This is a genomic window from Streptomyces alboniger, assembly GCF_008704395.1.
In the GTDB taxonomy this organism is placed as follows: domain Bacteria; phylum Actinomycetota; class Actinomycetes; order Streptomycetales; family Streptomycetaceae; genus Streptomyces; species Streptomyces alboniger.
Map to the genome: position 1 here is coordinate 4,722,387 of NZ_CP023695.1, position 57,671 is coordinate 4,780,057.

Below are 57,671 nucleotides of genomic sequence, written 5' to 3' on the forward strand. Positions count from 1 at the left end.
TTGCCCGAGAGGCGCTCCGCCGCGCGGTCGCGACCGTGCCCGGTGTCGAGCGTGTGACGACGGCGGCCAACGGCGAGGAAGTCCTCCGCCGCTGGGGTGCCGACCGCTCGGACCTGATTCTGATGGACGTACGCATGCCCGGTCTGGGCGGCGTCGAGACCGTCCGGCGGCTGCTGTCCGCCGACCCCGGTGCGCGCATCATCATGCTCACCGTCGCCGAGGACCTGGACGGGGTCGCGCTCGCGGTCGCCGCCGGTGCCCGCGGCTATCTGCACAAGGACGCCTCGCGCGCCGAACTGCGCGCGACGGTCACGCAGGCGCTCGCCGACCCGACGTGGCGGCTCGCCCCGCGCAGACTGCGCTCGGCCGAGATGGGCGCCGCGCCCACGCTCACCGCGCGTGAGATCCAGGTCCTAGAGGGCATGAGTCACGGCCGTTCGAACGCGGAGATCGGGCGCGAGCTCTTCCTCTCCGAGGACACGGTGAAGACGCACGCCAGGCGGCTCTTCAAGAAGCTCGGCGCCTCGGACCGGGCGCACGCGGTGGCGCTCGGCTTCCGCTGGGGTCTGGTCCGCTGAGTGTGCCGCAGCGGGGGCCCGGCCCTCCCCGCCCGCCATGCGGTGGGCGGGGTGACCGACGCCCGCCGCACCCCTCCTCGGGAGCGGTTGCTGTCGCTTCGCGGCCGATGCCGCATCCTTGAGGTGTGGAGTTCCTCGGGGACGAGTCGATCGAGCGGGAGGGGAGGGCGCAGGAGATGAGTTCCGGCGCACCTGCTCATAACGCTTCAGTGCACAACTACGGACGCGGTGCCACAGATCAGTCGGCGTCAAGGCACCATGGACCGATGCGCGATGACAAGACGACGGTGATCGGTGCCCTCGTCCTTCGCGCCGTAGAGGGCGACCAGCAGGCCACGCACGACCTGCTCGCACACGTGCACCCCCTCGCGCTGCGCTACTGCCGCGCCCGGCTGTCCCGACTTCCGGGTGACGCCCGCCACTTCGTGGAGGACCTGGCGCAGGAAGTCTGCGTCGCCGTCCTGCTCGCCCTGCCGCGCTACAAGGACACGGGGCGCCCCTTCGAGGCGTTCGTCTTCGCGATCGCCGCGCACAAGGTGGCCGACCTCCAGCGCGCGGCGATGCGCCGCCCCGGCTCCACCGCCGTGCCCTCCGACGAGATGCCCGAGCGGCCCGACGACTCGCTCGGCCCCGAGGAGCGCGCCCTGCTCAGCAGCGACGCGGAGTGGGCCAAGAAGCTCCTCGCCAACCTCCCGGACAACCAGCGCGAGCTGCTGCTGCTCAGGATCGCCGTCGGTCTCACGGCCGAGGAGACGGGCCAGATGCTGGGGATGTCCCCGGGGGCGGTGCGGGTGGCCCAGCACCGGGCGCTGAGCCGTCTGCGGGCACTCGCCGAGCAGTAACCGCAGGCGAAGACAGAGCGGTAACCGCAGGCGAAGACAGAGACGTACGAACGTACAAAGCTTGCCGATGATCTTGATCGTGGAATGAGACACCCTTCGTTCCCGTTAGCATGGACATCCGCACCGATCAAGGCCATTTGGGGAAGGTGTCATGACTGCAAACGGCGGTTCTTCGACTGGGGTGCCCGAGAAATTCGCGACGCTCGGGCTGACCTACGACGACGTGCTGCTGCTGCCGGGCGCGTCGGACATGGCGCCCGACCAGATCGACACCTCCTCGTACATCTCGAAGAACGTGCGGGTGAACGTCCCGCTGCTCTCGGCCGCGATGGACAAGGTCACCGAGTCCCGCATGGCGATCGCCATGGCACGCCAAGGCGGCGTCGGCGTGCTGCACCGCAACCTCTCCATCGCCGACCAGGCCAACCAGGTCGACCTGGTGAAGCGCTCCGAGTCCGGCATGGTCACCGACCCGATCACGGTGCACCCGGACGCGACGCTCGCCGAGGCCGACGCGATCTGCGCGAAGTTCCGCATCAGCGGCGTCCCGGTGACCGACGCGGCGGGCAAGCTGCTCGGCATCGTCACCAACCGCGACATGGCCTTCGAGAACGACCGCAGCCGGCAGGTCCGCGAGGTCATGACGCCGATGCCGCTGGTCACCGGCAAGGTCGGTATCTCCGGCGTGGACGCCATGGAGCTGCTGCGCCGCCACAAGATCGAGAAGCTTCCGCTGGTCGACGACGCGGGCGTCCTCAAGGGCCTCATCACGGTCAAGGACTTCGTGAAGGCCGAGAAGTACCCGAACGCCGCCAAGGACGGCGAGGGCCGCCTCCTGGTCGGCGCCGCCGTGGGCGTCGCGGGCGACGCCTTCGAGCGCGCCCAGGCCCTGGTCGCCGCGGGCGTCGACTTCATCGTCGTCGACACCGCGCACGGCCACTCCCGCCTGGTCGGCGACATGGTCGCCAAGATCAAGTCGGATACCCCGGGCGTCGACGTCATCGGCGGCAACATCGCCACCCGCGAGGGCGCCCAGGCGCTCATCGACGCCGGTGTCGACGGCATCAAGGTCGGCGTCGGTCCGGGCTCCATCTGTACGACGCGTGTCGTCGCCGGCATCGGCGTGCCGCAGGTGACGGCCATCTACGAAGCGTCGCTCGCCGCCAAGGAGGCCGGTGTCCCGGTCATCGGCGACGGCGGCCTCCAGTACTCCGGAGACATCGCCAAGGCGCTCGTCGCCGGCGCGGACACGGTCATGCTGGGCTCGCTGCTCGCCGGCTGCGAGGAGTCCCCGGGTGAGCTGATGTTCATCAACGGCAAGCAGTTCAAGTCGTACCGCGGCATGGGCTCGCTCGGCGCGATGCAGTCCCGTGGCGACCAGCGCTCCTTCTCCAAGGACCGCTACTTCCAGGAGGGCGTCGCCTCCGACGAGAAGCTGGTGCCCGAGGGCATCGAGGGCCAGGTCCCCTACCGCGGCCCGCTCTCGGCGGTCGTCCACCAGCTGGTGGGCGGTCTGCGCCAGTCGATGTTCTATGTCGGCGGGCGCACCGTCCCCGACCTCCAGGCCAACGGCCGCTTCGTCCGCATCACGTCCGCGGGCCTCAAGGAGAGCCACCCGCACGACATCCAGATGACGGTCGAGGCGCCGAACTACAGCCGTAGTAAGTAGCTTCAGCGGTACCACACGGCCTTCCGGCTCCACGCGCGCGTGGAGGGGCGGTCCCGGCTCACCGGGGCCGCCCCTTCCGTGTGTGTCGGGGATACTGGACAGGCAGACCAAGAGGGAAAGGCCCCACAACGTGACTGAGATCGAGATCGGGCGCGGCAAGCGCGGCCGCCGCGCGTACGCCTTCGACGACATCGCCGTCGTACCGAGCCGGCGCACCCGCGACCCGAAGGAGGTCTCGATCGCGTGGCAGATCGACGCCTACCGCTTCGAGCTGCCCTTCCTGGCGGCCCCCATGGACTCGGTCGTCTCGCCGCAGACGGCCATCCGCATCGGTGAACTGGGCGGCCTCGGCGTCCTGAACCTCGAAGGACTCTGGACGCGGTATGAGGACCCGCAGCCGCTGCTCGACGAGATCGCCGAGCTGGACTCGGAGACCGCGACCCGGCGCCTCCAGGAGATCTACGCGGCCCCGATCAAGGCCGACCTGATCGGGCAGCGCATCAAGGAGGTGCGCGACGCGGGCGTCGTCACGGCCGCCGCGCTCTCCCCGCAGCGCACCGCCGAGTTCTCCAAGGCCGTCGTGGACGCCGGGGTGGACATCTTCGTGATCCGCGGCACCACCGTCTCCGCCGAGCACGTCTCCGGCGCCGCCGAGCCGCTGAACCTGAAGCAGTTCATCTACGAGCTGGATGTGCCGGTCATCGTGGGCGGCTGCGCCACCTACACCGCCGCCCTGCACCTGATGCGCACGGGCGCCGCGGGCGTCCTGGTCGGCTTCGGCGGCGGCGCCGCGCACACCACGCGCAATGTCCTGGGCATCCAGGTGCCGATGGCCACGGCCGTCGCCGATGTCGCGGCCGCCCGCCGTGACTACATGGACGAGTCCGGTGGCCGTTACGTGCACGTCATCGCCGACGGCGGCGTGGGCTGGTCCGGTGACCTGCCCAAGGCCATCGCGTGCGGCGCCGACGCCGTGATGGTGGGCTCCCCTCTGGCGCGCGCCACGGACGCGCCCGGCAAGGGCCACCACTGGGGCATGGAGGCCGTCCACGAGGACGTGCCGCGCGGCAAGAAGGTCCACCTGGGCACGGTCGGCACGACCGAGGAGATCCTCGCCGGTCCCTCGCACATCCCGGACGGCTCGATGAACTTCTTCGGGGCGCTGCGCCGCGCGATGGCTACGACGGGCTACAGCGAGCTGAAGGAGTTCCAGCGCGTCGAGGTGACGGTCGCGGACTCGCAGCACAAGCGCTGAGCATCTGAGGGTCCGGTTTCTGGACGCTGCTCTACGGAAGGGCCCCGGTACGTGCGTACCGGGGCCCTTCCGCGTGCTCAGAGGCGGTGAGCGGCGCCCGCCGGGGTCGCGCCCCTGGTGTCCAGCAGGAGCTGGGCCTTCACGGCCAGGCCTTGCAGGTCGTACGTGCGGTGGTGCTGGAGCAGGATCGTGAGGTCGGCGTCGGCCGCCGCCTCGTAGAGGGAGTCCGCGCGCGGGACGGGCCGGCCGAGGATGCTCCAGTTGGAGACGTAGGGGTCGTGGTAGCTGACGGCCGCGCCCAGCTCCATGAGGCGGGTCGCCACCTCCTGGGCGGGTGCGCCCTGCTGGTCGGCCAGGTCGGGTTTGTAGGTGACGCCGAGGAGCAGGACGCGGGCGCCACGGACGGACTTGCCGTGTTCGTTGAGCAGGGTCGCCGAGCGCTGGATGACGTACTGGGGCATGCGGTCGTTGACCTGCTGGGCCAGTTCGACCATGCGCAGGGGGCGGGCCCCGCGGGACGGGTTCGGGATGTCCAGGGGGACGCCGTGGCCACCGACGCCGGGGCCGGGCCGGAAGGCCTGGAAGCCGAAGGGCTTGGTCTCCGCGCAACGGATGACGTCCCACAGGTCGATGCCGAGGTCGTGGCAGAGCACTGCCATCTCGTTGACCAGCGCCATGTTCACGTGCCGGTAGTTGGTCTCCAGGAGGTGCACGGTCTCGGCCTCGCGGGGGCCTCGGGCGCGGACGACCTTGTCGGTGAGGCGGCCGTAGAAGGTGGCGGCGGATTCGGTGCAGGCCGGGGTGAGGCCGCCGATGACCTTCGGGGTGCCGGCGTAGCCGTGCGAGCGGTTGCCGGGGTCGAGGCGGCCCGGGGAGTAGGCGAGGTGGAAGTCGCGGCCCGCGCGCAGGCCCGAGCCCGATTCGAGGATCGGACGGACGAATTCCTCGGTGGACCCCGGGTACGCGGGGGATTCGAGGATCACGGTGGTGTGCGGGCGCAGGCGCGCGGCCAGGGCCCGGGCGGCCTCGGCCACCTGGCTCAGGTCGAGCGAGCGGTCGGCGGCGGGCGGAGTGGGGGCGCAGATGACGGCGGTGCGGACCCTGCCGAGTTCGGCCGGGTCGGTGGTCGGCCGGAAGCCCCCCGAGAGCATCCGGCGTACGTCGGCGGCGGTGAGGGTTCCCTCGGCGCCGTCGCAGGGCAGGCGGCCGCCTGCCAGGTCGGTGGCGCGGACAGGGTCGTAGCCGATAGTGGCGATGGAGCGGGCGACGGCGGCCTGCGCGAGGGGCAGGCCGAGGTGGCCGAGACCGATGACTGCGAGATCTGCGGGCATGGCGGTGGGCCGTCCTCCCAATAGCCGGAGCGGGACGAGCGCGCAAGCCCTGTGGACAAGGCGGACCAGCGCAATGTCAGACTAGGAGTAAATATGACCGATTTGCGGTATTGCCTCGTGCCGAAGTCCGGAGTGTTGTCCACAGGCTGCGGGTGAGATCGGCGGGCGGGGACGAAATCTGGGCATGATGTGAGTCCGACCACACCCGATCACAGCGGGAGGCAGCGGTGAGGACAGCGACACTGGGGCCGGCCGAGCGTGCCGAGTCACTTGCGGGAATGGCCGACCGGGAGCTGGACATCCTGGTCGTGGGCGCGGGGGTGGTCGGCGCGGGGACGGCTCTCGACGCGGTCACACGCGGTCTGTCCACCGGCCTGGTCGAGGCCCGGGACTGGGCGTCGGGCACCTCCAGCCGTTCGAGCAAGCTGATCCACGGCGGACTGCGCTATCTGGAGATGCTCGACTTCGCGCTCGTGCGGGAGGCGCTGAAGGAGCGCGGCCTGCTCCTGGAGCGGCTCGCCCCGCATCTGGTGAAACCCGTGCCGTTCCTCTACCCCTTGCAGCACAAGGGCTGGGAGAGGTTGTACGCCGGATCGGGCGTCGCGCTCTACGACGCCATGTCGATGTCGCGCGGGCACGGCCGCGGCCTGCCCATGCACCGCCATCTGACGCGCCGCCACGCCCTGCGCGTCGCCCCGTGCCTGAAGAAGGAAGCACTGGTCGGCGCGATGCAGTACTACGACGCGCAGATGGACGACGCCCGCTATGTGGCCACCCTGGTGCGCACCGCGGCGGCGTACGGCGCGAAGGTCGCCAACCGCGCGCGCGTCACCGGCTTCCTGCGCGAGGGCGAGCGCGTGGTCGGCGCCCGGGTGCAGGACGTGGAGGGCGGCGGGGAGTACGAGATCCGCGCCAAGCAGGTGGTGAACGCCACGGGCGTGTGGACGGACGACACGCAGGCGATGGTCGGCGAGCGCGGGCAGTTCCACGTCAGGGCGTCCAAGGGCATCCACCTGGTCGTGCCCAAGGACCGGATCAACTCCACGACCGGGCTGATCCTGCGGACCGAGAAGAGCGTCCTCTTCGTCATCCCCTGGGGACGGCACTGGATCGTGGGCACGACCGACACGGACTGGGACCTCGACAAGGCCCACCCGGCCGCGTCCAGCGCCGACATCGACTACCTCCTGGAGCATGTGAACTCGGTCCTGGCGGTGCCCCTCTCCCGAGACGACGTCCAGGGGGTCTACGCCGGCCTGCGCCCGCTGCTCGCCGGGGAGTCGGACGCCACGAGCAAGCTGTCCAGGGAGCACACGGTCGCGCATCCGGCGCCCGGCCTCGTGGTCGTCGCGGGCGGCAAGTACACGACGTACCGCGTCATGGCCAAGGACGCCGTCGACGAGGCGGTGCACGCGCTGGACCAGCGGGTCGCCGAGTGTGTCACGGAGGACATCCCGCTGGTCGGCGCCGAGGGGTACAGGGCGCTGTGGAACGCCAGGGCGAGGACCGCCGCGCGGACGGGCCTCCATGTGGTGCGCGTGGAGCATTTGTTGAACCGGTACGGCGCGCTGGCCGAGGAGGTGCTCGAACTGATCACCGCGGACCCGACCCTCGGCGAGCCGCTGCCGGGCGCCGACGACTATCTGCGCGCCGAGATCGTCTACGCCGCGTCGCACGAGGGCGCCCGGCACCTCGACGACGTACTGACGCGGCGCACCCGCATCTCGATCGAGACGTTCGACCGTGGCACGCGCAGCGCCCGGGAGTGCGCCGAGCTGATGGCGCCCGTCCTCGGCTGGGACAAGGACCAGATCGAGCGGGAGGTGCAGCACTACGAGAAGCGGGTGGAGGCCGAGCGGGAGTCGCAGCGGCAGCCGGACGACCTGACGGCGGACGCGGCGCGGCTGGGCGCACCGGACATCGTGCCGCTCGCCTAGCGTGACGGCCGCTCCGAGGCGCGGGGGCAGAACTCGGCCGCGAGGAGGGCCGTTTCCAGCCCGGGGTCGGCCAGCTTGTCCGTGTTGACCCGGAAAGTGAGGACGCGTCGGCCGTCACGGGTGGCGGCGGTGCGGACATAACTCCCGGCGATGTGGCCGTTGTGGCCCCACACCGTGGTGCCGCAGGGGAGTTTGTGCGGGTACAGACCCATGCCGTAGCGACCGTGTGCGGTGCGGGTGTTGAGCATCTCGCGCAGGAAGGGGGCGGGGAGGAGTCGGCCGGTGAGCAGGGAGGCGTAGAAGCGGTTCAGGTCCGCGAGGGTGGAGATCACTTCGCCCGCGGCGCCCGCGACGCGGGGGTCGAGCCGGGTGACGTCCTCACCGTGGCTCGTGTACGCGCGACCGTGGGGAGAGGGGAGCGTGGTGCGAGCGCCGGGGAACGAGGTACCGGTGAGACGGAGGGGACCGAGGACACGGCGCTCGGCCTCGGTGGCGTAGGTGTGGCCGGTGACCCGCTCGATCACCATGCCGAGCAGGACGTAGTTCGTATTGGAGTACGCCCAGCGGCCCTTGGGGGAGGCGGGGCGGGCCAGGGCGGTGCGGACCGCCTGGGCGGGAGTGACGGGGGTGGTGCCTTGGGTGACGGCGGTGAAGTCGGCGAGGCCGCTGGTGTGGGTGAGCAGAGCGCGCAGGGTGAGGCGCCGGCCGTCGGCGCCGGGGCCGCGTACGAGCCCGGGGAGGTGGCACTCCACGGGGTCGGACAGCGACAGCCGGTGCTCGGCGGCGAGTTGGAGGACGACCGTCGCGATGAACGTCTTGGTGATGCTGCCCACCCGGAAGTGGTCGGCGCGGGTGGGGGCGGGGCCGGTGCGGGCGGCGTGGGCGAAGTGAACGCGTGGCCGTGTGACCGGCTTCGGGACCGCTGTCGTCGCCCGGGGTGGTTTCGGCCGCGGCGTATCGGCAACGGGCGTGGTGGGGCGTGCGCGCCTTGCCCGGTGGGGCTGTTGTGGATCCGCGGGGGTCCGCTGGCCGCGCGGTCCTGCGGTGCTCGGGAGCGGTGCGGTCAGTTCGCGGGTCAGGAGGGCCGCGGCCGGGGCCTTGCCTCGACCGATGAGCAGCGGAAGAGTGGCGTCCGTGGTCGTCGTCGTGGGTTGCGGCGGGCCTGCCGTCAGGCTGACGAGGGTCGCCGCCAGGACGATGGCCGCCAGTGAGCGCGGTGTCGGCATGGCGCTCCCTCCTTGTGCGCGGTCCATCATGCGGGACGGTGGACCCTGGGCGTCGGCCGGTCCTCGGGTAGGGGACAATGAAGGCTCTGTCAGGGCGGGTTGCGCGGTAGCAGCGGTAGCAGCAGAGGGGACGCATGTCGGACGCGGAGCAGACGGGTGAGTCCCGTCGGGACAGGAGCGAACGTCTCCTTGCCGGCCGGTACCGGCTGGGAGAGGTGCTCGGCCGCGGCGGCATGGGCACCGTGTGGCGCGCCAAGGACGAGACGCTGGGCCGTACGGTCGCGGTGAAGGAGCTGCGGTTCCCCTCGAGCATCGACGAGGAGGAGAAGCGGCGGCTCATCACGCGGACGCTGCGCGAGGCGAAGGCGATCGCGCGGATCCGCAACACCAGTGCGGTGACGGTCTACGACGTGGTCGACGAGGACGACCGGCCGTGGATCGTGATGGAGCTGGTCGAGGGCAAGTCCCTTGCGGAGGCGATCCGCGAGGACGGACTGCTCACGCCGAAGCGGGCGGCCGAGGTCGGCCTCGCCGTGCTCGACGTGCTGCGGTCCGCCCACCGCGAGGGCATCCTGCACCGCGACGTGAAGCCGTCGAACGTGCTGATCGCCGAGGACGGCCGGGTCGTGCTCACGGACTTCGGTATCGCGCAGGTCGAGGGCGACCCGTCGATCACGTCGACGGGCATGCTCGTCGGCGCCCCCTCGTACATCTCCCCGGAGCGTGCCCGCGGGCACAAGCCGGGTCCCGCGGCCGACCTGTGGTCGCTGGGCGGTCTGCTGTACGCGGCGGTGGAGGGCGTGCCTCCGTACGACAAGGGGTCGGCGATCGCGACCCTCACCGCGGTGATGACCGAGGACGTGGAACAGCCCACGAACGCCGGGCCGTTGGAGAAGGTCATCTACGGCCTCCTCGCCAAGGACCCCGAGCAGCGGCTCGACGACGCGGGGGCGCGAGCGCTCCTGATGGACGTCATTCACGCCCCGGAGGCCAAGGCGGAGCCGGAACCGGTCGAGGCGACCAAGGTCGTGCCGCTGCCGCCGGTGCCTCCGATGCCGAAGAAGCAGGCCAAGACGGCCAAGTCGCTCAGGTCGGGCACCCCGGTCAGGCTGACGAAGAAGCCGGGCTCGGGCGCCGCCGGCTCGCCCGCCGCTTCCGGGTCCGTCGCGGGGCGCAAGGGCGAGGAGGCGGCCGATCGGCTGAAGGGGGCGCTGCGGTCGGTCCGCAAGGCGACCTCGGCGGTGACCGGGGCCGCGGTGGGCGCGGCGTCCGGTTCGGGCGCGGGGTCCGGCCCGGCGACGGGGTCGGCGGTCGGCTCGGGCTACGGGGCCACGGCGGGCAGCGGGGCCGGGGCAGCCGTGCCGCCACCGCCGGGCGCGCCGCCGCGGGTGCCCCCGAAGGCATCGCTCACCGATGTGGTGCCGCGCCGCACGCTGGTGATCGTGTCCGTGGTGGCCGTACTCGCGGTGCTCGGTACGGTACTGGCCTTCGCGCTCTCGGGCGGTGAGGACGCCGCGTCCGGCAAGGACAGCAAGGGCGGCGACAAGGCGGCGTCCAGCGGGGCGAGCGCCGGCGGCCAGGGCAAGGACGACGCCGACAAGGACACGGACAAGGGCTCCGGCTCCGGTTCCGGGTCGGGGGACGACAAGGAACAGGGCCAGGGCCAGGGCACTGACCCGGGCAAGGGTTCGGACTCGGACGAGGGCGAGGGGCACGACCCCAGCCAGGACGACGGCGGCAAGAAGCCGGGTGACGGCGCCGAGTCGACGTACGAGCACGACCAGGGCTTCAAGATCGGGCTGCCCAAGGGGTGGAAGTACCAGTCCACTGGCATCGCGGGCGCACGGTTCACCGGGCCCAACAGCCAGAAGCTGCTGATCGGTTGGACGGCCACGCCCAAGGACAACCCGGTGAGCGACTGGAAGAACCAGGAGCACGGCATGGTCCGGTCGCAGTATGACCGGATACGGATAGAGAAGGTGGATTTCCGCGGGTGGAACACCGCTGACTGGGAGTTCACCTACGTGGAGGGCGGGACCAAGTACCGCTCCGTCGACCGCGGCTTCGTCGTCAACGGCGGGCTCGGCTACGGAATCATGTACACGGCCAAGGCCGACGAGTGGAAGAGCGATCAGCGTCGGGACACGTGGCGGACCTTCACGAAGACGTTCCAGCCGAAGTCGTGAGTCGGGGCGGGGGTGCGGGGCTTGAGATCCTGGGCCTGAGATCCGGGCCTTGAGATTCGGGCCTTGAGATCTCGTATCCCCTCATTGCGGTTCGCCTACGGCACGTATCGTGAGTGCTTGCGGACCGTACGCAGCCGCAACGAGCCACAAGACGAACGGAATTGACCACCGGGCGGACGGGGGAGGCGTCGTGGACGACTACGCGGGTCGGGTGCTCGCCGACCGGTACCGCCTGCCGCTGCCGCCCTCGGACGAGTACGAACTCGCCGAATCCCGTGCCTTCGATACGTACAGCGGGCAGGAAGTCCTGGTCAGGCAGGTCCCGCTGCCCGAGATCGTCGAGGCGGAGGTCCTTGACGAGGACGACCTGCCCGAGGGGTTCGTGCCCCGGGCGGGGGCAGGCGGCACCGGGGTGCGGCGGGCCTCGGCGCGGACGACGCGCAGGCCCACGGACCCGGCGGTGCGGCGCGCGATGGAGGCCGCGCAGACGGCCGCGCAGATACCGGACCACCCTCGGCTCGACCAGGTCTTCGACGTGTTCGCGGAGGGCGGCTCGCTCTGGATAGTGAGCGAGCTGGTGGCGGCGAGGCCGCTGGCGGCGCTCCTCGCGGACCGGCCGCTGAGCCCGTACCGCGCGGCGGAGGTCGCGGCGGACGTCCTGGCGGCGCTGCGAGTGCTGCACGCGCACGGGTGGGTGCATCGGAACATCACCGCGCGCACGGTACTGATCTGCGACGACGGCCGCGTGATGCTGACGGGCCTGGCGGCCGGGGCGGCCGAGGAGGCGCTGTGCGGATATGACCCACGGCCCGTGGAGGCGGGAGAGGCCGCGGGGTCGGCGGGGTCGGTCGGGAACGTGGCGGCGTACGAGGGGGCCGATGCTTCCGACGCCGCGTACGAGGCCGGCGAGGTGCCGATCGAGCCTGCGCCGGAGACGTACGGAGCGTATGGGGGTCCCGGGGGAACAGGGGAGTTCGCGGCGCGACGGGCTGTGGAGGCATCGGAAGCGGCGGAGGCCGCTGGGGCCGCGGGGGCTGCCTGGGGTGAGGCGCGGGGCGTGCGCGGCGGGTCCGTCGCGGCGTACCGCGCGGGGGCCGCGCGGGCGGCGGCCCGGGTCGACGAGGAGACTTCCGGGGTGCCGGGGCCGCGGGGCGGCGAGGGCGGCGGCTTCGGGGAGGCCTCGGACTCGGCCGGGTACGAGTCGGCGTACGAGGCGGCTGGTGGACAGGGGGAGCCCGGGACGGCCGGCCGGATCTCGGACCCTTACGGAGTCGGAGAGACGAAGCCTTGGCACGGGGCGGTACCGCGCGGCGGGGTGCCCTCGGCAAGGAGCGGGGACGCGACCGGCTCGGCGGGACGTGGACAGAGGCCTAGTGGGACCGGTGCCGGTGGCGGTGGCGCTGGGTGGCCTGGGATGCCTATAGGCGGCGGCGTAGCCCGGCGTGAGGGTAGGGCCGCCCGTGAACCCGCGGCCCGCCGTGAACCCGAGGCCCGCCGTGAAGGCGCGGTCCCGGGGCAGAGCCCGGCGCCCGTCGAGCACCGGCAGAGTGCGGGTGACGGCCGGGGACGGAGCGGGCCCAGGGCGTACGAGGGGTACGGGGAAAGCGGCGGGGAGTACCGGGAGCCCGGTGGTTGGGGTGCGGCCGAGGGCGAGGCGGCGGGGCGGCGCGGTCCCACCACCGCTCTGGACGCCGAGCGGGCCCGCCACGCGCGCATGGTCGTCGTCGGCGCCGTCACCGAGCGGTGGGCGCCCGAGCAGGCGGGCCCCGTGCACGAGAACTGGCAGCTCGCCGCGCCGATCGGCCCCGCCACCGACCTGTGGGCCCTCGGGGCGCTGCTCTTCCGCGCCGTGCAGGGACACGCGCCCTACCCCGAGGACAACACCGGGGAACTCGTGCAGCTGGTATGCGCCGAGCCGCCCGCCTTCGCCGAGGAGTGCGGCCCGCTGCGGCCCGTCGTCGAGTCCCTGCTGCGCCAGGACCCCACCGACCGGCTCGACTTCGAGGAACTGAGCGGCTGGCTGCGTTCGTTGGTGCGGTCCGCGCCGGAGCCGGAGGCCGGGGCGCACGTCGTGCCGGTGCCGCCCTACGACGCCGGACGACTGCCCGTCGTACGCCGCAGGGGCGAGGTCGTGCGCAAACGCCGTGCGGCCGCGCCCGCCACCACGGGCCAGGGGCACGGCCGGCACAAGCGGGGGCGCGGCAGGGACGTGCGGGCCGCGCGCGGGTCCCGCGACCGCGAACCGCGGCGGCTGCGCGAGGACCCGCCGCCACGCGAGCGGGAGCCCGGCCCCCTCCGCGAGGCCGGGCCGGCCCGTCGGCCGCAGGCCCGGGGCCCCGCTCGGCCCCGCTCCCTCGGGCGGCTGCTGCTCATCGCCATCCTCGTCGGGCTCGTCGCGGCGGTCGCGTACGCCGTCCTGTTCCTGCCCGAGGCCGACGACGGGGCGTCGGGCGACCGCGCAGGGACCGCCGGCGAGTCGAGCGCGGGCCCCAGCCACGAGGAGCAGCCCGGCGGCGACAAGCCGGGCGGCGACAAGCCGAGCGGGGACAGCTCCGGTGATGACGAGTCCAGCAAGAGCCCCAGTTCGCAGGAGCCGCAGACCTCCGGGCCCGAGGTGCCGCGGGGTTTCGCCCTGCGCAAGGACGCGGAGGGCTTCCGCGTCGCCGTGGCGAGCGGCTGGGACCGGCAGCCCAAGAACGGGCGGGGCCAGGTCCGTTACACCCAAGGCGCTTTCGAACTGCTCGTCGTGCCGGGGCGTGACACCACGGACAGCTACGGCAGCGACCCCATGAAGTACCAGCGCGAGCACGAGCGCGAGTTGCAGCCGTTCCGGGACTCCTCCTGGGCGACCTCCAGCGGCATGCGGCGCATCGACGTCGGCGGGCGGGCCATGGCCGAGGGGCAGTTCACCTGGCAGGACGCGCAGGGCCGCGAGATCTACGTACGCAACCTCGCGATGGTCGTCGGCGGGAAGTACCACGTGGTGCAGGTGCGGGGGCCCGAGGCGGAGCGGGACGAGGTGTCGCGGCTGTACGAGCAGGCGGCGAAGTCCTACCAGGTCTCCGGCTAGCCCGCAGCCCGCACAGGCCACCTCGTCCGTCACATTGAGGCCTCCGTGGCCCCCTGCGGTTCCCTGTGGGCCTCCCCCTCCTTAACCTGGCCTTGTCAAGACCATTGCGGGGGAACGTGAATCAGAGCCAGGGCCTGCTCCTCGCGGGCCGCTACCGACTCGGGGAGCCCATCGGCCGCGGTGGCATGGGGCGGGTGTGGCGCGCCCAGGACGAGGTGCTGCACCGTGCCGTCGCCGTCAAGGAACTGACGGCCGCGCAGTTCGTGCAGGAGGCCGACCGCGCAATCCTCTTCGCGCGCACGCAGACCGAGGCGCGGGCCGCCGCCAGGATCAACCACCCCGCCGTCGTCACCGTCCACGACGTAGTGGAGTACGACGACCGGCCCTGGATCGTGATGGAGCTGGTCGAGGGCTGTTCGCTGGCGGACGCCGTCAAGGAGCGGGGCCGCGTCGAGTCCGTGGAGGCCGCCCGCATCGGCCTGTGGACCCTCAGGGCCCTGCGCGCCGCGCACGCGGCCGGGGTGCTGCACCGCGACGTCAAGCCCGGCAACGTGCTCCTGTCCGAGGACCGGCGGATCCTGCTCACCGACTTCGGGATCGCGGCGATCGAGGGGGACTCGACGATCACCCGGACCGGGGAAGTCGTCGGTTCCGTCGACTACTTGGCGCCCGAGCGGGTCAGTGGCGCGACCCCCGGTCCGGCGTCCGACCTGTGGGCGCTCGGCGCCACGCTGTATACGGCGGTGGAGGGGAACTCCCCGTTCCGGCGTACGTCACCGATCGGCACCATGCAGGCCGTGGTCACCGAGGAGCCCGCGCGGCCCGAGCACGCGGGCGTCCTCGCACCCGTCATCAGCGCCCTCCTGCGCAAGGACCCGGCGGCCAGGCCCACCGCGGAGGAGGCCGAGCTGATGCTCGCCGAGGCCGCGGAGGGGCGGCGGCCGAGCGGGGCGCAGGCGTACGTGCCGACGCAGGCGCACGCCCAGGGGCGGCACCCCGTCGCCGGACCGGTCGGTGTGGACTCCGCGACCGTGGTCGAGGGGGTGGCCGGGCGCGGGGGCGAGGACTCCGGTGGGAGGCCGGCGGCGCGTTCCGGGGCGGTGGCGCACGCGTCCTCCTCCGCGCCCGCTCCCTCTCCGTCCGGGAGCCGTCGGTGGCTTGCCGTCGCCGCCCTCGCCGTCGTGGCCGCGCTGCTCGGCGGGGCTGGCGTCTTCGGCTTTCTGCACTTCACGGGCGGTGGCGACGGCCAGGAGAGGTCCCGCGCCGCCGAGGACGGCCCCGGTAGGACGGTCGGCGGCATTCCCGAGAGCTGGCAGCGGGTGAAGGACCCGAACGGCTTCAGCCTCATGCTGCCCAAGGGCTGGAAGCGTGAGGTGGACGGCAACCAGGTCGACTACACGCCCGACGGCGGCCGCCGCTTCCTGCGCATCGCCGTCGACAAGCAGCCGCAGTACGAGTCTGCGTATCTGCACCAGCTGTCCCTGGAGAAGCCGCTGCGCGTCAAGCTCCACGACTACCGGCGGCTGCACCTGAACTCCAACACGTTCCGCGACCAGCCGGGCGCCCTCTGGGAGTTCAGCTGGACCGCCGGCTCCAACGACACCACCGCGGGCCCGCGCCGTGCCATCGAACAGACGTATCTCAGCCGTGACGGCGTCGAGTACGCCCTCTACATGTCGGCCCCCGCCGACAACTGGGCCGCCACCCGGCAGCAGTTCGACGCGATGCTGCGGGGATGGCGTGAGGGCTGAGCGCCCCCGCGCGCCCCTGGGGCATTCGGTGCGCCCCCGGTGCCCCCAGCGGCTGCGGCCGGAACCAGCCCGCCGCTCGGTGAGACGCATTCCGTTCGCACACCTGTGGGGCATGATGGCCGCATGGGGAGCCTGGGAGACCGCGCAGGTGGGAGCAGCGACCGTGTGATCGCGGGCCGCTACCGCCTGGAGGCGCGGCTCGGCCGGGGCGGCATGGGGGTCGTGTGGCGCGCCGCCGACCTGCTCCTCGGGCGGCAGGTCGCCGTCAAGGAACTGGAGCGGGACGAGACGCTCTCCGACACCGAGGCCACACAGCAGCACGAGCGGTCCCTGCGCGAGGCGCGTGCTGTCGCGCAGCTGCGGCATCCGCACATCGTCGTCGTGCACGACGTGGTCGTGGAGGACGAACAGCCGTTCATCGTCATGGAGTTGATCGACGGCGGTTCGCTGGCGGCGCGCATCGCGCGGCACGGGCCGATCGACGCGGACACCGTCGCCCGCATGGGCATCGACCTCCTCGGCGCGCTGAGCACCGCCCACGAGGCGGGCATCCTGCACCGCGACCTCAAGCCCGCCAACGTGCTCCTGGAGCGGGCCACCGGCCGTGTCGTCCTCACCGACTTCGGGATCGCGCAGGTCACCGGGGCGACGACACTCACGGAAGTGGGGTCGTTCGTGGGCTCCCCCGAGTACACCGCGCCCGAGCGCATCGCGGGCGAGCAGACCGGCCCCGAGTCCGACCTGTGGTCGCTCGGCGCGCTGCTCGTCACCGCGCTCGCCGGTGAGTCGCCCTTCCGCAGGGACTCCATCGGCGGCGTCCTGCACGCGGTCGTCTACGAGGAGATACGCCCAGCGGACAGCGCGGCGCCGCTCCTCCCCGCAGTCCTCGGCCTCCTGGAACGCGACCCGCGGCGGCGCCTGGACGCGGCGCAGGCGGAACGGCTGCTGCGGGCGTACGTCGAGACGGGACGCATGCCCGAGCGGCCCGGAAACGGCGGCCCGGCCTCGCACGGCGGCTTCATCGGAGCGCGCCGCGAACTGCCGCCGGGCCGCGCCGAGTCCGCCCGGCCGCGGAGCCGTCAGAGCCGGGTCATGCTGATCGCCGCGGCGCTGGTGGCGGCCGTGGCCGGGGCCGGGGTCTCGGCGACCGCGCTCCTTCTGGGCAGGGACGGGGGCGGCGGTACGCCGTCGAACTCGGCCTCACCCTCCACCACCGTCAGCAGGGCGACCCCCACGGTGACGGTCACTCAGGGCACGCGTACGCCCAGGCCGTCCACGCCTGGGCCCTCCACGCCCCAGCCGCCCGACGGCTACCGGCTGGCGAAGGACCCCGAGGGCTTCACGATCGCCGTACCGAAGGGATTCATGCGGGAGACGGACGGGCGGCGGATCTTCTACGTCTCGCCGAGCGGCACCTACCGCATCGGCATCAAGGAGGCGGACCCCGAGCCGGGTGGCCCGCTCGCCGCGCAGCGCCGCGCCGACACCGAGGGGCCGCGGAACAACCCCGGTTACCGCAACAGCGAGGTCACCGAGACCACGCGCAACGGCAGGCCTGCCGCCCTGTGGGAGTTCACGTGGGACGGCGCCAGCAAGACGCAGGGCGAGCGGCACACGTACGACCTGTGCTGGGAGGAGGGCGGCAGGATGTACGACGTGTGGGTCTCGGGCCCGGCGGAGCAGGCGGAGCAGACGCGGAAGTACTTCGACACGGCGGTCGATACGTTCGTACGCCGGTAGCGCGCGTCACGTTCGTACGCCGTCAGCGGGAGCCCTGCGGCGCGCCTCGGTGCGGTCGTGCGCATCACGCAGGTCACAAGTGGGGGGCCTGGCTGGAAACAGAGGTGCCCGGCGCGGTAGTCATGGGGGCATGAGTAATGACGGGGGCACCTCATACGGCCCGTACGAGCCCACCAGCTACGGCCTGCGGCCACCGCGACAACCCGGCGCTCCCGGGCAGCCCGGCAACCCCTACGCCCAGCCCACCCCTGCCGTGCCGAACCAGCCGTCCGAGCCCGACCCCGGCGCGGGCCGGCTGATCGCGGGCCGCTACCGGCTGCTGGCCAAGCTCGGCCACGGCGGCATGGGCACGGTGTGGCGCGCCAAGGACGAGACGGTGGACCGCGAGGTCGCCGTGAAGGAGCCGCGCCTCCCCGACCACCTGCCCGAGCGCGAACGCGCCAACGCCTTTGAGCGGATGCGCCGCGAGGCACGCGCCGCGGCCCGCCTCGACCATCCCGCCGTCGTGAACGTCCACGACGTGGCGGTCGAGGACGGGCAGCCGTGGATCGTGATGGAGCTGGTCCAGGGCCGCTCGCTCGGCGCCGCGCTCCAGGAGGGCACGCTGGGCGCCCGTGATGCCGCGCGCATCGGCCTCGACGTCCTGAACGCCCTGGACGCCGCGCACCAGGCGGGCATCCTGCACCGTGACGTGAAGCCGGACAACGTCATGCTCGGCAGGCACGACCGGGTCGTCCTCACCGACTTCGGCATCGCCCAGATCGAGGGCGAGACCAGTCTGACCGACACCGGCGGCTTCGTCGGCTCCCCCGAGTTCATCGCCCCGGAGCGGGTGTTGGGCCAGCGCCCCGGCCCGGCCTCCGACCTCTGGTCGCTGGGTGTCGTCCTGTACGCGGCGACGGAGGGCGTCTCACCGTTCCGCCGCAACAACACCCCGGCGACGCTCCAGTCCGTCCTCAACGCGACGCCCGCCGCGCCCGCCTCCGCCTCCGGCCCGCTCGCCGAGGCGATCAACGGCCTGCTGGCCAAGGACCCCGCACACCGTCCCGACGCCGCGCGGGTCCGCACCCTCCTGGAGGAGGCGGCGAGGCCCCCGCAGCCGGCGCCCACGCAGGTCGTCACGGTCGCGGGCGGCGGTGACGGACGGAACGGCAAGGGGGTCTTCCTGAGCCGCAAGGCGCTGTCCGTCATCGCCGGGGTGGTCGTCGTGGCCGTAGCGGCGGGCGTGCTGGTGGCGCTGAACCCGTTCGCCGGTTCGAAGGACGCCGAGGGGTGGCGGAAGCACGAGGCGAAGGAGCTGGCGGCGACCGTCGCCGCACCCGCCGGCTACCGGAAGGCCGAGGACGACAACTCCAACGAGAAGGAGCACTGGGTCCGGTACACCGACCCGAGCGGCAGCGTCTGGATCAGCCTCTCCCTCCTGAAGAAGTCCGAGAACACCAGCGGCGAGATCGCCGCGACCGCGGCCGCCGAGATGTACGACGACGACGCCGGTTTCAAGGAGTCCGGCAACTACACCATGGGCATGGCCTCCGACCCCGCTCCGAGGAGCGACCCCAAGGAGACCGAGTTCAAGGGGGAGAAGGCCGCGGAGAACACCGTCGTCTACTCCACCACGGACAGCGAGAACCCCCTCCCGCGCGAGCTCAAGGCCTTCTACTACAAGACGAAGGGCGGGGACATGTACAAGCTGCTCGTGAGCTACCCGGGCAAGGGCGACTTCACCGCCCGCGGCCGCGAGGTCGCCGAGACGGCCATCGCCGATCTGGAACTCGACCGGCTCTGAGAATTCGTCCCGCTGACGTCACGCCCCTCCGACACCCCGCCTCGCTGGCGACAACGCCCTGATCAGCGGCTTTGTCGCCAGCAATCACTGGCGCCGTGCGAGTGGCCGGTGAAGCCCATTACCGATGGGTACCCAAAACTCTGACGTAGGCCTACTCTCACGAGCATGACGGACTCGCAGGCCACCGCAGCGCCCCTCGGAACGAACCCGACCGCCCCGGCCCCCGCAGGCGCGCGCACCGCCGCCGACGTGGTCACGCCCGAGCTGATAGCCCAGCTCACCCGTGACGTCATCGGTTCGGGGCACACGGCCAACCACACGCCGCTCACCGGCGAGAAGCTGGCCGACCTGCCCGAGTCCACCCCCGAGGACGTGGCCACCGCCTTCCAGCGGGCCCGCACCGCTCAGATCGCCTGGGCCAGGACGCCCGTACGGCAGCGCGCCGCCGTGCTGCTCCGCTTCCACGACCTGGTGCTCCAGCGTCAGGCCGAGGTGCTCGACCTGATCCAGCTGGAGACCGGCAAGACCCGCCTCCACGCGCACGAGGAGATCCAGGCCGTCGTGGTCGCCGCCCGGCACTACGGCCGCAAGGCCCCCTCCTACCTGAGCCCCAAGCGGCACACCGGCGTCGTCCCGGCCCTCACCAAGGTCACCGAGAACCGCCAGCCCCGCGGAGTCGTTGGGCAGATAGCCCCCTGGAACTACCCCCTCGAACTCTCCATCGGCGACGCGCTGCCCGCCCTCGTCGCGGGCAACGCGCTCGTGATGAAGCCCGACACGGAGACCTGCCTCACCGCACTGTGGGCCCGAGACCTGATCATCGAGGCGGGCCTGCCGTCCGAGGTCTTCCAGGTCGTCCTCGGCGACGGCCCGGTCGTCGGCCCGGAGATCGTCAAGCACGCCGACTACGTCTCCTTCACCGGCTCCACGCGCACGGGCCGCGAGGTCGCCCAGGGCGCCGCGGCCCGCCTGGTCGGCGTATCGCTCGAACTGGGCGGCAAGAACGCGATGCTGGTCCTGCACGACGCCGACATCGACAAGGCCGCGGCGGGCGCGGTGCGCGCCTGCTTCTCCTCCGCGGGCCAACTGTGCATCTCCATCGAGCGGTTGTACGTCCATGAGTCGATCGCCGACCGGTTCGTGGAGCGCTTCGCCGAGCGGACGAGGGCGATGCGGCTCGGCACGTCCCTCGCGTACGGCGCCGACATGGGATCGCTGGTCGGCGAGCGGCAGCTGGAGACCGTGACCCGGCACGTCGAGGAGGCCCTCGCCAAGGGTGCCACGCTCGTCGCGGGCGGCGTCGCGCGCCCGGACATCGGCCCCTACTTCTACGAGCCGACGATCCTGGACAACGTCGAGGCCCCGATGGCGGTCCGCGTTGAGGAAACGTTTGGCCCGGTCGTCTCCCTCTACCGCTTCACGGACGAGAACGAGGCGATCGAACTCGCCAACTCCACGCCGTACGGCCTGAACTCCTCGGTCTGGACGAAGGACGGCAGCCGCGGCCGCGCGATCGCCGCCCGGCTGCGCACCGGCACGGTGAACATCAACGAGGGGTACGCGCCCGCCTACGGCAGCGTGCAGTCCCCGATGGGCGGCATGAAGGAATCGGGCCTCGGCCGCCGGCACGGCTCCGAGGGCATCCTCAAGTTCACCGAGGCGCAGACCGTCGCCCAGCAGCGGCTCATGCCGCTGGCCCCGTCCTTCGGTCTGGACGACGAGAAGTACGCGGCGTTCATGAGCACGAGCCTCAAGGTCATGAAGGCGCTCCGACTGCGCTAGCAGCGTCCCGTAAGGGGCGCGGGGAACTGCGCGAGCAACCACGGACGGCCCGCGGGCAATTTGACGAGGAGAGGTCGATGTCACAGGAGAGCTCTGCCCAGAACCAGGGCACCGACGTGCCCGGCGACGCGTACGACTACGACGTCATCGTCGTAGGCAGCGGCTTCGGCGGCGCGGTGTCCGCGCTGCGCCTGACGGAGAAGGGCTACCGCGTCGGCGTCCTCGAAGCCGGCCGCCGCTTCACGCGCGCGACGCTGCCGAAGAACTCCTGGGACCTGAAGAACTACCTCTGGGCCCCGGCCCTCGGCCTCTTCGGCATCCAGCGCATACACCTGCTCGGCAACGTGATGGTCCTCGCGGGCGCCGGAGTCGGCGGCGGCTCGCTCAACTACGCCAACACCCTCTACGTACCGCCCGCCCCGTTCTTCAACGACCCGCAGTGGAAGAACATCACGGACTGGCACGACGAACTGAGCCCCTACTACGAGCAGGCCAAGCGCATGCTCGGCGTACGGCTCAACCCGACGACCACGCCATCGGACGTCCATCTGAAGGCCACCGCCGAGGAGATGGGCGTCGGGGACACGTTCCACATGGCGCCCGTCGGCGTCTTCTTCGGCGACGAGGACGACGCGGACGGTACGTCGACGGCGCGGCCCGGCGCGGAGGTCCCCGACCCCTACTTCGGCGGCGCGGGCCCCTCGCGGCGCGCCTGTACCGAGTGCGGCGAGTGCATGACCGGGTGCCGGCACGGCGCGAAGAACACCCTCAACGAGAACTACCTGTACCTGGCGGAGAAGGCCGGGGCGGTCATCCACCCGATGACGTCGGTGGTCTCCCTCACGGAGGACTCGCGGGGCGGCTACGCCGTGGCGACGCTGCCCACGGACGACAAGCGCAAGGGCAGGGGCCGGGTCTTCACGGCCCCCAGGGTCGTCGTCGCCGCCGGTACCTACGGCACGCAGACGCTGTTGCACCGCATGAAGGACAGCGGCCTGCTCCCGCGCATCTCCTCGCGGCTCGGCACGATGACCCGCACCAACTCCGAGGCCCTGGTGGGCGCCCAGACCACCGAGCGCCGCTACCGCAAGCGGCACGGCGGGCAGAAGCTCGACTTCACCAAGGGCGTCGCGATCACCTCGTCGATCCACCCGGACGAGAACACGCACATCGAACCCGTCCGCTACGGCAAGAAGTCCAACGCCATGGGCAGCCTGACCGTGCTCCAGGTCCCGTACAGCGCGAAGGGCGGCAAGGCGCGGGTCACCGGCTGGCTCGGCAACGTCGCCCGCCACCCCATGCTCCTGGTCCGCTCGCTCTCCAACCGGCGCTGGTCGGAGCGGGTCATCATCGGCCTGGTCATGCAGTCGCTCGACAACTCCCTGTCCACGTACCGCAAGGAGAAGGGGATCGGGAAGGGCCTGCTCACCGCCCGTCAGGGCCACGGCGCGCCCAACCCCGACCAGATACCCGAGGCCACGCGCGCGGCGACACTCCTGTCGAAGGAGATCAACGGCTTCGCGGGTTCGAACATCGGCGAGCTGATGGGCACCCCGCTGACCGCCCACTTCCTCGGCGGCTGCCCCATCGGCGACTCGGCCGACACAGGTGTCATCGACCCCTACCACCGGCTCTACGGCCACCCGGGGATCTCGGTCGTCGACGGCGCCGCGGTCTCCGCGAACCTCGGCGTGAACCCGTCCCTGACGATCACCGCGCAGGCCGAGCGGGCGATGTCGTTCTGGCCCAACAAGGGCGGCGAGGACCCGCGTCCGGCGCAGGGCGAGCGGTATGTGCGGCTCGCGGCCGTGGAACCGAAGACCCCGGTGGTCCCGGCGGACGCGTTCGGCGCGCTGAAGCTGCCGTTCCTGGGGATGCCGGCGGTGCCGCCCAAGAAGTAGGCGTACGTCCGCCACGTCCACCTTCGTGCAGCTGGATACACGTAAGGACCTGCGCCCCCCTCCGAGCGCAGGTCCTTCCGCGTGCTTGGGTGCCGCTGTTGTACGGCGGCCGCTGCTACCCGGCGGTGTCGCCCTTGCGGCGGCGTACGACGAACACCGCGCCCGCGCCGATGACCACGGCGGCGCCACCGATGAGGCCGATGGCCGGCAGCGCCGAGCTCGACCCGGTGTCGGCGAGGCTGCCGGTCACAGGAAGGTCCTTGGCGCCGCCCTGCGGCTGCGTGACGACGGACGGCTTCTTGGTCGGCTTCTTGGTCGGCTTCGGCGTGCCCGGATGCTTGTTCTCGCTGCCGGGCTTGAGGATCTTCAGCGGGTCCTCGTCGGCCGAGTTGTGCGTGCAGTCCAGCTCGGAGTCGACGTAATGGCCGACGCCCGTCGCGTAGGCCTTGCCGATCGGGGCATCGGCGCTGACCTTGAGCCGCAGCTGGATGTCGACCGTCTCCTCGGCGCCCAGCTCGATGACACCGTGGGCAGGGAACTCGTCGACCGACTTCCAGGCCTTGGTCTCGGGGTCGATGAACTGGAGCTCGGAGTACGTGCTCACATGGTCCCGCTCGTCCTCGCTGTACAAGTCGTTGTACACGGTCACAAGCCATTTGACCTCGCCGAACGCCTCCGCGGTGGGGTTGGTGGCGGTCAGCTCGAACCGGTGCCAGCCACTGCCCGCGACGATCTTGCCGGGCAGGCCGGCGAGATCGATCTCCAGCTCGGAGTCGGGGTCGACGCCCTTGTCGTTGACCGGGCAGTCGACGGGCTGCGGCTCCCGCTCGTCCTCCGAGCCGTGCTCGGTGGGCTCATCGCCCGGCTCGCCGGGCTCTTCCGGGTCTTCCGGGTTTTCCGGCTCATCCGGATCCCCCGGCTCCTCGGCCTTCGTCGGGGGTTTGTCGGCCGGGGGCTTCGGCAGGGTGGGCTTCTTGGCCGGGTCGAGCTTCGGGTCCGGAGTCGGGTCTGAAGCCGGGGCGGACTCGGCGGGCTCGGCGCCCTCGACAGCGAACGCGCCGGGAGCGGACAGGAGCGCCATCGGAGCTATGACAGCAGTAACGGCCGCTGCTGCCATGGCACGGCGAAGCTTCATGAAGTCCTCAAGAAGTCCGGCGCGCCGCCCGGTCGGCAGCGCGGATGTGGTCGTTGTTACTGCATGCATGACCTGCGACCCCTGGGAATGGTTGTCTTCGCTTTCACAGAACCCTTATATGGCGTGAGTCACATCGCTTGTGCCGCCCGGACGGGGTGCCGTAGAACTGCCCCCGCACGAGGGGGTGATGGAGAGATACGGGGAGGGAACAGCGTTGGCCATACCCGACGAGGTGTGGGAGAAGTTCGAGAAGGACAGCGAGCGGGACATCCGCTCGTCCGCGCCGAAGGAGCCGTCCGCGCGGGCCCGCATGGTGGCCGAAAGGCTGCGTCGCCTGGACGAGGAGGCCGCGCGCCAGCAGGTGCAGCGGGCCGGGCGGTTGCGCCGCAGACGCGCGAGGCGCGATGCCGAATCCGTGCGATGGCGGCCCGACGACTGGCGCTCGGCGCCCGTGGGCCCGCGCCGGGACGCACGCTCCGAGCGCCGCCGCCGTGTGTGGAGCGTGGTGATCGTGATCGGCTGCATGGCCCTGGCTATCGCGGTGCTCAGCCCGTTCCGGTTCTGGGTCTGGGGCTGGTGAAGTCCCAGGCGGGCGTGGTGCAACCCGGTATGTGCCCCGCTCGCCGCCCTGCCCGGCCCCGACGCCACCATCCCCAAACTCACACGCGCCGCGTACAACCTTTCCGGCGGTTTCCGATCGTTATGCAAATCGCTGGAAAAGATGGCGTGTTTGCAGCTTTCATTTCGCCTCGGCGTGGGCCGTCGCCCACGCCGTGCGAGTGAAGGTAGGAAACGTGAAGTCATCTGTGTCTCGGGCCGTCGTGGCCGCGTCCGTCACGGTCGCGCTGGGCCTGACCGCAGCGTGTGGCAGCGACGACGACGGCAAGAAGTCGTCGGAACCGGCCAAGTCCGCGCAAGGTTCCGGGGGTGAGAAGGGCGCGAAGGGCGCGAAGCCGGCCGGCGAGAAGTCGGGTGCGCTGACCACCGCCGACCTGGAGAAGGCGATACTCGCCAAGGGCGACCTCAAGGGCTACAAGCTGGAGAAGCTGTCCGCCGCGGACATGCCCGCCCAGACCGTGCCTTCCGAACCGGCCACGTGCCAGCCGCTCGCGAACATGTTCATGCTCGCCACCGACCCGGCGTCCAAGGCCCGCGTCGGCCGGACCATGACCGGCCCCGACGAGCTGGACGCCACGATCATCACGCTCGCGCTGCTCGCCCACGAGAAGGGCGACGCGGAGAAGGTCATGGACGATCTTCGTACGGCCACCAAGAACTGCGACGCGTACGAGCACGCCGGTTCCAAGTACCGCGAGGTCGCCGCCCTGCCCGCCCCGAAGTCGGGCGACGAGGCCGTCTCGTACAAGGTCGTGGGTCTCATCGAGGGCCAGAAGACGCCGATGAGCTTCACCGTCGTACGCAGTGGTTCGACGCTCGCCGCCTTCTACTCGATCAACCTGCTCAAGCCGAAGGAGTTCGGCGTGCCGACCAAGATCGTCGACGCGCAGGTCGACAAGCTCGCGAAGCTGTAGCCCTCCTGGTTCGGTGCAGAGCGAAGGGCCCCGCGGGACGGATCCGCGGGGCCCTTGGCTGTCAGCACCGACGTCAGGGCAGCGTCGGTGCCGCGGGGCGGCGCTGGGGGAGTGCGCCGCTGGTTCTTCGGCGGGCCGGTGGTTCAGTGCGCCGGTGGCCGACCCGGCGCACTGGGGGCGCTCGCGTGGTATCGACCATTGGCAGTGCGGTGGTGGACGGGGGCCCGGAAGCTGTCCGCCCTCCTAGGCATCGTGCTCGATGGGTTGTCGGGGGCGCAACCGTTTCGACCACATCTATAGGTAAAGGGGTGGGATGGCAGGGGGATGCGGGGGTGGCGCAGGGGAGTCGGGACGGAGGCCGGCCGACCCCGGGCGTCCCCGGAGCCGACCGTTCTCTTGGGTGACCGGGCTGCTGTCCCCTGCCGTCCGGTCACATCGCTGGAGCGAGGTCCCACGGCGTACGACACGAGCCGTACGCCTCATCGCTCCAGCGGAGCCACGCGTGGTTCTTGCGGGCCCGCCCCTGGCTGAGACGGACATCGGGACCAACGAAGCCCGCCCGGACCCGGTCACGCGCCGTACGGGTGAGAAGCGACCCGAACTCAGATCCGCAGGCGACCGGGCGGTCGCGCCCGGGGGTGACGGAGGTCAGACGCGGCCCCGGCACAGCTCCAGAAGCGTCATCGCGAGCGTCGTGCCGGGCTTGCCGAGCGCGTCCCTGTAGTGGCCGAGGACCTCCATCTCGCGGGAGAGGCTGACGCGGCGCCCGCCCGAGGTGATGCGGGCCTCCTGGATCACGGCCGAGACGGCCATCCGTTCCTGGACGAGCCCGATGATGCGGTCGTCGAGCGCGTCGATCCGCTCACGGGCGTTCTCGATCACGCCGACGGCCTCGGGCGTGCGGGCGCCGGTCTTCTCAGCGGTCGCGGAAGCGAGGGAGGTGGCGGAAGCGACGGAGGCAACGGAGGTGGCGGTGGCTGCGGAGGTGGCGGTGGCGGGCATGCGGGGCTCCTTGTGATTCCTGGGGTTCTCGCGGGCGAGGTGCCCCGGAGTGATGAGGCCCGGAAACGACAGAGCGCCCCGGGCCTTGTCGGCCCGGGGCGCCTGGGAAGTCGCTTGTCAGTGGATCAAGCAGCTCGACCATGGCAGCCGGCGGGCCGGGTGCCATAGGTAAAGAGGAAGCCGAGGTGCTTGTTCACGGGGCCAGTATGCCCTCACGCGCGCGTGCCGGGTCAATCGGATACGGCGGGCCGCTCGCATGCTGAGACGCCTGTCCGGGGGCGCTCCTTGGCGCGCTCCCGGGGGTGCACCTCGGAGTGCTTCCCGGCGCGGAGTCCGTCGGATGCGACGAAGGAGGTCCCCCCGGGCCCGGTAGAATCGACAAAACAGACCCCCTGCACACGCACTGAGCCTCTCGCTCAACGCTCAACGCCGGAAGGCCGCCGCCGTGCCATCAGCGCCCCACGCTGCCGCCGCTCCCGACACCGTTCTGGTCGTCGACTTCGGAGCGCAGTACGCCCAGCTCATCGCCCGTCGCGTCCGTGAGGCCCGGGTCTACAGCGAGATCGTGCCGAGCACGATGCCCGTCTCCGAGATGCTCGCCAAGAAGCCGGCGGCGATCATCCTCTCCGGCGGCCCCTCGTCGGTGTACGCGGAGCACGCGCCCACCGTCGACCGCAGCCTGTTCGAGGCCGGCGTCCCCGTCTTCGGCATGTGCTACGGCTTCCAGCTGATGGCGACCACGCTCGGCGGCACCGTCGACGACAACGGCGCGCGTGAGTACGGACGGACGCCCCTGACCGTCTCCAAGCCCAGCTCCACCCTCTTCGAGGGCACCCCGACCGAGCAGTCCGTGTGGATGTCGCACGGCGACGCGTGCAGCGCGGCGCCCGAGGGCTTCACCGTCACCGCGTCCACGGACGTCGTACCGGTCGCCGCCTTCGAGGACGACGAAAAGAAGCTGTACGCCGTGCAGTACCACCCCGAGGTGATGCACTCCACGCACGGCCAGCAGGTCCTGGAGCACTTCCTCTACCGCGGCGCGGGCCTCAAGCCCGACTGGACGACCGGCAACGTCATCGACGAGCAGGTCGCCGCGATCCGCGAGCAGGTCGGCACCAAGCGCGCCATCTGCGGCCTGTCCGGCGGCGTGGACTCCGCCGTCGCCGCGGCGCTCGTCCAGAAGGCCATCGGCTCGCAGCTGACCTGCGTATACGTCGACCACGGCCTGATGCGCAAGGACGAGACCGAGCAGGTCGAGAAGGACTTCGTCGCCGCGACCGGCGTACAGCTCAAGGTCGTCGACGCCCAGGAGCGGTTCCTGGCCGCGCTCGCCGGGGTCTCCGACCCCGAGGAGAAGCGGAAGATCATCGGCCGCGAGTTCATCCGGGTCTTCGAGCAGGCCCAGGCGGAGATCGTCGCCGAGGCCCCCGGCGACCAGCCGGTCGAGTTCCTGGTCCAGGGCACGCTCTACCCCGACGTGGTCGAGTCCGGCGGCGGCACCGGCACCGCGAACATCAAGTCCCACCACAACGTGGGCGGCCTCCCCGAGGACCTCGAGTTCAAGCTCATCGAGCCGCTGCGCAAGCTGTTCAAGGACGAGGTCCGCATGGTCGGCGCCGAGCTCGGCCTGCCCGACGAGATCGTCCAGCGCCAGCCCTTCCCCGGCCCCGGCCTCGGCATCCGCATCGTCGGCGAGGTCACCAAGGAACGCCTCGACCTGCTGCGCGAGGCCGACGCCATCGCCCGCGAGGAGCTGACGGCGGCCGGTCTCGACCGGGACATCTGGCAGTGCCCGGTCGTGCTGCTCGCGGACGTCCGCAGCGTCGGCGTCCAGGGCGACGGCCGCACCTACGGCCACCCGATCGTGCTGCGCCCCGTCTCGTCCGAGGACGCCATGACGGCCGACTGGACCCGCATGCCGTACGACGTCCTCGCGAAGATCTCGACCCGCATCACGAACGAGGTCGCCGAGGTGAACCGCGTGGTCCTCGACGTGACGTCGAAGCCGCCGGGCACCATCGAGTGGGAGTGACCACCACGGTCCTCCCCGAGGTTCTCTGAACGCCGGTGCCGCCACTTCGCGAACGGAAGTGGCGGCACCGGCGTTCTCACGTCCGCCGAGTCGTGCGCAGCGGCGCACCCGGCTTCCAGAGCTGCACCGCCAGGTACTTCTCGTCCTCGATGTACGTGCGCACCACCTCCGTCAGCTCGGCGCGGAAGAGGTGGAACGCGTCCAGGTCCGGCGGATTGACCACCTCCGCATAGCGCGCGATCTCCTGCGGGTCCCGCACCTCGACCGCGCGGCCCGCGACGCGGACATCGCCGCCCGCCATCTCCGTACCGGACCCGGGATTCGCCTGGAGCGCGAACCGCGAGTCGCGGCGCAGGTCGAGCGCCTTGAGGGAGCCCGGCATCATGCCGAGCCACAACTCCCCGTTGAGGAAACGCACTTCGATGCCCGTGGTCCGCGGTGAGCCGTCCTTGCGGAGCGTGGCGAGGACATGGTGGGTGAAGGCGCCGAATCGATCCTCGACGGTGCGGGCGAGAGCGGGTTCCGCGGCAACGAAGGCCGCCCAGTTCGACGTCATACGCCGAGTCTGGCATCAATACCCGACACCTTCTGTCCGGTATCGAGACTCCCTCGCGCACTCTCTTCACCTGACGCCCCTGTCTTCTCCCCTGACGCCCCAGTCTTCTCACCTGGCGCCCCTGTCCTCCTGCGCGGACCGCCGGCAACTTCCGCTCCGTACAGCCGAGGATGGAGGTCCTATGCAGGCACCCACGCCGATACCCGTCGAGCGGTTGCGGTTCGCGATGCCGCCCGTGCACGACTCGCCGGAGGGCGAACGGCGGTATCGGAAGGAGCGGCTCGCCGGGGCCCTGCGGATCTTCGGACGGCTCGGCTACGAGGACGGAGTCTCCGGGCACATCACCGCACGGGACCCGGAACACCCGGACTGCTTCTGGGTGAACCCGTTCGGAATGCCCTTCAAGCACGTCACCGTGGGCGACCTCGTCCTCGCCAACGCCGACGGCCAGGTGGTCGAGGGGCGCTATCACGTCAACCAGGCCGCCTTCACCGTCCACGCCCAGGCGCATCTCGCGCGGCCCGACGTCGTAGCCGTCGCGCACTGCCACTCCATGTACGGCCGCGCGCTCTCCACGCTGGGCGAACTCCTCGACCCGATCACCCAGGAGGCCTGCGCCTTCTACGAGAGTCACGCGCTGTACGACGGCTACACGGGCGTCGTCGTGAACGCCGAGGAGGGGCGCAGGATCGCCTCCACGCTCGGCGGCCACAAAGCGGTGATCCTGCGCAACCACGGCCTGCTCACCGTCGGCGACTCCGTCGACGCCGCGGCCTGGTGGTTCCTCTCCATGGAACGCTCCTGCCAGGTCCAGCTGAGCGCCCGGGCCGCGGGCCGCCCGGTGCTGATCGGCCACAAACAGGCGGTACAGACGCGGGAGCAGCTCGGCGGCGACCTGGTCGCGTGGATCAACTACCAGCCCCTGTGGCAGGACATCAGCCGCAGCGAACCGGACCTGTTGACCTGAGGCCCCGGCCACCCGCCACCCGTCCGTCAACACGCAGCTGGCCCATTCACCCCCGCTGACCTGACCCACGGGATTCATTCGCCCTTCAGTGCGGCACAATTCCCTTTCTCTGCAAGGAAGTTCACAACGGCCCTCAGGGGCTCCGAGGGTGGGGAAGGCGGCGTACGCGGTGGCGGTGCAGGAGGCGAGACAGGGCGCGCACGGGGGCGGCTGCACGTGCGGTGGCTGCCCGCACGGCGCGCGCGAGGGGCACCGGCGTGCCGTGGCCGCGTTCCTCACCAAGCGCGACGAACTGGCGGCCGGGCAGGGCCTGCCCGCGGCCGTCGCGCACTCGGCGGGCGCGTCGCGGCAGTGGGTGTCGGACGAGCTGACGCAGTCCGCGCGGGCCGTCGCCGAACGCGGCAGGGCCGAGGGGGAGGCGTGGCTGCGGCGGCTGTGGACGCGCACGCTCGGTGTCGTCTGGGGCTCCTTCGTCGTACTCCTCCTGACCCAGGCGCTCACCGCGATCGGCACCGGCTGGACCGCGGCGCGCACGACGGGGCTCCTCGCCGGGCTGGCGGTGGGCGGACTGCTGACCGGCGTGGCATACGTCCACCGGGAGCGCGGCGGTGTCCTCGCGCCCGTGGTCGGCGAGGACAACCGGCTCTCCACCTCGCGTGCCGTGGCCGCCTCCTGGGTGCTCCTCGTGGTCTTCGCGGTCCTTGTCCTCGCCGGCCAGCTGGCCGTGGCCTCGGGGAACGGACGGCGCGACGAGCTGATCGCCGGGCTCGAACTCGGCCGTGCCGCCGGGATGGTGACCGTCCTCGCCGTGGTGTGCGGGGTCGCCGTCCTCGTACGCCGGGTCGTCGGTCTGCGCGTGCTGGGCCAGCGGTTGCAGAAGGTGCCCGCGGACCGGCCGCGGGCCTCCGATCCGCTCACCGACGACGCGGGCCGCGGCAGCTTCACCGACGCGCAGTATGTCCTGATCAGCGCCGTCGCCGTCGTGTTCAGCGCCGTACGCCTCGCGCGGCGGCCCGAGCAACTGCCCGATCTGCCGTGGGGGCTGGCCGTACTGGTGCTGGTGTCGGCCGCGACATATCTGGCGGGGAAGTACTCAGAAGGCGGCCGCCCCGTGATCCTCTCCGTCGTCCGCGCGCGGGAGGCCGGTGATCTCGACGCACCGATCCGCACGGGCGACGACATCGAGATCCGCGGCGCGGGCTTCGTCCCGCCCGGGGCGGGTGACGCGGACCGCCTCGCCCGCATGGTCGTCCGCATCGGTGCCGTCCACGTCCACGTCCCCCTCGTGCCCGTGCCCGGTGGCTTCAGCAATCCGGCCGACGTGACGCTGACCGTGCCCGTCCCCGTCGACGTCGAGCCGGGCCGCGTCGACGTCCAGGTGGTCACCGCCGCGGGCCTGGAGACGAACCGCGTGGCGATCGACGTCACGGACTGAACCAACGGCCTCGACCATCGGCCATCCCACATCCGCCACCGGCTGATCGAGCCCAGCCACCGGTTGTCCCAGCCCAGCCATGGCGTGCACCACTTTGGCTGACGCATTAAAGCCTCCCCCCTGGGTTCTCGATCACCGACTCGGGGCCTCCCGGTCGATGTTGTGGAAATCCGTCGCACGACGGGTGAGCAGCGGCCTCCTCTCGTACGTAAGGTCAGAAGACGGGGTCGATGGGAGAGGCGGCGGAGTGCCATGGCTCACGGCATGCGGACGGACCGGCACACCAGCTACCCCCGGCGCGACGGCTGGCGGGAGACCGCCACCCGCTACGCCCTGCTCCCCTTGCGGATCTTCCTTGGCGTCACCTTCATCTACGCCGGCCTCGACAAGCTCACGGACAGCTCCTTCATGCGGGCGGACGGAGTGGGCTCGATCGGCCAGATGATGGAGCAGATCCGCGACATCTCCGCGGTCCCCGCCCTGGTAGACCTCTCCCTCAAGAACCCCGTGGGCTTCGGCTACGCCATCGCCCTCGGTGAACTCGTCGTCGGCATCGGCACCCTGATCGGCCTCTTCGCCCGGGTCGCCGCACTCGGCGGCGCGCTGATCTCACTCAGCCTCTGGCTGACCGTCAGCTGGTCCACCGACCCCTACTACTACGGCAACGACCTCGCGTATCTGATGGCGTGGCTGCCGCTGGTGCTCGCCGGGGCGTTGGTCTTCTCCGTCGATGCCATGCTCGCCGCCCGCCGCGGAGAGCCCCACGGTTCCACCAGGCCCAGCAAGCCGTAGCAGGCCCCGGCAGGCTCTAGCAGGCGTCGGCGATCCGACCGGCCCCCGCTCCATGCGGCCCCCGGCCCGCCCCGCCCCGCGTTGGGAGCGGCTCGGTCCAGCAGCGCCCCAACCCTGCGCAGAGCCTCAATCCCGCGGTGTTCGGCGGCCCGAGCTGCCGTCCGGGCGGGTCGCACCGCGCGGGCGTATTCCGTGGATCGCCGCGGTGACGCCTGCCAGGAGCAGGCCCGCCATCACGAGCGGGAGTGCGACGAACCACGGCGCTTCCCAGGCGCCGCCCGCATCACCCGCGTACACGACGGCGACCGTCAGCAGGGAGAGGCCTGCCACCAGCTTGCCGGGGTGGAGTTCATGACGCAGCACGGGTCACCTTCGCTAGTCCGACGCCTACTTCGAGCCGCAGATCGATCGTGCCGCCGTCCTTGCTGCCCGTGGGCGGCTTCAGCGTCACTCTCTTCTCCCGGTCCGGAGCGATATCCAGGTCTTTGCTCTCGTCGCCCGGCAACACGATGTCGCCGATGCCCACTTCCGCGTTCAGCCGAACGGTGGCGTCCTTCGGCACGATCACCTTGAGGTCGCCCATCCCGGTCTCGGCGCTGGTCTCCAGTGTCCGGCCCTTGCCGATGTCGATCTTGCTCAGGTCGAGTGTGCCCGTGCCGAGACCCACCTCGTACCGCGGGCGGACGTCCGCCGCCGACGCCGGTATCCAGTCGGTGCGGGCGTAATGCGTGGTGATGTTCTTCGGCAGGGCCGCCGTGGCCGCGAGGAGGCCCGCGGTGAGCACCGCGAGCACGATCGAACCCGCCCCCGTGCGTCCCAGGAAGGCGCTGAGCGCGATCCCGAGACCGAACACCGCGAGGGCGCACGCCAGGCCCGTCTGCAACGTCGTGCCGAGCGGCTGGTCCTCCCAGGTCAAGCCGGTGCCGAGGCCACCGGCGAGCAGCGCGAGGAGGAACACCCAACCGCCGATCCAGCGCGGCCCGCGAGGCGTGGGCGGCGGGGCGGGGGCCGCCGCCTTGGTGCGGTGCACGCCCTGGTGGTGGCCCGTCGGCTGGTAGGCGATGTCGAGGCCTTCGGGTCCCCAGAAATAACCGGAGATCCCGTCGTGCGTGCCGTCCTTGACTATGGGGTCACGCCACCAGGACGGGCCCCCGGCGACGGGCGGCGCCTTCGCCTCGGGCGGGGCGTCCGCCGCGGCGTGCGCGGAGACCGGGTCGGGATCGAGGGCCGCGCGCTGCTGCGACCAGTACCCCGCGCCCGCGAGGAGGAGGGTGAGGACGGCGGCGAAGGTGAGCGCTCCGCCGTTGTTCAACAGGGTGAGGAAGACGCCGCAGCCGACGAGCGCGAAGAGCACGGCCGTCAGGGCCTGGCCGTCGACGCGGCCCGAGAGGACTTTGCGTGCCTCGTTCTCCTCCTCCCCCTCGTACGGCACCAAGAGCCAGGCGAAGCCGTAGATCACCAGGCCGAGTCCGCTGGTGATCGCGAGGATCGCGACGCCGACGCGGAAGATCACCGGGTCCATGTCGCAGTACCGCCCGAGCCCCGCGCACACCCCGCCGAGCCTTTTGTGCGGGCGATCGCGGTGGAACTTCCGCTCCTGCGCGAGCAGGCCCGGCTCATGGCCGTACGCCGGGCCGTCCGGCTCGCCATGCGCGCCGGACAGGGCGTCGCGGATGGCGGCCTCGGTCTCCGTCTCGGCGGGCTGCTGATCTGTCATGTGTCCATGGTGACGGCCCGGGGCCCGCCGCGGCAGTCGGGAAAACCCTGGTCCGACCCTGAGATCGCCCCTGAGACGCTTGCGGCACGCTCCCTGACAGGGCCGGGGCAGGGTCCGAGATCAGGGAAGTCTCGGGGGTCGACCCTGATGTCCGCGTCCGCGCCCGCGTGTGAATATCGAGACATGCCGGAAGCCGCCGCACCTCCCCTCGACGCCGTCAGACCGCTGCGCAAGCTCTACCGCAGCGGTGACGGGCGATGGCTCGGTGGAGTCGCGCGCGGCCTCGCCGGGCATCTCGGACTGCCCGTGATTTGGGTCAGGCTCATCTTCGTCGGCCTGTTCACGGCGGACGGTCTCGGCGCTCTGCTGTACGGGGCGTTCTGGTTCTTCGTCCCGCTCGGTATCGGCGGCGTCGACGCCGAGCGGCCACCCGCGGCCGTCACGACCGATACGTCACCGGACGGCCGCCGAAGACTCGTGGCCCGCAAGCCGGACAAGGGCCAGATCGTCGCGCTCCTCGCGATGGTCGTCGTCTCCATGGTCTTCGTAGGCAATGTGGACCTGGACGGCTCGACCAAGGCATACGTCGTGCCGACGCTGCTCGTCGCCGCCGGCGTCGCTCTAGTCTGGCGCCAGGCCGACAATGCCCGCCGGGCCCGCTGGATGGCCGTCGGCCGCCGTCGGCGCACCCTTACGCTCGCCCGGTCGGCGGCCGGGGTGCTCCTGGTCGGCGCCGGGGTCTCCGGCATATTCGTACTCCAGGGCTCCGCCGCGCATCTCGGCGCCGTGTTGCAGGCCGCGCTGGCCGTGCTCGTCGGTATCGCGCTCCTCGCAGGTCCCTACCTCGTCCGCATGACACAGGACCTCTCCGAGGAGCGGCTGATGCGCATCCGCGCCCAGGAGAGAGCCGAGGTCGCCGCCCATGTGCACGACTCCGTGCTGCACACCCTGACCCTGATCCAGCGCAACGCGGAGAGGGCGAGCGAGGTGCGCCGCCTCGCCCGCGCCCAGGAGCGCGACCTGCGCGTCTGGCTCTACAAACCCGAAGGCACCGGCAAGGACGAGGACGAGGAGCCCGACACCCTCGCCGAGGCGGTACGCCACAGCGCGGCGGAGATCGAGGACAAACACGGAGTCCCGATCGAGGTCGTCGTGGTCGGCGACTGCTCGCTCGACGACCGGCTGACCGCGCAGATGCAGGCCGCGAGGGAAGCCATGGTGAACGCCGCCAAGTACGGTGGCGAGGGCGGTGCGGTGCAGGTCTTCGCCGAAGTCGAGGAAGAGAAGGTGTTCGTGTCCGTCCGGGACCGGGGCCCCGGCTTCGACCTGGATTCCGTTCCCGACGACCGCATGGGCGTACGAGAATCGATCATCGGCCGCATGCAGCGCAACGGCGGCACGGCGCGCCTGCGCGCGGTGCCGGGCGGCGGCACGGAAGTCGAGCTGGTAATGGAGAGGACGGCGACGACATGAGCGACGCGACCGAGGCGGGCGAACCCGCGGAGCCAACGGGGTCGGACGAGGGCGGTGCGGGCGGGCGTCGCGTGCGAGTCGTCCTGGTCGACGACCACCGGATGTTCCGTACGGGAGTGCAGGCGGAGATCGGCCGGACCGACATCACCGGCGTCGAGGTGGTCGGCGAGGCCGCCGACGTCGACCAGGCGGTCACGGTGATCACAGCCGCGCGCCCCGAGGTCGTGCTCCTGGACGTGCACCTTCCCGGTGGTGGGGGCGTGGAAGTGCTGCGCCGGTGCTCGCCGTTGATGGCCGACGCGGGGAATCCGGTGCGCTTCCTCGCGCTCTCGGTCTCCGACGCCGCCGAGGACGTCATCGGTGTCATCCGCGGCGGCGCCCGCGGCTATGTCACCAAGACCATCACCGGCACCGACCTGGTGGACTCCATCTTCCGTGTGCAGGAAGGCGACGCGGTGTTCTCGCCACGGCTGGCGGGCTTCGTCCTGGACGCCTTCGCCTCGACGGACGCGCCGCCGGTCGACGAGGACCTGGACCGTCTCACGCAGCGGGAGAGGGAGGTGCTGCGGCTGATCGCGCGCGGATACGCGTACAAGGAGATCGCCAAGCAGCTCTACATCTCCGTGAAGACGGTCGAGTCGCACGTCTCGGCGGTCCTGAGGAAGCTTCAGCTCTCCAATCGCCATGAGCTGACGCGGTGGGCGACGGCGCGACGGCTGGTCTGAGCCTTCTCAGTCCCGTCTGAGCGTTCCTTGGTGACGGGTGCCGACGGGCGTCGGTGCCGGGCCCAGCTTCCGGAGCGCCCAGCGGTAGTGGCCGGCGGCCTTCGTGCAGCCCACGAGGCCCGTGAGCCACAGGATCAGGCCCGCGCCCATGCCGAGGACGACGTCGGCGTAGGTCTCGCGGCCCGGTTCGGCGTACGCGGCCGCGGCGAAGGACGCCCACAGGCCGAGCGTGCACAGGGCGAGGGAGGACAGGAGCCACAGGAGGCTGAGGCCGGGGGAGCGCAGGCGGGCGTCGGACGCGGGATGGCGGTCCAGCGCGAGCCAGGCTTCGGAGAGTTCCCGTATGCGCCGGTCGCGGCGGATGCCGAGGACGACGCCGACCACCGCCGGGCCGAGCGCCGCGAGTCCGAGGACGGCGAGGACCGGGCCGAGGATGATCCCCGTGGCGTCCTTCTCCTCGATGTGCTTGAGCGGCTGCACGAGCAGGGCCCAGCCGATGACGGCGCCGAACCCGCACAGCCACAGCAGGAGCAGCCGGTGCACGCCCAGGTGCCGCCCGCGCAGATCGTGGAGGGCCAGGCCGCGGTCCATGAGCATCGTCTGCCGGTCCGGCCAGGTGCGCAGATGCACGGGAGGGGGAGGCGGCGGCAGCGTACGACTGGGCATGGACCCGACATTACTTGGGTCGCGAGGGCAGGTTCACGCCACCCGGGTGGCGCCCGCGAACGGCATCTGGTCGATCGGCGCGAGCCGTACGGGAGCGCTCGGGTTCGGGGCGTGGATCATCTGGCCGTTCCCGACGTAGATGCCGACGTGACTGATGCCCGAGTAGAAGAACACCAGGTCACCGGGGCGCAGCGCCGAGCGTGGCACGCGCTCGCCCGCGGCGATCTGGGCGTACGTGGTGCGGGGCAGTGAGACGCCCGCCGAGCGGTAGGCGGCCTGCGTCAGGCCCGAGCAGTCGAAGGCGCTCGGACCCGTCGCGCCCCACACGTAGGGGCTGCCGATCGCTTTGTACGCGTAGGAAACAGCTGCGGCGGCACGGGCGTTGGGAGTCCTCGCCGCGCTGCCCGGCCGAGGGGCGCGGGCGCCGGGGGCGGCGGTGCGGGTGTCCGAGCGGGCGGCGTCGCCCTCGTCGCCCTCGTCGCCCGCGAACTCCGCACGCTGCTTCTCGGTGAGCTGGGCCAGCAGTCGCTTGGCCTCGCCGAGCTTGGTGGTGACGGTCTTCTTGTGCTTCCTCAGTTCCGCCTGGCGCGAGCGGAGGGTGGACAGGCGGCCGTCGGCCTCGGCGCGCACTTGGTCGACCTCCTGGAGCTTCCTGCGTACGCCGCCGATGGCCGCGGCCTGGCGGCTGCCGGCCCGGTCGGCCAGCGAAGCGCGGTCCAGGAACTGCTCGGGGTCCGAGGAGAGCGCGAGTTGGACGGACGGGTCGATGCCGCCCGCGCGGTACTGGGCGGCCGCGTATGAACCCAGCGCGGCACGGGCGGAGTTGAGTTTCTCCTGCTTGCGGGCCGCCTCGTCGCGCAGCTCACCGAGCGACTTCTCGGCCTTCTCGGCCTTCTCCTTCGCGCCGTTGTACTTCTCGGTGGCGACCTCCGCCTCGCGGTAGAGCGCGTCGACCTTCGCCTTCACCGCGGCGGGGCTGAGCCGTGGGTCCGCGTGTCCCGAGCCTTCGAGGGCGGTCGCCGAGGCGGCTCCCGCGAGGGCGAGGGTGGCGGCGGTGCGGGCCGTGCGGCCGCTGAGCGAGCGCTGTCTGGGCTTGCGGTGCGCTGCCACGAGGGGCTCCTTCGCTGGCCGGCGGCGGCCCACACAGGGGGAGCGGGCCGCCGCCGGGTTTCTCGGCGGTGGTGGCCGACTGCCGCCCCGGGAGGGCGGCGGTGGGGAGCCGGTCACCTGGTGGAGGACGCTAAACCTGGTCGTCACGGCTTGGTGACGGATTGTGCGTAATGGGCGGCAGTGGGCGGAAGGGCGACTGCGTCTGTCCGTGCCGACAATCGATCGAAGCCCTGTTCACGCGTAACTATGACCAATGTGGCGATTACGGCCTACCTGTCCGTCGGCGGGTGGTAAGGGACCACCTGCGGCAGGCGGCAGGGGACCCGGCTAGGCTCCGGCCTCATGGACGTACTCATCCATCTCTTCGTCGGCCTGCACATCATCGGCATCGCCTCGCTCCTGGGCGGCTTCCTCACCCAGATGAAGCAGATGGGCCAGGGCGCCGCCCGCTTCAGCCCCGCGATGCTCCACGGCGCGCTGACCATGCTCGTCACCGGAGTGGTCCTGGTGGGCCTCAACCAGGCGGACGACAACGCCGTCAACAACCTCAAGATCGGCATCAAGATGGCCGTGCTGATCGTGATCCTCGCGCTGGTCTACGTGAAGCGGGACGAGGAGAAGGTGGACAAGGGTGTCTTCGGTGCGGTGGGGCTGCTGACCACGGCGAACATTTTCATCGCCGTCCTGTGGACCTGATCCCCGCTGACGACCCTCTACGCGCGCGTGGCCCGCACTCTCCCGGGAGAGTGCGGGCCACGCGCGCGTAGAGGGTCGTAGAGGGTGCTTCTTGTGGTTACGCCGGGCGCACCACGCTGTGGATCGGCATGTAGTAGATCGACTCGACGCGTACGTTGGCGCCCGGCTTCGGGGCGTGGATCATCTTGCCGTCGCCGATGTAGATCCCCACATGGCTGATGTCGTCGTAGAAGAAGACCAGGTCGCCGGGGGCGGCATCGGCGGTCTTCACGGTCGTGCCGACCTTCACCTGGTCCCACGTGGTGCGCGGCAGGGAGATCCCCGCGGCCTTCCAGGCGTCCTGGGTGAGCCCGGAGCAGTCGTAGGAGTCGGGTCCCGTGGCGCCCCAGACGTACGGCTTGCCGATCTGGGCCTCCGCGAAGCCGATGACCTTCGCGGCCTTCGTGGCGCCCGAGCCGGGCTCGGCGCCCGGACCCGGACCCGAACCGGTGTCCGGCCCGGAGGAGCCCTGGCCCCCTCCCCGCTCCTTCTCCCGCTCCTTCTCCCGCTCCTTCTGCGCCGCCTCTTCCGCCTTGCGCTTGCGCTCCGCCTCCGCGGCCTGCTCGCGGGCCAGCTCCTCGGCCTTCCGCTTGGCCTCCCGCTCCTTCTTCCGCTCGATCGCGGCGAGCCGCGCCTTCTCCTCGGCGGTCAGCTCCGACAGCAGTGCGCGCGCCTCGCCCAGCTTCCTCTGGACGGTCCGCTTGCTCGTCCTGAGGTCGTCCCGGGACTCGCTCAGCGTCTTGAGGCTCTTCGCGGCCTTCGTACGCTGCTTCGTCGCCGACGCCTGCTCCGCCTGGTACTCGTCGACGGCCTTCTTCTGCCGGGAGGTCAGGCGGTCCGCCAGGTGGTTCTGGTCGAAGTAGCCCTGAGGGTCGTTGGCGAGCATCATCGTGGCGGTCTCGGAGGCGGCGCCGGTGCGGTACTGCGCGGCGGCGAAGGAGCCCAGCTCCTGGCGCGCCTCGTTCAGCTTGTCCGCGCGCCTGGCCACGCCGTCGAGCAGACGGTCGACCTTCTTGCGCTGCTTCTCGGTCTTCTCCTTGGCCGAGTTGTACCTCTGGGTGGCCACGCCCGCCTGGTGGTAGAGGTCGTCGACCTTCTTCTTCACCTCGTCGAGGCTGGGCTCCACCGGCGCGGAGGGTGCTGTCGGCGCGGCGGGTGCTGCCTGCGCGCTCTGCGACAGGAGCGCCACGGACGTGAGGGCGGCCGTGGTGATACCGACGGCGGGGGTGGTGCGTATGCCGGCTGACCGGCCCCGCGGCTTGCGGTGCGACGCCAAGGGAGGCGACTCCTTCCGTAGACCGCCTACCGGGTTAGCTGTCGGGTTCGGGCGGGTGGTCCGGAAGGTTGCCCTACAGTCCCGTACGAAGTACGGGACCGATTCACCCCAAGTTTTCGGTGGGTCCCCGGTTCCGAACACGTCGGACTCGGCGGGGGCCACCCGTTCCCGGCGGGGTTCGCCGGTGGGGGACGTGCGGCCCGCGGAGCACGCTAACCAACCTGTGTGGCACGTGTGAAGGTTGATGTTCGATATGCCCGATACATTTTCGTGACTTTACGAGCGTCAGGACGGGCGCCCGCAGCGGAGTGGCGGAGCGTGACCGGGTGCGGCCGGGGCGTGAACGGGCCCGGGGTGGCCGGAACCCGGGGCGGGTTGTCAGTGGGGCCGCCTAGACTCGGGAGGCGATGAGCAGCCTCTTTGATGACAGCTTCCTGGCGGACATGCGGCCTTCCCGGGCCGCGGACGAAGAACCCCCGCCGCCGCCCGAGGACAGCGCTCCGGAACCGGTTCCGGACGACTTGTTCAGCGGGAAGTTCGACGTGCCCATGACCCGGGACTCGCACTACCGCGACGGAGCCCCGCGCCCGGTCATCGACCCGGCCGCGCTCCTGGAGGGGCTGAACGAGAACCAGCGCGCGGCCGTCGTGCACGCGGGCTCCCCGCTGCTCATCGTCGCCGGCGCCGGTTCCGGCAAGACCCGCGTACTGACCCACCGCATCGCGTACCTCCTCGCCGAGCGCGGTGTCCACCCCGGCCAGATCCTCGCGATCACGTTCACGAACAAGGCCGCGGGCGAGATGAAGGAGCGCGTCGAGCAGCTCGTCGGCCCCCGGGCCAACGCGATGTGGGTATCGACCTTCCACAGCGCCTGCGTCCGCATCCTGCGGCGCGAGTACAAGAAGCTGGGCTTCACGTCCTCCTTCTCGATCTACGACGCCGCGGACTCCAAGCGTCTGATGGCCCTGGTCTGCCGCGACCTGGACCTCGACCCGAAGAAGTTCCCGCCGAAGTCCTTCAGCGCCAAGATCTCGAACCTGAAGAACGAGCTGATCGACGAGGAGGACTTCGCCGCCCAGGCCGCCGACGGTTTCGAGAAGACCCTCGCCGAGGCCTACGCCATGTACCAGTCCCGCCTGCGCGAGGCGAACGCGCTGGACTTCGACGACCTGATCATGACGACGGTCCACCTCCTGCGCGCCTTCCCGGACGTCGCCGAGCACTACCGCCGCCGCTTCCGGCACGTCATGGTCGACGAGTACCAGGACACGAACCACGCCCAGTACGCCCTGGTGCGCGAGCTGGTCGGCCCCTCCGGAGGCGAGGGTGACGACCCCGCGGAGCTGTGTGTGGTGGGTGACGCGGACCAGTCGATCTACGCCTTCCGCGGCGCCACCATCCGCAACATCCTCCAGTTCGAGGAGGACTACACCGACGCGACGACGATCCTCCTGGAGCAGAACTACCGCTCCACGCAGACGATCCTGACCGCCGCGAACGCGGTCATCGAGCGGAACGAAAGCCGCCGCCCGAAGAACCTGTGGACCAACCAGGGCGCGGGCGCCCGCATCACCGGCTACGTGGCCGACACCGAGCACGACGAGGCGCAGTTCGTCGCCGACGAGATCGACCGCCTCACGGACGCGGGCGACGCGAAGGCCGGCGACGTCGCGATCTTCTACCGTACGAACGCCCAGTCCCGCGTCTTCGAAGAGATCTTCATCCGCGTCGGCCTGCCCTACAAGGTCGTCGGCGGCGTCCGCTTCTACGAGCGCAAGGAGGTCCGCGATGTGCTGGCCTACCTGCGCGTTCTCGCCAACCCCGAGGACGCGGTGCCGCTGCGGCGCATCCTCAACGTCCCCAAGAGGGGCATCGGCGACCGCGCCGAGGCGATGATCGACGCGCTCTCGCAGCGCGAGAAGATCTCCTTCCCGCAGGCGCTGCGCCGCGTCGACGAGGCGTACGGCATGGCGGCCCGCTCGACCAACGCCGTCAAGCGGTTCAACACGCTCATGGAAGAGCTGCGCACCGTCGTCGAGTCCGGCGCGGGCCCGGCCGTCGTCCTGGAGGCCGTCCTCGAACGGACCGGCTACCTCGCCGAGTTGCAGGCCTCGACCGACCCGCAGGACGAGACCCGCATCGAGAACCTCCAGGAACTCGCCGCCGTGGCACTGGAGTTCGAGCAGGAGTACGCCCAGGCCCAGGCGGCGCAGGCCGAGGGCGACGAGGGGCCCGCCCCGGCCGGCACCCTCTCCGACTTCCTGGAGCGCGTCGCGCTCGTCGCCGACTCCGACCAGATTCCGGATGAGGAGGACGACGGCTCCGGAGTCATCACTCTCATGACGCTGCACACCGCCAAGGGACTCGAATTCCCCGTGGTGTTCCTGACCGGCATGGAGGACGGCGTCTTCCCGCACATGCGCTCCCTCGGCCAGGTCAAGGAGCTGGAGGAGGAGCGCCGCCTCGCCTATGTCGGCATCACGCGCGCGCGTGAGCGGCTCTACCTCACCCGGTCCTCGATGCGCAGCGCCTGGGGCCAGCCCTCGTACAACCCGCCCTCACGCTTCCTCGAAGAGATTCCGGAAACCCATCTGGACTGGAAGCGGAAGGGCTCCGTCGGCGCCCCCGCCTCGTCCGGTCCCGCCGCGGGCATCGCCTCGTCGCTGTCGTCCTCGCGTTCGCGCACGGGTGGGGCGCAGGGCTTCGCCACGCGCCGCGCCTCGGAGAAGCCGGTGGTCTCGCTGGCGGTGGGGGACCGGGTCACGCACGACCAGTTCGGCCTCGGGACCGTGGTCGGGGTGAAGGGCACGGGGGCGAACGCCGAGGCGACGGTGGACTTCGGCGAGCCCAAGCCGAAGCGGCTCCTGCTGAGGTACGCGCCGGTCGAGAAGCTGTAACGCTCCGGGCGGTGCCCGGAGCCGCGCCGGGGGGGGGCGGCGGCGGAGTTACGTCGGGTCGAGTCCGTGGCTGCGCAGCCACGGCAGCGGGTCGATCGCCGAGCTGCCGCTGGGGCGCACCTCGAAGTGCAGGTGCGGTCCGGTGGAGTTGCCGGAGTTCCCGGAGTAGGCGATGGTCTCGCCCGCCTTCACGGGACCGCTGGAGATCTTGTGCGAGGAGAGGTGGCAGTACCACGTCTCCGTACCGTCCTTGGCGGTCACGATCGCCATGTTGCCGTAGGCGCTGTTCCACTTCGTGGTCACGGTGCCGTCGGTCGCGGCGAAGACTTCCGTGCCGTACGACACGGGGAAGTCGATGCCGGAGTGCGCCGACATCCAGTTGACGCCGGCCTGGCCGTACTGCGCGCTCAGACCGTGCTGCTTCACCGGCAGCGCGAACTTGGGGCGCAGCCGCTCCTTGCGCGCCGCCTCCGCGGCCGCCTTCTTCTGGGCGGCGACCTTTTCGGCCTTCAGGTCGATACGTTCCTGCGTGCGGCTCGCGCGGTCCGCGAAGTCGCCCGCGTCCGCGGAGAGGTTGGCCAGCTGGGTGTCCAGCTTGCTGTTGGCGGTGGAGGGCTTCACGGACGTGGTGTCCGGTGCGGAGGCCGTCGTCTCTTTCTCGCCGTCCCCGCCGAAGCTGCCCACGGACGCGGCCGCCACCCCGGCGACGCCCATCACGCAGGCCGACGGCACGGCGACGGTGAGGAGGGCGGAGCGCTTGGCGGGGGTACGGCGCCGGGTCCTGGACCGACCCGCACCGGATCCGCCGCTTTTGCCGCGGGCGGTGCGGGGGGTGGGGGCCGGAATCCCCGAGACGGACTCGGGCTCCGCGCTCGCGTAGGGGACATCGGTGTCGTACGGGCCCTCGCCGTCGTACGGGCTCTCGCTGTCGAACGGGGCATCGCTGTCGAACGGGGCCTCGGCGGAGATCTCGTACTGCTCGGTCAGCTCGTACGGCTGCGGAGTTTCGTTCGACTCGTGCGACTCGCGTGCCTCGGGTGACTCGTGCTGCTCGCGTGTCTCGTCGGCGGAGTTCCACGCCGTGGCGTCGTACGCGCCCGTGTCGAAGGTCTGCGTCTGCCACTGACCGGTCGCCGGACCCTGGTCCCAGGAGGCGGTGTCCCACTGGCCCGTGCTGTCGGGGCCCGGCTGCGACGGGATGTCGGCGAGCTGCTGATAGCCACCGGCCGACCAGACGGAGGTGGTGTCGTAGCTGCCGGTTTCGTAGGCGGCGGCGTGGTGCTGTGCGGCGTACGCGTCGTAGGCGGACGTCTGCTGCTGGGTACTCGGCGTGGTCGCCCACTGGCCTGTGTCGTACTCGGTGCCGGGCATGTCGCCGAAGAGGGGATCGGTGGCGAAGGTACCGGTGTCGAAGCTTCCGGTGCTGATGCTGCCGGTGTCGAAACCGCCGGTGGAGTAGGTGTCGTAGCCGTAGCCGCCGGGCTGGGCGCTCTGCTGGTCGTACGTCGCGTTGAGCGGGTAGTCGGCGCCGGGTGCCGAGGGCTGGGGAGTCGAGCTCCCCGACGGGTGACGGTCGTTCACCAACTTCTCTTTCGCCTCGGCAGCAAGGGCGGAGCAGTGCGGCGACTGTACCCGGCGGTATGCGGGCGCGACAATCTTCGGCAGGTTTCATGGTCTCAGGAAACGGGCATTCGGCCGTCTTTCGGAGGACTGCGGGCACAGGCTTGGCCCTGCGTTCGAGCTACGTTCGATACCGGGGGCTCGCCAAGTGGCCCCTGATCCGGTGTTCCGCTGTGGTCAGGCGACCGTGAGCCCGCCCGGGGCTTCCTTGGCGTCGGCTCCGGGATGGGCCAGGTCGAGGGCCTGGCGTATGCCGTTCGCGACCGCCGGGTGCACCGGGAGCGCGAGGTGGCCGATTCCGGTCACGCGGACGTTCTGCGCGATCAGGTCGGGGTGGTCCACGCACGCCGTCTCCAGCGGGACCATGATCTGGTCCAGGTCGCTCCAGAAACTCACGAACTGCGTCCGGCAGTCCGGTGCAGGTTCCTTCAGCTCCTCGATCACGGCGGAGCCCGGACGCATCTGCCGCACGATCGGGTGCGCGTCCGCGAGCGGCGCGACGCGGGTGCCCCCGTGCGGTGTGCCCAGCGTGACAAGCGTGCGTACGCGTACGTCACCGCCGAGGCGCTGGGCGTAATACCGGGCGATCAGGCCGCCCAGGCTGTGCCCGACGATGTCTACCCGATGGTGGCCCGTGCGCTCGCACAGCTCTTCGACGTGGCGGCCGAGAAGCTCGGCGGCGGTACGGATGTCGCAGGTCAGCGGGGAGTAGTTGAGGGACTCCACGCGGCGTCCGTCGTGCTGGGACAGGGCGCGGCGGAGCAGGACGAAGACCGAGCGGTTGTCTATGAAGCCGTGCAGGAGGAGGGTCGGCGGCCTGCTGTCCGGGGGGAGGCGCGGCGCGTCGGGGGGCGGCTGGACAGGGGCTGTCCTGCGCTCCTGGGCGATGCCCGAGGGGTAGAGGACGAGATGGCCCGCGAGGATCGCCACTTCCAGGGCGGTCGCTTTCAGGAGGGCCAGGGAGAGGCGGCCCGCCATCTTGGCGGAGAGGGCGGGCAGCGAGGGGAGCAGCGACAGCGAGGGGAGTGCGGGGGGTAAAGGGAGCGTGGGGAGTGCGGCGCGTAGTGCGGGGAGCGCGGCCAGCGCGTGCAGTGCCGACCGGCCGGGGAGTCCCGGCAGCCTTGGCAGTCTCGGCCGCGGGAGGGTGAGGGTGCGAAAGGGGTGGGCCCCTGTGGCTGGCTCCGGCATCGTCGACCTCCCGATCGGCGCACGGGAGGACAGCTCCGTCCCCCGTGTGCCCTAGGGGGAGTCGTGAGAAAGGAGTCGGCTGTGCGACGGCGTTCCACGCCACCGTGGTGCGGTGGCCCCATGCCCCCGTTGCGTCGCCGATGCATCGGACCACCACGCCGGGCGGGTGCCGGTGTGGTGGTCCGGCGATCTCGTTGCGGCTCCCCTCGCGCCTGGTCCGGATGCGGGGCGCGAACCCCTGAGTAGTGGACGGCGCGCAGCGAACGTGTCCCAACGTGTGATTTCCCCCTCCCTCTCCACCGCGAAACTGCCGCTTGCGCGATGCTGGAGATAACGTTCGTTCACTTCCCCGGCCCGTGCGGTGCGGGGTATCTGTGCTTGGGCAGATGCTTGGACAGATGGATGTCGGTACGGATATCGGTACATGGAGGCAGTGATGGGTGTGGCAGCCGGGCCGATCCGCGTGGTGGTCGCCAAGCCGGGGCTCGACGGGCACGACCGCGGGGCCAAGGTGATCGCGCGGGCGCTGCGTGACGCCGGTATGGAGGTCATCTACACCGGGCTGCACCAGACGCCCGAGCAGGTGGTGGACACCGCGATCCAGGAGGACGCCGACGCGATCGGCCTCTCCATCCTGTCCGGGGCGCACAACACGCTGTTCGCGCGGGTGCTCGAACTTTTGAAGGAGCGGGAAGCGCAGGACATCCTGGTGTTCGGCGGCGGCATCATCCCGGAGGCGGACATCGCGCCGCTGAAGGAGAAGGGCGTCGCGGAGATCTTCACGCCCGGTGCGACCACGACTTCGATCGTGGAGTGGGTGCGGGCGAACGTGCAGGAGCGTGCCGGGGCCTGATCGGGCGGGGCGCCTCGGCCGGAGGCTTTCGTGGCCTTCCGGGCAGGACGTGCGCTCACGCTCCAGGAGCCGGCGGCGGGAGTTCGTCTCGTATCGCCGCGCGGAGGCGCAGGGTCGTGACCAGGCGTTGGAACGCCTCCGACCAGTAGCTCCCCGCTCCCGGTGACGCGTCCTCCGGTTCGTCGGGTATCGCGGTGAGCGCCTCCAGGCGGATCGCTTCCGCGGGGTCGAGGCAGCGTTCCGCGAGGCCCATGACCCCGCTGAAGCTCCAGGGGTAACTGCCCGCGTCCCGCGCGATGTTCAGCGCGTCCACGACCGCCCGGCCCAGTGGTTCGGTCCAGGGGACCGCGCATACGCCCAGGAGCTGGAACGACTCGGACAGCCCGTGCGAGGCTATGAATCCGGCGACCCAGTCTGCCCGTTCCGCGGCGGGCAGGGCGGCCAGGAGCTTGGCGCGCTCGGCGAGCGATACGGCCCCCGGGCCCGCGGCGTCGGGGGCCGCGGGCGCGCCGAGCAGGGCCCTGGACCAGGTCGCGTCCCGCTGCCGTACGGCAGCGCGGCACCACGCGGCGTGCAGCTCGGCACGCCAGTCGTCGGCCACGGGGAGGGCCACTATCTCGGCCGGGGTGCGGTGGCCGAGCCGGGTGCTCCAGGTGGCGAGTGGCGCCGCTTCCACCAACTGGCCGAGCCACCAGGACCGTTCGCCTCGACCGGCGGGGGGCTTGGGGGCGACGCCGTCCCGCTCCATGGCCACGTCGCACTCGTGCGGCGCCTCGACCGTGAGGGTCGGCGTGTTCGACACGTGGTCCACGGCCACACAGGAAGCCGCCCTGGACGCCATCCGCCCGGCCAGCGCCGATTCGGGGAGCGCGGAGAGCAGTTCCGCCGCCGTGGAGCGGACGTTGCGGCTGCGGTCGGTGAGCGCCTGCTCCAGGAACGGCTCGTCCGCCGCCGACAGGCCGGTGCGGAGCGAGTCGAGGAACATCAGGCGGTCCTCGGCCCGTTCTGTCTGCCAGGTCGTGGTGAGCAGCCGCCGGGCGGCGCCGGGGTCGTGCGCGCGGAGTGTGGTGAGCAGGGCAACCCGCTCCGCGAAGAGGCCCTCTTCCCACAGTCGTTGGACCTCGGGCGTGTCGTCCGCGGAGGGCAGTGCCACACCGCTTCCCGGGGTGGCGCGGAGGGCGAACTTCCAGTGCGGGTTGAGCCGGGCCAGCCACAGGGCTCTGGGGCCCGCGAACGTGAGCGCCTGGGGGCGCAGGTCCGTGCGGCCGCGGGCCGCGTCGAGGAGGGCGGGAAGCAGCTCGGGTGGTGCTCCGTACCCCCGGGCGTTGGCCAGGGCCAGCCACTGGGGGAGGAGTTCCATCAGGTCCGGGGCCGCGCCGCGTCTGCCGCCGCTGCCGGTGCCGGGATGGTCGGTGAGGAGCGTGGCGAGCCTGCGCCGGGCCGCGGGCGGCAGCGGCGGTCTGGGGTCCGGCAGCGCCGGTTCGGGCGGCGCGACGGCCGGTGCAGGGCGCAGTCCCGCCCTGCGGCGTACCGTCTGCACCGCTGCCTCGTCCAGGAGTGCGACCGGTGCCTCCCTGCCGGGGGTGTGCAGGGCGGGCGGCAGCGCGCGCCGGTCGGTGCCGAGCAGGGCCGAGGTGACCAGCTCTTCCCATGAGGAGTGCGGGGTGCCCGGCTTCCCTCGGGAGGGAGGCGGAGGCGCGGCTTTCGCCGGGGGGACGGGCATCTGTTCCTCCTCGTGGTTGTGTTCGTTCTCGTTCTCGTTCTCGTTCTCGTGGTCGGGGTCGCGATTGTTCTCGTGCCTGCTCTTGCCGTTGTTCTTGCGTTCGTTCGTCAGCACAGCGGCACCGTCTCTCCCGCCCCCTGAGGCCAGGCCGCCAAGGGGGTGAAGCCGCGGTGGCCGCACTCCCCGAACACGGTCAGCGGTGCGCCTCCGGACAGGGCGATCAGCCGCCAGAGGCCCTGCGCGGGGGCGGAGGCTGCAACGGGGAGCGCCAGGGCCCCGTCCGGGTCGGCCAATTGCCATCCGCTTTCGGTCTGGGCCGGTATGACCTCGGCGAGCGTCACCGGCCAGGACTCCAGCCACGGGTCGTCACGCAGCGCCTCGCCGTACAGGGCGGTGGCCTCGTCCGTCCGTACGCCCGGTGGCCGTTCCGCGGTGGGCGCCGGGGCCGCGAACTGTTCACCCAGGTCGGCTCGCAGCTGTCGCGTGCCCGCGTATCCGGTCAGCTGCGCGTCGAGTGCGAGGCCCACCGGCAGGGCGAGCGCGGGGGCGCGGCCCGCGGCACCGTACGAGAGGAGCAGCGCGGTGCGCCCGGAGTGCGTGCCGTAGAGCCAGATGCGGCGCGTGGTCAGTTTGCTGTCCGCCGTGTCGTACTGCGCGAGGACCAGCCACCGGTCCCGCAGCGGCGGATCCTGGGGCTGGGCGGGCAGGCCGACGCGGGAGCGGACCGTGGCGGCCAGGTCGTGCGGCAACTGGTCGCGGTGGAGCCAGCCCTGGTCGAGGAGGTGCACCAAGGCGCACTCCTCCAGGAGGCGCACCGGCCAGCCCGGCCCCGAGGAGGGTATGGCGCCCAACTCCCGGACCCGCGCGGCCAGTCCCGGTGCCTGCGCGTCGACCATACGGGCCGCCGTCTCCTCCCACAGGCCGTACCCCGACTGCTCGGCGGACGCCGTACCGGCGCGCAGCAGGTCGGACAGGCGCTGCTCCAGCTCCATCGCCCCCGCCGTGATCCGCTCGGCCCGCTTCTCCGCTCTCCCGCGCGCCGCCTCAGCGTCCGCCGGGGCCGCGGGCCGCGCGGCCGGACTCCGCTTGCCCTCCGCTCTTTCGCGGCGGGACGCCAGCCACTCCTCCGCCCATGCGGGGGGCTCCCCGTCCGGCACGGTGCCGTCCCCGCCCGCCCAGATCAGCAGCAGCCCCAGCGCGTGCTTGCACGGGAACTTGCGGCTCGGACAACTGCACTTGTACGCCGGACCCGCCCTGTCCGCGATGTCCACGACCGTCTGATACGGCTTGCTGCCACTGCCCTTGCACAGCCCCCACACCGTCCCCTCGTCAGAACTCCCCGCCTCCGACCATGGCCCTGCGACGCCGAGTTTGCTTCCCGCCTTGCGTGACGGGACGTCAGGCGCCAGCGCCAGCACCTGATCCGCCGTCCAGCGCACCCCCTGCTGAGTCATGTCTCGAAGGTAGGTCCCGCCACTGACAATCGACCCGGCTCCGGGTATCCATGCAGCTCAGAGGCGTGTGAGGGTCGATTGTCAGTGGCGTGGTGCACGGTGGAGACACATCCGGGCCAGACGTGCCCGGAGGAGCTGGAGGGGGATCGCTCCATGACCGTTTCCGTCGACTCGACGACGTCCGCGACCGCGAATCCGGCCGGGACCGCGAATCCGTCCGCGACCGCCGATCCGGCCGGGGTGCTGCGGCCGCACGCCGAGCACGCCTTCGCCGCCGAACTGGCCGCGCTCGCCGTGCAGGACGACCGGCCGAGGCCGCAGCGGTGGAAGCTCTCCCCGTGGGCCGTGGCGACGTATCTGCTCGGCGGCACGCTGCCCGACGGCACCGTGATCACCCCGAAGTACGTGGGGCCCCGCCGCATCGTCGAGGTCGCCGTCACCACGCTCGCCACCGACCGGGCCCTGCTGCTGCTCGGTGTGCCCGGCACCGCCAAGACCTGGGTGTCGGAGCATCTGGCCGCCGCGGTCAGCGGGGACTCGACGCTGCTCGTGCAGGGCACGGCGGGCACACCGGAGGAGGCGATCCGGTACGGGTGGAACTACGCCCAGCTCCTCGCCCACGGCCCGAGCCGCGACGCGCTCGTGCCCAGCCCCGTCATGCGGGCGATGGCCGAGGGGATGACGGCACGCGTCGAGGAGCTGACGCGCATCCCCGCCGACGTGCAGGACACGTTGATCACGATTCTCTCGGAGAAGACCCTGCCCATCCCGGAGTTGGGCCAGGAGGTGCAGGCCGTGCGGGGCTTCAACCTCATCGCCACCGCCAACGACCGCGATCGCGGGGTCAACGATCTGTCGAGCGCCCTGCGCCGCCGGTTCAACACCGTCGTCCTGCCCCTGCCGGAGAGCGCCGAGGCCGAGGTCGACATCGTCTCCCGCCGCGTCGACCAGATCGGCCGCTCCCTCGACCTGCCCACGGGACCCGAGGGCATCGACGAGATACGCCGTGTCGTCACCGTCTTCCGCGAGCTGCGCGACGGCGTCACGGCGGACGGGCGTACGAAGGTGAAGTCGCCCAGCGGCACGCTGTCGACGGCAGAGGCGATCTCCGTCGTCACGAACGGACTGGCCTTGTCGGCCCACTTCGGCGACGGCGTCCTGCGCGCCGGGGACATCGCGGCCGGCATTCTCGGCGCGGTCGTGCGCGACCCCGCGGCGGACCGCGTGATCTGGCAGGAGTACCTGGAGACGGTCGTCCGTGAGCGTGACGGCTGGAAGGACTTCTACCGCGCGTGCCGGGAGGTGAGCGCGTGACGGGGGTACGGGCGGGGGCCGCGGCCGGGGGGACGCTGCTGCTCGGGGTGCGGCACCACGGGCCCGGGTCGGCCCGTGCGGTGCGGGCCGCGCTCGACGAGGGGCGGCCCGAGGCCGTCCTCATCGAAGGGCCGCCGGAGGCCGACTCCTTGGTGCACCTCACCGCCGACGAGGGCATGCGGCCGCCGGTCGCGCTGCTCGCGCACGTCGTGGACGAGCCGGGCCGCTCGGCGTTCTGGCCGCTCGCCGAGTTCTCCCCGGAGTGGGTGGCCATCCAGTGGGCCGTCGGGCGCGGGGTGCCGGTCCGCTTCATCGACCTGCCGGCCGCGAACTCGCTGGCACGAAACGAGGAAGAGGGTGATCCAACCTCCGGGGGCGAGGACGCCGTGCGGATCGATCCGCTCGCCGTGCTCGCCGAGACCGCCGGGTACGACGATCCCGAGCGCTGGTGGGAGGACGCCGTCGAACACCGGGCGGGGGGCGGTGACGCGTTCGCGCCGTTCGAGGCGCTGGGCGAGGCGATGGGGGCGCTGCGCGAGGCCTACGGGGACGGTGGGCACGGCCGCGACCTGGCACGCGAGGCCCATATGCGGCTGCGTATGCGGGCCGCGCAGAAGGAGTTCGGTCCGGACCGGGTGGCCGTGGTGTGCGGGGCCTGGCACGTGCCTGCGCTGCGGCGCAAGGTCGCCGTGGCCGCCGACCGGGCGCTGCTCAAGGGTCTTCCCAAGGTGAGGGCCGAGATGACGTGGGTGCCCTGGACGAACCGCCGGCTGTCCCGCGCCAGTGGGTACGGGGCGGGCGTTTCGTCCCCCGGTTGGTACGGCCACCTGTTCGGTGCCCCGGACCGGCCGGTCGAGCGCTGGATGACAAAGGTCGCTCGGCTGCTGCGCGAGGAGGACCGGCTCGTGTCGTCCGCGCACGTCATCGAGGCCGTCCGGCTCGCCGACACGCTCGCCGCGATGCGGGGGCGGCCGCTGGCCGGACTCACCGAGACGACCGATGCGGTGCGGGCGGTGATGTGCGAGGGCTCGGACGTACCGCTCGCCCTCGTGCACGACAAGCTCGTCGTCGGGGATGTGCTGGGGGAGGTCCCGGAGGCGGCCCCCGCCGTGCCGCTCCAGCGCGATCTCACCCGCCTCCAGCGCAAGCTGCGGCTGAAGCCGGACGCCCTGGAGCGGGAGCTGCAGCTGGACCTCCGCAAGGAGACGGACGCGGCCCGCAGCACGCTGCTGCATCGGCTGCGGCTCCTCGGTATCGGCTGGGGCGAGCCGGTGCGGTCCCGGGGGAGCACGGGGACGTTCCGGGAGACCTGGCGGCTGCGGTGGGAGCCGGAGCTTTCCGTACGGGTCGCGGAGGCCGGGGTGTGGGGGACCACGGTGCTGGGCGCGGCCACCGGAAAGGCGACGGCCGACGCGGTCGGCGCGGCGGGCCTCGCCGACGTCACGGCGCTCGCCGAGCGGTGCCTGCTGGCAGCGTTGCCGGACGCGTTGCCCGTGGTGATGCGGGTGCTCGCGGACCGGGCCGCGCTGGACGCGGACGTCGGGCACCTCGCACAGGCGTTGCCCGCGCTGGTGCGGTCGCTGCGGTACGGCGACGTGCGGGGGACGGACACGGCCGCTCTCGGCGAGGTGGCTCTCGGGCTCGCCGAGCGGCTCTTCGTCGGGTTGCCGCCCGCCTGTACGGGGCTTGGCGCGGAGGCGGCTCTGGAGATGCGGGGGCATGTCGACGCGGTTCACCAGGCGGTGGGCATGTTGGGGGAGTTGACGCCGGATGCGGGCTCCGGCGGGGCGGGTTCCCAGGGGGTGCGGGCCCGGTGGGTTTCCGTGCTGCGCGTGCTCGCGCGGCGGGAGGCCGTCGCCGGGGTTGTGCGGGGGCGTGGTGTGCGGCTGCTGCTGGACGGCGGGGAGTTGGCGGACGAGGCGGTCGCCCGGCTCATGGGGCTCGCGCTGTCCAGAGGAGGCGACCCGGCGGAAGGAGCCGCCTGGATCGAGGGGTTCGTCGGGGGCGGATCCGGTGGCGGAATGCTGCTCGTCCACGACGACCGGCTCCTCGGCCTTGTGGACGACTGGCTGAGCGGGGTCTCGGCCGACGCCTTCATCGACGTACTGCCGTTGCTGCGCCGCACGTTCTCGGAGTACGAGCCGGGGGTGCGGCGCACGCTGGGGGAACTGGTGAGACGCGGACCGGCCGGGGGCGGGGTCGCGGTGGGAGGGGGCGGCGTCCCCGGTTTCGCCGAGGAGATCGACGCAGCGCGGGCGGACGCGGTCGTGGCGACGGTGCGGGCGCTGCTCGGCGAGGCGCCGGCGGGGAGGGAGGGGCTGGTGGGGGCGGTGGGGTGACGGGGATGGCGGGGGTGGCGGGGTGATTGGGGTGGCGGATGGGTGGTGGGGGCGGCGCATCTCGCGGTTCGGCGTTGGTGGGACTGGGCGGGTGCCGTGGTGCTGATGGTGCGGGTGCCGGTGGATGTGGTGCAGGTGGGCGGCCGAGATCTTGTGGGGGTGGCGGGATGACTGGGACGGGTGGGGCGAGCGAGGTGTTGGGGGCGACCGACGTGGCTGGTGTGGGGGTCGGTGGGTTTGAGGTGGGGCTTGACGTGGCTGGGGTGGAGGTCGGCGGGTTCGAGGCGGGGGTTGCTGTGGCTGGTGCGGGGGGTGACGGGTTCGAGGCGGGGGCTGCCATGGCCGGTGCAGGGGGTGACAGGCCCGGGACGGGGGCTGTTGTGGGCGGGGCGTCGGCTGGGGGGCTCGGAGCGGCGGTTGGCGTGGTCGGGGCGGGGTTTTGTGAGGTCGGGGTGATTGGCGTCTCGGGGGCGGCAGTTGGTGGGTTCAGCGCGGTAGATGACGGATTGGGGGCGGGAGCGGGCGTGGCCGGGGCGGGGGGTGTCGCGGGGGCTGATGTGCGTGGAGCGGCAGTTGATGGGCTTGGGGCTGCCACGGGAGCCGGTGCAGGGGCTGGCGCGGGAGCTGACGTGGCCGGGGTGGCCGCTGGTGGGATTGGGGGCGGGGTGGGGGGTGGCCTCGGGGAGGTGGGGGGAGAGCGGTTGCGGCGGTGGCGGCTTGTGTTGGGTGGGGAGGGCGGTGAGGGGACCGGGTGTGCGCTCGCGGGGCGGGACGCGGCGATGGACGGCGCGCTCACCGCGTTGTACGGGGTGGGGAGTGAGAAGGGCGGCCGGGGGCGGGAGCGTTCGGCGGGGCTCGGAGGGTCGGCGCCGTCCGTGGCGCGCTGGCTCGGGGACATACGGACGTACTTCCCCTCGTCCGTCGTCCAGGTCATGCAGCGCGACGCCATCGCCAGGCTCGGACTCTCCACGCTGCTCCTGGAGCCCGAGATGCTGGAGGCCGTCGAGGCGGACGTACACCTGGTGGGCACGTTGCTCTCCCTCAACAAGGCGATGCCCGAGACCACCAAGGAAACCGCGCGGGCCGTCGTGCGCAAGGTCGTCGAGGACCTGGAGAAGCGGCTCGCGACGCGGACCCGTTCCACGCTCACCGGAGCGCTCGACCGCAGCGCGCGCGTCAGCAGGCCCCGTCACCACGACATCGACTGGAACCGCACGATCGCGGCCAACCTCGGGAACTACCTGCCGGAGTACCGGACGATCGTGCCCGAGCGGCTCATCGGGTACGGACGGGCGGAGCGGTCCGTGAAGAAGGAAGTCATCCTCTGCATCGACCAGTCGGGCTCGATGGCGGCATCCGTCGTCTACGCCTCGGTGTTCGGCGCGGTGCTCGGTTCGATGCGGTCACTCACCACGCGGCTCGTCGTCTTCGACACGAATGTCGTCGACCTCACCGATCAGCTCGACGACCCGGTGGATGTCCTGTTCGGCACGCAGTTGGGGGGCGGGACCGACATCAACCGCGCCCTCGCGTACTGCCAGTCGCAGATCACCCGGCCCGCCGACACCGTCGTCGTCCTCATCAGCGACCTCTACGAAGGGGGCATACGCGACGAGATGCTGAAGCGGGTCGCGGCGATGAAGGCGTCCGGGGTGCAGTTCGTGACGTTGCTCGCGCTCTCCGACGAAGGGACGCCCGCGTACGACCGCGAGCACGCGGCGGCGCTCGCCGCGTTGGACGCGCCCGCCTTCGCCTGTACGCCGGACCTCTTCCCGGAGGTGATGGCCGCGGCGATCGAGCGGCGGCCACTGCCCATACCGGACACGGCGGTGGGGAACCGGACATGACTGTGCATCGGGTGCAGAGGGCTTGCGCGAGGGCGGGCGTTCCGTGCGAGGATCGACGCGCCGGGCGTGCGGAATGATGCGTTCCGCTGTCGCGGCTCCGTGACACGGGCGTACGTTCCGAACTCGGGCGTACGTGCTGAACGCGGCGTACGTGCCGAACACGGGCGCACGTTCCGGCTCCCGCCCTCCTTCCCTCCTCCCCCCCCCGCCGTGCAGAGGAACCTCTTCGTCTTGAACCCCGCTTCCGCAGCTGTTCCGTCCGGAGCCGTCGTGCGCCTCGTGCGCGCGGTGGCCGGGCGGCGTGCGCTGCGAGTGGCCATGCTGCTCGGGGGGTTGCTCGTCATCGGGTTCCTCTTCGGGGAGCGGGCGCAGGCGGCGGACGGGCCGGTTCGGCCGGTGGAGCGGGTCCAGCCCGTGCCGCGGGCCGTCGCCGAGCCGGTGGTGAAGCCTGTCGTCCGGAGCGCTGAGCGGAGCATCGAGCGGAGCGCCGTGCGTTCCGTGGGCGAGGGTGTTGACGACATGGTCGCTGCCTTGCGCAAGGCGCCGCCCCAGGGGGAGTTGCTCCCCGAGCAGCGGTTGCCGTTGCCGTCGCCTGGCGTCCGCCTTGGCCGGGGCGCCGTGCCCGCGCCCGCGCCCGCCACCCTCCCTCTCCCCCTCCCCGTCCTGACTCCTACGCCTGCCCCGACTCCTACGCCTGCCCCGACTCCTACGCCTGCCCCGGCTCCCGCGCCCGACCCTGAGGTCGAGGCCGAGCCGCGGGGCGAGGGCGGTTCCGTTCCGGGGCCGGTGCATCGTGCCGGGCTGTCGGGCGGGGCGGGGGCTGAGTCCTCGGATCGCGCCGAGTACGGCACCGCGCATGGCGCCGTGTATGGCACCGGCAGCTGGTGCGGGGGCCTGGGTTCCTGTCACGGCCCCGACAGGGACGGTGACCGTGACGCGGTCGCGGACGTGGGCGGGCCGGGGCCGGGCTCTGAGCCGCTGCCCGCGCCCGCGCCCGGGGCTCCCGGCGGGAGCCTCGGCGGTGCCACCGCCGTTGACGGTGGCGCTTCGCGGTTCGGCGGCGATGTGCAGGCGGCCGCGCTCTCCGGCATGGCGCCGGTTCGGCTTCTCGCGGGTCCCGGTCTTTCCGCGGGCTCCTTCCCGACGCGTGACAGACACCGGGACATTCCCGAATTCCCTGGCTAGGGCAGCCCTTTCCCCGCGATGACCTGCCGCGCGGGGGCGGAACAGGTCTGCCCGCCGGTCCGTGGACATCTCCGGACCGGATCCACAGCCAGAGCACGAATTCGAAGGATCTGACGTCAGCATGAACAAGAACATCCGCCGTTCCATCGTCATAGCCGCAGGTGTGACCGGGGCCTGGGCCCTCGGTTCCGCCGTCGCCAGCGCCGATGAGCTGCCCCAGCACTCCGTCGCGGTGCCGGACCAGGCGTCCGACGCGGTCTCCGACGTCACGGGTGGTGTCGCCGACGTGACCGACGACGACGTCGCCGATGTGCCGGACAAGGCCTCCGACGTGAAGGACGTGGCATCCGGCACGCAGGGCAGGGTCTCACCGGCCGAGGACGCGCTCCCCAAGGCGCAGGGCAAGCTCGCACAGGCCGACGGCGCGGTCTCACAGGCCAAGGCCAAGGCCAAGGTCTCCGACGACGTCGACTACCTCTTCGGCCCCCTCTCCGCCTTCGCGCCGGACCTCGCCCAGGTCCAGGACACCGCCACCCGAGCCGCCGCTCAGGCCCCCGGCCGGGCCCAGCGCACCGCCACCCCCATCGTCGACGAGACCGCCGCCTCCGTGCTGCCGCCCGTCGCCGCCACCGCCGTCGACGGTGTCGTGCCGGTCGCCGGGCAGGCCGTCGGGGACCTGTCCGGCCTGGCGCGGGGCGTGACCGGTGAGGTGCTGCCGTTCGCGGGCGGGGTCGTAGGCGAGGTTCCGCCGTTCGCGCGGACGGTCGTGGGCGAGGACGTCCAGCCGTTCGCGGACGGTGTCGTCGGCTCGGTCGCGCCGGTCGTGCGGACCGTCACCGACCAGGTGCGGCCCGTCGTACAGGGTGTCGGCGGCAGCGCCGAGGGGCTGGCGTGGGGCGTGACCGGTGACGTCCAGCCCTTCGCGGGCGGCGTCACCTCGCAGGTCCAGCCGCTCGCGCGGGACCTGACCGGCGCCACCGTCGCGCCCCATGCCCAGACCCTCGCGGGCAACGCCGTCGGCGGCGTCCGGGGCGTGGCCGACGA

General features: G+C 71.7%; 41 protein-coding genes and 1 riboswitch (2 of these 42 cut by a window edge). Of the genes, 27 read left to right on the plus strand and 14 right to left on the minus strand.

What is annotated here, in order from left to right:
- The 4 genes from CP975_RS21245 to CP975_RS21260 all read left to right on the plus strand — a co-directional run.
- On the plus strand, positions 1 to 578 hold the 3' portion of the coding sequence (locus tag CP975_RS21245) for a response regulator transcription factor (protein ID WP_003948568.1). Its footprint begins 34 nt before the window's first position; the window shows 578 of its 612 coding nt (coding positions 35-612); its start codon lies off the left edge, out of view; its stop codon occupies positions 576 to 578.
- Between the two features lie 266 nt (positions 579 to 844).
- Complete coding sequence (locus tag CP975_RS21250) at positions 845 to 1,420, plus strand: sigma-70 family RNA polymerase sigma factor (protein WP_030782426.1); 576 nt, start codon at positions 845 to 847, stop codon at positions 1,418 to 1,420.
- 151 nt (positions 1,421 to 1,571) lie between these two features.
- On the plus strand, positions 1,572 to 3,089 hold the full coding sequence (gene guaB, locus CP975_RS21255) for an IMP dehydrogenase (protein ID WP_055534090.1): 1,518 nt from the start codon (positions 1,572 to 1,574) through the stop codon (positions 3,087 to 3,089).
- A gap of 130 nt (positions 3,090 to 3,219) precedes the next feature.
- Positions 3,220 to 4,344: a GuaB3 family IMP dehydrogenase-related protein gene (locus CP975_RS21260; RefSeq protein ID WP_030782422.1), complete on the plus strand. Its 1,125-nt coding sequence runs from the start codon at positions 3,220 to 3,222 to the stop codon at positions 4,342 to 4,344.
- Between the two features lie 77 nt (positions 4,345 to 4,421).
- Here the strand turns inward: CP975_RS21260 and CP975_RS21265 are convergent, their stop codons facing one another.
- Positions 4,422 to 5,675, minus strand: coding sequence for a nucleotide sugar dehydrogenase (locus CP975_RS21265; protein ID WP_030782420.1), 1,254 nt, complete (start codon positions 5,673 to 5,675; stop codon positions 4,422 to 4,424).
- A gap of 227 nt (positions 5,676 to 5,902) precedes the next feature.
- Here CP975_RS21265 and CP975_RS21270 point away from each other — a divergent pair, with 227 nt between their 5' ends.
- Entirely contained in the window at positions 5,903 to 7,612 is a 1,710-nt protein-coding gene (locus CP975_RS21270) for a glycerol-3-phosphate dehydrogenase/oxidase (protein ID WP_150477224.1), read from the plus strand.
- Here the strand turns inward: CP975_RS21270 and CP975_RS21275 are convergent.
- On the minus strand, positions 7,609 to 8,838 hold the full coding sequence (locus CP975_RS21275) for a serine hydrolase domain-containing protein (RefSeq protein WP_055534087.1): 1,230 nt from the start codon (positions 8,836 to 8,838) through the stop codon (positions 7,609 to 7,611). The two genes, CP975_RS21270 and CP975_RS21275, sit on opposite strands and share 4 nt — an antisense overlap.
- Before the next feature lie 134 nt (positions 8,839 to 8,972).
- On the opposite strand from CP975_RS21275, the gene CP975_RS21280 reads away from it, so the two are divergent.
- The 7 genes from CP975_RS21280 (at position 8,973) to CP975_RS21315 (ending at position 23,054) form a co-directional block, all read left to right on the plus strand.
- Positions 8,973 to 11,024 carry a serine/threonine-protein kinase gene (locus tag CP975_RS21280; RefSeq protein ID WP_055534086.1) on the plus strand — a complete coding sequence of 684 codons (2,052 nt, stop codon included), beginning with the start codon at positions 8,973 to 8,975 and terminating at the stop codon, positions 11,022 to 11,024.
- Positions 11,025 to 11,214: 190 nt separating this feature from the next.
- Complete coding sequence (locus CP975_RS21285; protein ID WP_208835574.1) at positions 11,215 to 14,094, plus strand: protein kinase; 2,880 nt, start codon at positions 11,215 to 11,217, stop codon at positions 14,092 to 14,094.
- Positions 14,095 to 14,279: 185 nt separating this feature from the next.
- Positions 14,280 to 15,845 (plus strand): serine/threonine-protein kinase, encoded by a 1,566-nt coding sequence (locus tag CP975_RS21295; RefSeq protein WP_055532347.1) that lies wholly within the window; start codon positions 14,280 to 14,282, stop codon positions 15,843 to 15,845.
- A gap of 123 nt (positions 15,846 to 15,968) precedes the next feature.
- On the plus strand, positions 15,969 to 17,585 hold the full coding sequence (locus tag CP975_RS21300; protein ID WP_055532332.1) for a serine/threonine-protein kinase: 1,617 nt from the start codon (positions 15,969 to 15,971) through the stop codon (positions 17,583 to 17,585).
- Between the two features lie 130 nt (positions 17,586 to 17,715).
- On the plus strand, positions 17,716 to 19,371 hold the full coding sequence (locus tag CP975_RS21305) for a serine/threonine-protein kinase (RefSeq protein WP_055532334.1): 1,656 nt from the start codon (positions 17,716 to 17,718) through the stop codon (positions 19,369 to 19,371).
- 165 nt (positions 19,372 to 19,536) lie between these two features.
- The gene (locus tag CP975_RS21310) at positions 19,537 to 21,153 is read left to right on the plus strand and encodes a succinic semialdehyde dehydrogenase (RefSeq protein WP_055532337.1); all 1,617 of its coding nucleotides are present in this window, start codon (positions 19,537 to 19,539) and stop codon (positions 21,151 to 21,153) included.
- A 77-nt stretch (positions 21,154 to 21,230) separates the two neighbouring features.
- Positions 21,231 to 23,054, plus strand: coding sequence for a GMC oxidoreductase (locus CP975_RS21315; protein ID WP_055532339.1), 1,824 nt, complete (start codon positions 21,231 to 21,233; stop codon positions 23,052 to 23,054).
- A gap of 115 nt (positions 23,055 to 23,169) precedes the next feature.
- On the opposite strand, the gene CP975_RS21320 is transcribed toward CP975_RS21315, so the two are convergent.
- Positions 23,170 to 24,135: an LPXTG cell wall anchor domain-containing protein gene (locus CP975_RS21320; RefSeq protein WP_246201581.1), complete on the minus strand. Its 966-nt coding sequence runs from the start codon at positions 24,133 to 24,135 to the stop codon at positions 23,170 to 23,172.
- A gap of 268 nt (positions 24,136 to 24,403) precedes the next feature.
- Here CP975_RS21320 and CP975_RS21325 point away from each other — a divergent pair, with 268 nt between their 5' ends.
- Positions 24,404 to 24,769 carry a hypothetical protein gene (locus tag CP975_RS21325; RefSeq protein ID WP_199783073.1) on the plus strand — a complete coding sequence of 122 codons (366 nt, stop codon included), beginning with the start codon at positions 24,404 to 24,406 and terminating at the stop codon, positions 24,767 to 24,769.
- A 214-nt stretch (positions 24,770 to 24,983) separates the two neighbouring features.
- Positions 24,984 to 25,721, plus strand: a complete 738-nt coding sequence (locus CP975_RS21330; protein ID WP_246201582.1) for a hypothetical protein — start codon at positions 24,984 to 24,986, stop codon at positions 25,719 to 25,721.
- A 648-nt stretch (positions 25,722 to 26,369) separates the two neighbouring features.
- Here the strand turns inward: CP975_RS21330 and CP975_RS21335 are convergent.
- Positions 26,370 to 26,723, minus strand: coding sequence for a chorismate mutase (locus CP975_RS21335; RefSeq protein ID WP_150477227.1), 354 nt, complete (start codon positions 26,721 to 26,723; stop codon positions 26,370 to 26,372).
- 445 nt (positions 26,724 to 27,168) lie between these two features.
- Between CP975_RS21335 and guaA the strand changes: the two genes are divergently transcribed.
- On the plus strand, positions 27,169 to 28,755 hold the full coding sequence (gene guaA / locus CP975_RS21340) for a glutamine-hydrolyzing GMP synthase (RefSeq protein ID WP_055527083.1): 1,587 nt from the start codon (positions 27,169 to 27,171) through the stop codon (positions 28,753 to 28,755).
- 76 nt (positions 28,756 to 28,831) lie between these two features.
- Here the strand turns inward: guaA and CP975_RS21345 are convergent, their stop codons facing one another.
- Positions 28,832 to 29,311, minus strand: a complete 480-nt coding sequence (locus CP975_RS21345; protein ID WP_055527082.1) for a pyridoxamine 5'-phosphate oxidase family protein — start codon at positions 29,309 to 29,311, stop codon at positions 28,832 to 28,834.
- Positions 29,312 to 29,492: 181 nt separating this feature from the next.
- Between CP975_RS21345 and CP975_RS21350 the strand changes: the two genes are divergently transcribed.
- From CP975_RS21350 to CP975_RS21360, 3 genes are all read left to right on the plus strand, one after another.
- Complete coding sequence (locus CP975_RS21350) at positions 29,493 to 30,278, plus strand: class II aldolase/adducin family protein (RefSeq protein ID WP_055527080.1); 786 nt, start codon at positions 29,493 to 29,495, stop codon at positions 30,276 to 30,278.
- Between the two features lie 169 nt (positions 30,279 to 30,447).
- Positions 30,448 to 31,713: a hypothetical protein gene (locus CP975_RS21355; RefSeq protein ID WP_055527085.1), complete on the plus strand. Its 1,266-nt coding sequence runs from the start codon at positions 30,448 to 30,450 to the stop codon at positions 31,711 to 31,713.
- Between the two features lie 252 nt (positions 31,714 to 31,965).
- A complete protein-coding gene (locus tag CP975_RS21360; protein WP_055527078.1) occupies positions 31,966 to 32,505 on the plus strand; it encodes a DoxX family protein in 540 nt (179 codons plus the stop codon).
- A gap of 126 nt (positions 32,506 to 32,631) precedes the next feature.
- Here the strand turns inward: CP975_RS21360 and CP975_RS21365 are convergent, their stop codons facing one another.
- Together CP975_RS21365 and CP975_RS21370 are read right to left on the minus strand one after the other, a co-directional pair.
- Positions 32,632 to 32,868: a hypothetical protein gene (locus tag CP975_RS21365; protein ID WP_055533428.1), complete on the minus strand. Its 237-nt coding sequence runs from the start codon at positions 32,866 to 32,868 to the stop codon at positions 32,632 to 32,634.
- Positions 32,855 to 34,222, minus strand: coding sequence for a PspC domain-containing protein (locus tag CP975_RS21370; protein WP_055533429.1), 1,368 nt, complete (start codon positions 34,220 to 34,222; stop codon positions 32,855 to 32,857). The genes CP975_RS21365 and CP975_RS21370 overlap by 14 nt, the downstream gene beginning before the upstream one ends.
- A 183-nt stretch (positions 34,223 to 34,405) precedes the next feature.
- Between CP975_RS21370 and CP975_RS21375 the strand changes: the two genes are divergently transcribed.
- Both CP975_RS21375 and CP975_RS21380 read left to right on the plus strand, forming a co-directional pair.
- Positions 34,406 to 35,695, plus strand: coding sequence for an ATP-binding protein (locus CP975_RS21375; protein ID WP_055533430.1), 1,290 nt, complete (start codon positions 34,406 to 34,408; stop codon positions 35,693 to 35,695).
- Positions 35,692 to 36,420 carry a LuxR C-terminal-related transcriptional regulator gene (locus CP975_RS21380; RefSeq protein WP_055533431.1) on the plus strand — a complete coding sequence of 243 codons (729 nt, stop codon included), beginning with the start codon at positions 35,692 to 35,694 and terminating at the stop codon, positions 36,418 to 36,420. Before CP975_RS21375 ends, CP975_RS21380 begins: the two co-directional genes overlap by 4 nt.
- Positions 36,421 to 36,426: 6 nt before the next feature.
- Here the strand turns inward: CP975_RS21380 and CP975_RS21385 are convergent, their stop codons facing one another.
- On the minus strand, positions 36,427 to 37,086 hold the full coding sequence (locus CP975_RS21385) for a hypothetical protein (RefSeq protein ID WP_055533432.1): 660 nt from the start codon (positions 37,084 to 37,086) through the stop codon (positions 36,427 to 36,429).
- A 33-nt stretch (positions 37,087 to 37,119) separates the two neighbouring features.
- Positions 37,120 to 38,196, minus strand: a complete 1,077-nt coding sequence (locus CP975_RS21390) for a C40 family peptidase (protein WP_150477228.1) — start codon at positions 38,194 to 38,196, stop codon at positions 37,120 to 37,122.
- A gap of 342 nt (positions 38,197 to 38,538) precedes the next feature.
- Between CP975_RS21390 and CP975_RS21395 the strand changes: the two genes are divergently transcribed.
- Positions 38,539 to 38,892, plus strand: a complete 354-nt coding sequence (locus CP975_RS21395; protein WP_055532687.1) for a hypothetical protein — start codon at positions 38,539 to 38,541, stop codon at positions 38,890 to 38,892.
- A 97-nt stretch (positions 38,893 to 38,989) separates the two neighbouring features.
- Here CP975_RS21395 and CP975_RS21400 read toward each other — a convergent pair whose 3' ends face one another.
- Positions 38,990 to 40,207 carry a C40 family peptidase gene (locus tag CP975_RS21400; RefSeq protein ID WP_055532685.1) on the minus strand — a complete coding sequence of 406 codons (1,218 nt, stop codon included), beginning with the start codon at positions 40,205 to 40,207 and terminating at the stop codon, positions 38,990 to 38,992.
- A gap of 8 nt (positions 40,208 to 40,215) precedes the next feature.
- Positions 40,216 to 40,371: riboswitch (cyclic di-AMP (ydaO/yuaA leader) on the minus strand.
- A 243-nt stretch (positions 40,372 to 40,614) separates the two neighbouring features.
- Here CP975_RS21400 and pcrA point away from each other — a divergent pair.
- Positions 40,615 to 43,104, plus strand: a complete 2,490-nt coding sequence (pcrA, locus tag CP975_RS21405) for a DNA helicase PcrA (RefSeq protein ID WP_055532681.1) — start codon at positions 40,615 to 40,617, stop codon at positions 43,102 to 43,104.
- A gap of 48 nt (positions 43,105 to 43,152) precedes the next feature.
- Here the strand turns inward: pcrA and CP975_RS21410 are convergent, their stop codons facing one another.
- Positions 43,153 to 44,685: a M23 family metallopeptidase gene (locus tag CP975_RS21410; RefSeq protein WP_055532679.1), complete on the minus strand. Its 1,533-nt coding sequence runs from the start codon at positions 44,683 to 44,685 to the stop codon at positions 43,153 to 43,155.
- A 216-nt stretch (positions 44,686 to 44,901) separates the two neighbouring features.
- A complete protein-coding gene (locus CP975_RS21415) occupies positions 44,902 to 45,912 on the minus strand; it encodes a lipase family alpha/beta hydrolase (RefSeq protein ID WP_478492176.1) in 1,011 nt (336 codons plus the stop codon).
- Positions 45,913 to 46,348: 436 nt separating this feature from the next.
- On the opposite strand from CP975_RS21415, the gene icmB reads away from it, so the two are divergent.
- Positions 46,349 to 46,765 (plus strand): coenzyme B12-dependent isobutyryl CoA mutase small subunit, encoded by a 417-nt coding sequence (gene icmB, locus CP975_RS21420; RefSeq protein WP_030782310.1) that lies wholly within the window; start codon positions 46,349 to 46,351, stop codon positions 46,763 to 46,765.
- Between the two features lie 55 nt (positions 46,766 to 46,820).
- On the opposite strand, the gene CP975_RS21425 is transcribed toward icmB, so the two are convergent.
- Entirely contained in the window at positions 46,821 to 48,488 is a 1,668-nt protein-coding gene (locus tag CP975_RS21425; RefSeq protein ID WP_220450202.1) for a DUF5691 domain-containing protein, read from the minus strand.
- A 107-nt stretch (positions 48,489 to 48,595) separates the two neighbouring features.
- On the minus strand, positions 48,596 to 49,942 hold the full coding sequence (locus CP975_RS21430) for an SWIM zinc finger family protein (RefSeq protein WP_055532677.1): 1,347 nt from the start codon (positions 49,940 to 49,942) through the stop codon (positions 48,596 to 48,598).
- A gap of 153 nt (positions 49,943 to 50,095) precedes the next feature.
- Here CP975_RS21430 and CP975_RS21435 point away from each other — a divergent pair, with 153 nt between their 5' ends.
- From CP975_RS21435 to CP975_RS21450, 4 genes are all read left to right on the plus strand, one after another.
- Positions 50,096 to 51,256 carry an ATP-binding protein gene (locus tag CP975_RS21435; RefSeq protein WP_150477229.1) on the plus strand — a complete coding sequence of 387 codons (1,161 nt, stop codon included), beginning with the start codon at positions 50,096 to 50,098 and terminating at the stop codon, positions 51,254 to 51,256.
- A complete protein-coding gene (locus CP975_RS21440; protein WP_246201583.1) occupies positions 51,253 to 53,595 on the plus strand; it encodes a DUF5682 family protein in 2,343 nt (780 codons plus the stop codon). The genes CP975_RS21435 and CP975_RS21440 overlap by 4 nt, the downstream gene beginning before the upstream one ends.
- A gap of 638 nt (positions 53,596 to 54,233) precedes the next feature.
- The gene (locus tag CP975_RS21445; RefSeq protein ID WP_150477946.1) at positions 54,234 to 55,442 is read left to right on the plus strand and encodes a VWA domain-containing protein; all 1,209 of its coding nucleotides are present in this window, start codon (positions 54,234 to 54,236) and stop codon (positions 55,440 to 55,442) included.
- Between the two features lie 1,306 nt (positions 55,443 to 56,748).
- Positions 56,749 to 57,671: the 5' portion of a hypothetical protein gene (locus CP975_RS21450; protein WP_055534519.1), read on the plus strand. The gene runs 64 nt beyond the window's last position; only the first 923 of its 987 coding nucleotides appear in the window; the start codon lies at positions 56,749 to 56,751; its stop codon lies beyond the right edge, outside the window.

Excerpts from the sequence above, each read along its gene's own strand:
- CP975_RS21360 (WP_055527078.1), top strand. The coding sequence starts at position 31,966 with ATGGCTCACGGCATGCGGACGGACCGGCACACCAGCTACCCCCGGCGC.
- CP975_RS21425 (WP_220450202.1), bottom strand. The coding sequence starts at position 48,488 with ATGCCCGTCCCCCCGGCGAAAGCCGCGCCTCCGCCTCCCTCCCGAGGG.
- guaB (WP_055534090.1), top strand. The coding sequence starts at position 1,572 with ATGACTGCAAACGGCGGTTCTTCGACTGGGGTGCCCGAGAAATTCGCG.
- CP975_RS21395 (WP_055532687.1), top strand. The coding sequence starts at position 38,539 with ATGGACGTACTCATCCATCTCTTCGTCGGCCTGCACATCATCGGCATC.
- CP975_RS21435 (WP_150477229.1), top strand. The coding sequence starts at position 50,096 with ATGACCGTTTCCGTCGACTCGACGACGTCCGCGACCGCGAATCCGGCC.
- CP975_RS21430 (WP_055532677.1), bottom strand. The coding sequence starts at position 49,942 with ATGACTCAGCAGGGGGTGCGCTGGACGGCGGATCAGGTGCTGGCGCTG.
- CP975_RS21380 (WP_055533431.1), top strand. The coding sequence starts at position 35,692 with ATGAGCGACGCGACCGAGGCGGGCGAACCCGCGGAGCCAACGGGGTCG.
- CP975_RS21295 (WP_055532347.1), top strand. The coding sequence starts at position 14,280 with ATGGGGCGGGTGTGGCGCGCCCAGGACGAGGTGCTGCACCGTGCCGTC.
- CP975_RS21350 (WP_055527080.1), top strand. The coding sequence starts at position 29,493 with ATGCAGGCACCCACGCCGATACCCGTCGAGCGGTTGCGGTTCGCGATG.
- pcrA (WP_055532681.1), top strand. The coding sequence starts at position 40,615 with ATGAGCAGCCTCTTTGATGACAGCTTCCTGGCGGACATGCGGCCTTCC.
- CP975_RS21275 (WP_055534087.1), bottom strand. The coding sequence starts at position 8,838 with ATGCCGACACCGCGCTCACTGGCGGCCATCGTCCTGGCGGCGACCCTC.
- CP975_RS21370 (WP_055533429.1), bottom strand. The coding sequence starts at position 34,222 with ATGACAGATCAGCAGCCCGCCGAGACGGAGACCGAGGCCGCCATCCGC.
- CP975_RS21310 (WP_055532337.1), top strand. The coding sequence starts at position 19,537 with ATGACGGACTCGCAGGCCACCGCAGCGCCCCTCGGAACGAACCCGACC.
- CP975_RS21280 (WP_055534086.1), top strand. The coding sequence starts at position 8,973 with ATGTCGGACGCGGAGCAGACGGGTGAGTCCCGTCGGGACAGGAGCGAA.
- CP975_RS21385 (WP_055533432.1), bottom strand. The coding sequence starts at position 37,086 with ATGCCCAGTCGTACGCTGCCGCCGCCTCCCCCTCCCGTGCATCTGCGC.
- CP975_RS21305 (WP_055532334.1), top strand. The coding sequence starts at position 17,716 with ATGAGTAATGACGGGGGCACCTCATACGGCCCGTACGAGCCCACCAGC.
- CP975_RS21415 (WP_478492176.1), bottom strand. The coding sequence starts at position 45,912 with ATGCCGGAGCCAGCCACAGGGGCCCACCCCTTTCGCACCCTCACCCTC.
- CP975_RS21265 (WP_030782420.1), bottom strand. The coding sequence starts at position 5,675 with ATGCCCGCAGATCTCGCAGTCATCGGTCTCGGCCACCTCGGCCTGCCC.
- CP975_RS21300 (WP_055532332.1), top strand. The coding sequence starts at position 15,969 with ATGGGGAGCCTGGGAGACCGCGCAGGTGGGAGCAGCGACCGTGTGATC.
- icmB (WP_030782310.1), top strand. The coding sequence starts at position 46,349 with ATGGGTGTGGCAGCCGGGCCGATCCGCGTGGTGGTCGCCAAGCCGGGG.
- CP975_RS21250 (WP_030782426.1), top strand. The coding sequence starts at position 845 with ATGCGCGATGACAAGACGACGGTGATCGGTGCCCTCGTCCTTCGCGCC.
- CP975_RS21315 (WP_055532339.1), top strand. The coding sequence starts at position 21,231 with ATGTCACAGGAGAGCTCTGCCCAGAACCAGGGCACCGACGTGCCCGGC.
- CP975_RS21345 (WP_055527082.1), bottom strand. The coding sequence starts at position 29,311 with ATGACGTCGAACTGGGCGGCCTTCGTTGCCGCGGAACCCGCTCTCGCC.
- CP975_RS21375 (WP_055533430.1), top strand. The coding sequence starts at position 34,406 with ATGCCGGAAGCCGCCGCACCTCCCCTCGACGCCGTCAGACCGCTGCGC.
- CP975_RS21335 (WP_150477227.1), bottom strand. The coding sequence starts at position 26,723 with ATGCCCGCCACCGCCACCTCCGCAGCCACCGCCACCTCCGTTGCCTCC.
- CP975_RS21320 (WP_246201581.1), bottom strand. The coding sequence starts at position 24,135 with ATGGCGCTCCTGTCCGCTCCCGGCGCGTTCGCTGTCGAGGGCGCCGAG.